Raw genomic sequence first — 56,672 nt, forward strand, 5'->3', positions numbered from 1 at the left:
GCCTTCGAGGCCCGCTTCATAAAGCTGGCTCGGATGACGCGCGAAAGGGCCGCCGGTCGGGAAGACAACGGCCCACGGCACGTCCGTCAATCGGCCCCAGAGCTCGCCATTGATGAAATTGGCGATGCGGCCGAAGAAGAGGCCGACGGGAACGACGGCGGCGACGATATCGAAGAGGTTCCAGAGCGGGATCTTGTTGCGCTTGGCGAAGATGATCATGGCGATCGTCGTGCCGGTCAGGCCGCCATGGAAGGACATGCCGCCGTTCCAGATCTGGATGGCGCGGATCGGGCTCTCGATGATCGCGGGCATGTCGTAGAACAGGATATAGCCGATGCGGCCGCCGAGGACGACGCCGAGCGCCACCCAGACGACGAAATCGTCGAGCTGCGCCTTGGTGATCGGCGAGACATTGCCGGGCCAGAGGCTGTCATTCGCGGCGATGAGGCGCGCGTAGTACCAGCCGATCATGATGCCCGCGACATAGGCCAGGCCGTACCAGTGAATGGCCACGGGCCCGATTGCAAAGGCGATCGGGTCGATATTGGGGAACGGCATGATGGCCATAAGGTCGGCAGCTGTCTGCAAGGTAATCCCATCCGTTGATGTGGGCGGAAGATGGCCTTGCCATAACAGCGGGTCAAGTTGATTGTTAGTGATGCGAGATAAGTGCGACCGCTTATCCAGTGCAAAGCGCTTGCATCCTTAACGGCGAAGCCCTACCTCATTCCTGAGGGCCGAGACCGGCCGGAAGCCATTATTTCAAAGGGAGTAAACCGCCATGACGACAGGCGCAAACCGCATCATGGACGAGTTCGCAAAGCTGATGACAGATGCCGCAGGTGCCGCCCAGGGCGTGCGCAAGGAAGTCGAGACGATGTTCAACGCGCAGGCCGAGCGCTGGCTGAACAGCATGGACGTGGTCAAGCGGGAAGAGTTCGAGGTCGTCCGCGAGATGGCGATCAAGGCGCGCGACGAAAATGATGCGCTGCTGGCACGCATCGCCGCGCTCGAGGCCAAGCTCGAATCCAAGCCTGCCGCCAAGGGCAAGTAAATCCCGTTTGGGGACAGGGCGCGGTGTGGCCTTTGAGAGACACACCGCTCCTTCGGCCAAAAAATCGGGTGTGTTTATCCACCTGTGGACACTGCCAAAAAAGCCAATGGGCAGAGTCGTTTATACCCTCCTTCTGAATCCAATTCCCAACACCTTTCCACAGTGGCGTTCCCTAAAACGGCCCTCAGGGGGCTGGCACACCACCGGGTGCGTTATACACTGATTTTAAATGATGATTCGAAGCAGTTGGTAAGCTCCGGGCAGGTTCACTGCGTAAGTCTGGTAGCGGTTCAACGGTCATCTGGGTTGGTGGTTTCCGGGTTAGTTGCGTGTGTTCGCTTGTGTCTCGTTGGACGAAGTCGTTACGCATTCACTCCGGTCAAGAAGGTGCTGCATGAGCCTCATGGAATTGGAAGTCGAGCGTCAGTCGAACCCGGTCGATATGATCGAGTACGTCGCCGCCCACAACGACTGGGCTTTCGAGCGGTCGGGTGACGACGAAATCGCGATGACGGTCGAGGGCAAGTGGACGGATTATCACGTCTCCTTTTCCTGGATGGAGGAATTCGAGGCGCTGCATCTCGGCTGCGCCTTCGACATCAAGATCCCCGAACAGCGCATGAATGAAGTGACGAAGCTTCTGGCCGGGATCAACGGTCAGGTGCTGATGGGTCACTTCGACGTCTGGCGTCAGGAGGATGTGATCATCTTTCGCCAGTCGCTGCTGCTTGCCGGCGGCGCGGAGCCGACGAACCGTCAGGTCGAAGTGCTGCTCGCCAGCGCGCTCGATACCTGCGAGACCTATTATCAGGCGTTCCAGTTCGTGATCTGGTCCGGCATGGACGCCAACCGCGCCATGGAAGCCGTGTTGTTCGAAACCGTGGGTGAAGCGTAACATGTCCGGTCTGTCGTCCTCGGGTCCAATCGTTCTTGTCGGCGCCGGCAATATGGGGGGCGCGATGCTCTCCGGCTGGCTGAAGAATGGTGTGCCCGGTGCCTCCGTCGTCGTCGTCGATCCCGGCCCCTCGGCCCAGATGATGGCGACGATCAATGAGGCGGGCGCCAGGCATGTGACGGCGCTGCCCGCCGAACTGAAGGCCGGCGTGCTGTTTCTGGCGGTGAAGCCGCAGGTAATGGACGCCGTGCTCCCCTCCGTGAAGAGTGCCGTCGGTGCCGAGACGGTCGTGGTTTCGGTCGCGGCGGGCAAGACGCTCGGTTTCCTCGAATCCCATCTCGGCGAAGCGGCGATGGTTCGCGCCATGCCGAACACGCCGGCCATGGTCGGCCGCGGCGTGACCGGCGCCTTCGCCAATGCCCGCGTTGGCCAGAACCAGCGCGATCAGGTGCATGCGCTGCTCAGGGTCTCCGGACCCGTGGAGTGGGTACCTTCAGAATCCGATATCGATGCCGTTACAGCCCTTTCGGGCAGTGGTCCTGCGTATGTGTTCTATCTCGTGGAGTGCATGGCAGAAGCAGGCCGCAAACTCGGCCTGCAGGCGGACCTTGCCATGCGGCTTGCACGGGAAACTGTCGCGGGGGCTGGTGAACTCTTGTACCAGTCCCCCGACGACGCATCGAAGCTTCGCCAGAACGTGACGTCGCCAGGCGGCACGACGGCGGCGGCGCTCTCGGTGCTGATGGCTGACGATGCGATGCAGCCGTTGTTCGACAAGGCGCTTTCGGCCGCTCGCAAGCGCGCCGAGGAGCTGGCGGGTTAATTCAAGGCGTATTTTGATGACCGAAGAGATTACCTACGGCGATTTCGAGCGGGTCGACATCCGTGTCGGCACCGTGATCGAGGCCAATCCGTTTCCCGAGGCGCGCAAGCCGGCCTTCAAGCTTTTGATCGACTTCGGGCCGGAGATCGGCGTCAAGAAGTCCTCGGCGCAGATCACCGTGCACTATACGCTTGAAAATCTCGTCGGCCGGCAGGTGCTGTGCGTGGTCAATTTCCCGCCACGGCAGATCGGGCCGTTCCGCTCCGAGGTTCTGACGCTCGGCTTCGAGGACGAGGCCGGCGCCATCGTGCTCGCGGCGCCGGACAAGCCGGTGCCAAACGGCAAGAAGATCATGTGATTGGTGGAGCGCCGCCGTGGCCTTGTGCCCGGCGGTTCAATGCCGACATTCTAGTGAATATCGCGTGAGATCGGGTCCGAGAGGCTGAAATCGTGAAACGTGGCTTCGAAGCCGGCGCGTTGCGGTGAGCAGAAGACCGGGCCGACCATCAATTCCGTAAACTTCGGGTCGAACCAGGCGAGGCGCGCCATGCGCCAATCCGCCATCAGGTCCGTCCTGCACTGGATGAACAGCGCATCGCCGTTGCGCGTGACCCGCACCGACAGCCTTGCGAAATCATGGTCGATGCGAAATGCCGACCAATCGGAATTGCCGTTGGTGACGACGACGCTGAAGTGGCGGGCGCCGTCGGTGTATTCGATCCCGCATTTCATCCAGTGCGTCGCGTCGGCGCGCAGCATGATGCCGGCCTGATCGTAGAGCGCCTGGTAATCCGCCGAAAAGCTCAGCTCTGCGGTGAAGTCGCCTTGGCGTAAACGATGGAGGAAGTGGCCGTCGTCGCGGTGAAAGCCGTAATAGGTTCCCTGCCAGAAATCGGTCTTGTCGCCGGAGCGCACGTGCAGGCCGTCGTCGCGCTGCTCGGAGAGGGGCGGCGGGTTGAGCCAGGTCATATCCGTCAAATCGATCGCCATCGTGATCTCAGGCCGGAATGCGGATGACGGCGCGCAAGCCACCTGAGGGGCTGTCGCCAAGCGTAACGTTGCCGCCATGGCTGCGGGCGATGTCGCGGGCGATCGCAAGGCCGAGACCCGTTCCCGACGCATCGAGGTTGCGGGCTTCGTCGAGGCGGAAGAAGGGCTTGAAGACGTCTTCGCGGTTCTGTTCGGGAATACCGGGGCCGTCGTCGTCAAACACGATCGTCAGCCACTTGGCGCCGTGCTTGGCCTCGATGTTGAGGGTCTTGGCGTAGCGGCGGGCGTTGGAGGCGAGGTTGGTGACGAGGCGCGTGAATGCGTTCGGCCGGACCACGATATCGTCGTCGCCCTCGATTGAATAAGTGAGCGTCTTCTTGTGCAGGGCGAAGTCCGGCTCAAGCTTCAACAGCAGCTCGCTCAGCTTCAGCTCGCCGACATCTTCCTCGACCTCGCTGCGGGCGAAAGCCATGTAGGCTTCCAGCATCGACTGCATGTCGTTGACGTCGTCGCTCATGCCTTGAAGATCGGGATTGTCTCCGGCGAGTGCGAGCTGCAGCTTGAAGCGCGTGAGGATGGTGCGCAGGTCGTGGCTAACCCCTGTCAGCATCGCCGTTCGCTGCTCCATCTGGCGTTCGATGCGCTCGCGCATGAGGATGAAGGCGAGGCCGGCGCGGCGGACTTCGTCAGCGCCGCGCGGGTAGAAGTTTTCAGCCTTCTGGCCCTTGCCGAAGCTTTCGGCGGCGGCCGCGAGTTTCTGGATCGGGCGGATCTGGCCCCTCAGGAACAGGATGGAAATGGTGATCAGCACCAGCGAGGCGCCGACCATCCAGACAATGAAGATATGGGTGTTGGAGGCGTAGGTCTGGTTGCGCTTGGCGAGCACGCGCAGGATCTTGCCGTCGAGTTTCACCCTGACCTCGACGAGATTGGAATCGCCGACCGTGTCGATCCAGAAGGGGCGCTTGATCTGGTCGCGGATCTCGTCGCTCAGAATGCCGTCGAGAATGGAGAAGAACGGCTTGATGCGGGGCGGTGGCAGCTCGCCATCGGGCTCGATCGAGATCTGCAGGCCGAGCTGGTCGCGGGCGATGCGGGTGGCCTCGCTGTAGTCGGTATCCTGCGGGTAGGTCTCGATCATCTGGATGATCGCGGCGATATCGGCGGTCACGGCCATCGACAGGCGCTGGGTGACCATCTGCCAGTGCCGCTCCATAAAGACGGCGGCGACGACGGACTGCAGGAGCACCATCGGCATGATGATGATGATCAGCGAACGGACGTAAAGGCCCTTGGGAAGCTGGCGGCGCAGCAGGCGCGTGAACCAACGCCAGCCGGAAACCGGCGAGCGGTCCTCGCGTCGCAGGGAATCGAATGTCACCATCTAATGCCTTTCCGGGTCCCGGATCATCAATCGATGCTCAGGCGGTATCCTATACCACGAACCGTCTGGAGCCAGACCGGATTTGACGGATCGTCCTCGATTTTGCGGCGCAGGCGGTTGATCTGCACGTCGATCGTGCGCTCGCCGACATCGACATCGTTGCCGATCAGTTCGTGGCGGGGGATTGTGTCGCCGGCGCGCTTGGCGAAAAGCAGCATGATTTCCTGCTCGCGATCCGTCAGGCGCACGATCTCGGCGGCCTTCTTGAGCTCGCGGCGGGTGAGCGAGAATGTGTAGGGGCCGAACATGACCTGTTCGATCTTCGGCGCATCGCCGGAGACGTTGCGGCGCAGGATGTTGTTGATGCGGAGCACCAGCTCGCGCGGGTCGAAGGGCTTGGGCAGATAGTCGTCGGCGCCGGCCTCCAGACCGGCGATGCGGCTGTCGGATTCGGCGAGCGCCGTCAGCATGATGATCGGCACGTTCTTGATGATGCGCAGATCCTTGGTGACGTCGATGCCGGATTCGCCGGGCATCATCACGTCCATGATGATCAGATCGAAATCGAGGCCGCCAAGCTTGCGGCGTGCTTCGGCGCCATCGGCCGCGACCGTCACACGGAAGCCGTTCTCGCTCAGATAGCGGTTGAGCAGCGCGCGAATACGCGTGTCGTCATCCACAACGAGCAAGTGTGCCGCATCGTCCGAAATCACTATCTTCGCCGCCATTCAGTCCGCTTTCGAGTTTTGTCTGTTCTGCATGCCACTCAGGAAGGCTTTCACACCCGCCCTGACCTCCGGGGAGGCTCCGTCGAATGCTCTCTCAATACGGCGCGATTGCGGCTCGGCGAGTGCAAGCGCCAGATCCCTGCCGGTCGCGGTGGGATAGAGCTTGCGCTGACGTCGGTCCTCAGGCCCCGCTTTTTGTTGAATATACCCCGAATCGATAAGCTGTTTGAGTACCCTTGCAAGACTCTGTTTGGTTATCTTCAACGTATCCAGGAGATCGGCAACGGTCATGCCGGGGTTTCGGTTAACGAAATGCACCACGCGGTGGTGCGCACGTCCAAAGCCGCTCTTTGCCAGGATGGCATCAGGATCCGATACGAAGTCCCGATAGGAGAAAAACAGGAGCTCGATGATGTCGAAGTCGATGGTTTCGGTGTTTTCCAACGGCTTGGTCAAAGGCTCCGGCTTGGGCTCCTGCCTGCCGGCTCTCGGGCTGCTCTGTCGTGCCAATTTGGCATTTCCTTTCCTAGTCTGCGCCGTTTGGCCGGAGCACGCGGGACCATAGGTCAGCAATGATGACATATGTTCCAGTGTCCGTCGGTTTCCGGCTTTCGCGCGTGCAAAGAAGATCGGTGTTATCAGTCGAACCGAGATGCCTCCGCGCAAAACTCCCCATGCGATACGCAATTCCCCTGCGTGATTGGATTAAGAGGCATATTTGCGGCAACAATCAACAGGCATGACGCGAGCGTTGCGGCGAGTTCACAGCCGTCTGGCGAGCGCGCATCAAAAAGGCGGCCGGGTGGCCGCCTTTGTTGTCCATGATTTCAGGTCTTAGTTGTAGACGTAGACGATACGGCGCGTGCCCGGATCGACCAGTACAGGACGGTCGTTGATGCGGGCGTAGCGGTACTGGTAGTCTGGGATTTCCTGGAAGGTCACGGTGCCGGGCACCTGCGCGCCGACGACGACGTCACCGCCGACTTCGACCGTGCGGCCAGGGTTGCTCTCGATATAGGTGGTGACCGTCTGCGGCGGTTCGATCGTCTCGACCGAGCCGACCGGGCCGAGCAGTTCGTCGCCCGGAGCGGGTTCGGCGGGGCCGGTCGCTGCCGTGGTTTCATACGTCACAACGGGGATATCGAGATCGGACTGGTGCTGCTGAACGATTACCTGGTTGCCGTCCTGATCCATCTGCAGGTACTGGGCGTAGACCCAGCCGCGCATGCCGTTGACATCGACACGGCACCACTGGCTGCCCGCGACGCAGCCGTCGAGGATGGTTTCGGAGCCGCGCGTCGCAACGCCGACAGCGGGATACTGCTCGCCGGGGCCGGCGTGAATGGTCAGATCGTTGATGGCCGTTGCGGCCATTTCCGCGCGGGCGAGGCCGGCGGACGCCAGAACCATTGCGCCTGCCAGGAAAAGATTTCGCTTCATGGTCATCGTGGGTCTCCTTTTATAGACGGGTTGGTAACGCCCGGAACAAGGGGAGGTTCCGCTAAGGGCGATCACAGGAGATTACACTTGTCGTTGCGGCGTGACGGAGGGCTCGGCAAAATCAAGGCTGCACGTGCCGGCGTTTGCGACTATATCGACATCGAGACGGACGACGTACGCAAGACATAAAGCGAGGCACCCCATGAGCATGCTCCAGGCCGGGATCATTCCGGTGACAGCGTTCCAGCAGAACTGCACGATCTTTTTCGATGAAGCGACGAAGGAAGGCGTGGTGATCGATCCGGGCGGGGATGTCGCCAATATCCTGCAGGGGATCGAGCAGAATGGCCTGAAGATCAAGGCGATCTGGCTGACCCACGGCCATCTCGACCATGCCGGCGGGGCCAAGGAGCTCAAGGAGGCGCTTGGCGTCGATATCATCGGCCCGCACGAGGACGACCTGCCGCTGCTGCAACGGATCGAGACGCAGGCGGAGAAATACGGGCTGCCTGCGGGGCAGATGCAGAATGTCGAGCCGGATCGCTGGCTGAAGGATGGGGACACTGTCTCCTTCGGCGAGCATGTGTTCGAGGTCTATCACACGCCGGGCCACGCGCCGGGGCATGTCATCTATTTCAACCGGGCGCAGAAGTTCGCGCATCTGGGCGACGTTCTGTTCAACGGTTCGATCGGCCGCACCGATCTTCCCGGCGGAAACCACCAGCAGTTGCTGGATTCAATCCGCGACAAGGTGCTGCCGCTGGGCGATGAGGTCGGCTTCATCTGCGGCCATGGCCCGGGCAGCCGGATCGGCGACGAGCGGCGCGGCAATCCCTATCTGCAGGGGCTTTGAGCCGGGCAGGGGATCAGAGCGGGCAACGCCCGCACAAAACAAAAGCGCCGCTGAAAAGCGGCGCTTCGTGCATGAGCGTTCAGTATTCGATCAGTTCGCGACGCAGAAGTGGCTGCGGCCGTCATTGCCGATGAAGGTGCCGCTGCGCGGATCGAACGAACGGTAGCGGTAGGAGCAGTAGCGTTCCCACTGCGGGGTCCACGGCTCGACGCCGACGCGAACCGGAGCCGGCTGGTAGTAGCGCACGGGCGCCGGGCGGTAATAGCGGGGAGGCGCTGCGTAGACCGGGCCATCGTCATAGGCGTAGGGCGGGTCGATGTAGCGCGGTTCGTCGTAACGCGGCGCATTGGCGATCGCCGAGCCGACGATCAAGCCTGTTGCAAGACCGACAGCGCCGCCGACCCATGCATCGTTGTTATGGTGGTGGCGATAGCGCCAGTCGTCAGCCGATGCGACACCGATCGACGAGAATGTGATGGCAGCCGCGGTTGCCGTCAGAAGAAGGGTCTTGGCAAGGCTATTCATGTGTTCTGTCCTGTTCAAACTCTTGGCCGGTTTTGCACCTTGATGATGGCAAGTTAACGGCTGGCGGCTGAATGCAGGCTGAACGATAAAACCCGGCGGCCCGCCGGGCTTCAACTCGATTGCAAAGGTAGGCTCTATCAGCCGTCGATCTGCAGGTTGACGGCCTTCGGGCCCTTGCCGCGACGATCCGGTTCGGTGTCGAAGCTTACCTTCTGGTTTTCCGTCAGTCCGGCCAATCCGGAAGCCTGCACGGCGGAAATGTGAACGAAGATGTCCGCGCCGCCCTTGTCAGGCTTGATGAATCCGAAGCCCTTGTCGGTGTTGAAGAATTTTACAGTCCCAGTCTCGGCCATGCGTCAGGTCCTTTGATCTCTGCCCGCCATCCACACGGGCAGCATACTGATATTGCCTCCTCACGGAGACGCTAACAGGCAATTATTGAATTGTGAGAAAAAGGTCCCCTCTAAATCAGTAGAGTTCTCCGCAGAACTTCCGCCTGCTTCTTCAGAACCTACCGACCGGAGTATTAGCGTCTCCGGCGCGCACAATCTTAAGGACTTCCCATGCTCGCAAAATGCCCGAACGCCACGAGATTGCTGCGATTATTCACTTTTGGCAAGCAAAAGTTTTCCGACGCAACGCTGCCTCGCGCGCCAATTCCGGGTGGGTTTTGGCCTTTGACGAAAAAAAGCACTCATCAGCCGCCGCTGAATAACGTTTTGTATCGTGAGCAATATATTTTAGGAGCAGATTTTGCCAAAATTACAACGTGCGCGCGACCTCGCGAACGTTAAACTTTTTTTCATATTTTCGGCTTCAGCCCGGATTTTGGCCGATAAGCAGGCCGTTTTGGCGACGTCGGCGGGCTATCTCGGGGACGATTTCAACTAGAAGCATTGCCGCGAACATCAGCGCGCAGCCGACATAGCCGAGAGCGGAGATCTTCTCGCCCAGCACAAGAGCGCCGAGCGCCGCGCCAAACAGCGCTTCCGACGACAGGAAGATGGCGGCTTGCGAGGAGGTGGTGTAGCGCTGGCCGATGATCTGCAGCGAGAATGCGATGCCTGACGAGAAGATGCCGACATAGAGGATCTCAGGCGCCGCGTCCCAGATCGCCGCCAGGCTGATGGGCTCGACAATGACGGCGGCTGCCAGCGCCAGGACGGCGGTGACGGCGAACTGCGCCACCGACAGTGTCAGGGCTCGGCCGGTCTCCGAGACGATGATGCCGGCGAGCGTGATCTGGCCGGCGGAGAAGACGGCGCAGAAGATCGTCAGGATATCGCCGCGCGAAAGGGCCGACATGTCGCCACCCGACAGCAGATAGATGCCGGTCAAGGCCATCAAGGCGCCAGGCCAGACGATCCAGTGCGGCGCCCGGCGCAGGAAAACCACGGCGATGATCGGAACGATCACGACATAGAGGCCGGTGAGGAAGCTTGAATTGGTGACCGTCGTCGTCTGGAGACCGATCTGCTGGGTGATCATGACGCCGAAGAGGGTCAGCCCGATCAGCAGATAGAGCATCGCGTGGCGCCCGCTGGTCTTGGTCTTGCTCTTGCGCGCCTCGATCAGCGCGAAGGGTAGCACGGCGACGGTGGCAATCGCGAAGCGCAGGCCGACGAACCAGAGCGGACCGATCGTTTCCATCGCCGTCGACTGCGCGACGAAGCCGCCGCCCCATATGGCGCCAGCCAGCAATAGAACAAGGTTCGCCTGTATGCGCGTCATGTCAGCCTCAATCTGGGAGGTCGGCCAGACGGGGTTAGCGCTTTGCGGCCGAAACGGAAGTGGTCGAGATGGGCGACCGTTACCAGTTTCGTTCGACCGCAGCAAGGCGACGCCTACCGATGAGATCAGCCGTTGTTGGCGGGTGCCCTGGAGACGCGCAGCAGTGCACCATCATCCGCATCGGTGACGATCAGAAGCGCGCCATCGGGCGCCACCACGATATCGCGCATGCGGCCATAGGCGCCGTCGAAGATGCGCTCCTCAGCAACGAAAGCGCCGCTGTCATCGCGCTGCATGCGCGACAGGAGTTGGAACTTGAGGGCTGCGACCAGGAAGTCGCCATTCCATTCCGGAAACATCTTGCCGCGATAGATGGCGACAGCGCCAGGGGCGATCGAGGGATCCCAATAATAGAGCGGCTGCTCTAGCCCCTTTTTGGCGGTGCCTTCGCCAATTTCGGCGCCGGAATAGTCGCGGCCGTAGGTTATGATCGGCCAGCCGTAGTTCTTGCCCGGCTCGATGCCGTTGATCTCGTCGCCGCCGCGCGCGCCATGCTCGACGGTGTAGAGCTTGCCGTCGGCGGCGTCGAAGGTGATGCCCTGTGGGTTCCTGTGGCCCTTCGACCAGATTTCCGGCAGCGCCTTGGCGCCGTCCTTGAAGGGATTGTCATTGGGGATGCTGCCATCGGCGTTGATATGGACGATCGCGCCGGCATCGTCCTGCCAGTCCTGCGAGCGGTCACGATCGCCGCGGTCGCCGATGCTGATGAAGAGCGAGCCATCCTTGGCGATGGCGATGCGCGAGCCATATTGGATGCCGCCGCTGGTGAACTTGCGCATCTTGAAGATCGACTTGACGTTATCAAGCGCGGTTCCATCGGCCGAAAGCGTGGCGCTGAAGGCTTCGGTGCCGGAGCCGCCGTCACCCGGGGTCGCGGCCGTGAGATAGAGGGTTCGCGAGGTCGCAAAATCGGGTGCCAGTTCCACATCCATCAGGCCACCCTGGCTTCTGGCGTAGACCTTGGGCACGCCGGATATCGGTGCGGAAAGCTTGCCGTCGCGGATGATCCGCAAGCGGCCTGGGCGTTCGGTCACGAGATAGCCGCCATCGGGAAGGACGGCCACCGCCCATGGGTGCTCCAGCCCCGAGGCGATCGTTTCGACCTGAACCTGGACCTTCTTGGTCTCGACCGTGTCGGCAGCCATCGCCGGGGCGGATTGGGAAAGGATCGCCGTCAGCAACAAGCCAATCCCTGGCGCTTTACCGAGCCGAAGTGTCGAAACTGATCTCATTCCCCATCCCCTAATGCCAACTTACAAATATCGATCCACCATTCCTGCCTGAGACTTGGAGGAGAGTGCGCCTTGGTTCAACCCTCAAGGCAGAGGGGATAACGGCATTGTGTTTCGGCCTTGAACGGAGCCGGTCGTTTTCGCGTCCACAAGCTCTGCCTCGACGATATAGCGGAGCGGTCCCCGTTCGGTGGCGCCGAAGGGCCAGCAGGTTGCCAGCACGAGGTTATGGCCATGTGCGGCCGGGTCGATGCCGCTGTTGTCCCAGGAGACGACGCGGCCTTCGCCGGCCTTGAATATCAGGCGTTCGCCGTCACGGCGCGTCACCTCGATCTCATCGCCCGGCTTGACGTCCTTCAGCCAGCGGAAGTGGGTGTCGCGATGGGCGGCGATGACGGATGTGCCCTCGTCGCCGGGCTGCGGCGTGTTCGTCAGCCATGCGGGGCCGAAGGCGAGCGCCTCGCCGGACGCACCGGAGAGAACGATCGCCTGCTTGCCGAGGCGGGGGGCGCTGACCTTCGCCTCGGTGGTGAAGTCGGCCCAGGGCCAGGGCTTGGCGTCCTCGCCGCGCAGTTCGGCCGCAAAGGCGCGCGCCAGCAGGAATTGCGACAGCTGCGCCTTCGCCTTGATATAGATGCCGTCGCCGATCAGGATCATCCCGTAGATCGCCAGGATGGCGATGCCTGCAGCGATCACCTTCTCGACCACGGAAAAGCGCGGCAATAGCGCGGATGGCTGCTTGTTGTCGGGTGCGTCGAAGGCGGTTGCCGCCGCTGTCGCCATGGCGAGTTCCAGATAGGTGGGAAGCGGGCCGAAGTCATCGGCCGGTCCGGCTCCGCTGGTTCTGCCCGTTCTAATGGCCACGGCGGGTCCCTCCCGCCATGGCGTTGCGGCGTCTCCACGCCATCAGACCGCTTGCGGCCACCAGCGCCAGGATCATCAGCGTCAGGCCACGGGCGATCTGCTCGTCGGCGCGGGTGGCGGTCTGCGGCAGCTGGACGGAGGCCGAGCGCTGGGCGATCAGGTTGGCCACCTTGGGTGTCGGGGCGGCCGCCATGCGGGTTGCCGCGAGCTCGGCCACCTGCTGCAGTGGGGCAGCCATGGCATGGTCGGGGCCGTTGCCTGAAGGTGCCTGCGGGGCGGGGGGCGTTTCGCCGTAGACTTTCTCGAAGTCCCAGCCATCAGGCAGGTTAAGCGGGAGCTTGGCGGAGTCCAGCGGCTTGTCTGAAGGGCGCGACGGGGTGACGTCGACAGCGACGAGGCTGGTCATGCGCGAGACGAGGTGATGGGCAAGCGCCACGATCTCGACATCCTTGTCGAGCGCTGTCGGGTCCTGGCGCTCATAGGCGCGGGCTTCAAGATCGTCGATCTTGCGGCGTGCCCAGAGCTTGGAGATGCCCTGGCCATCGGCGGCGTTGGCGATATCCATCTCGACGCGCCACGGCTGGACGCCGGTCTTGCCCGTGATCTGCAGTTTGCCCGTCGGCTTGGCGTCCGGCAGTTCTGCCGTCAGCACCACGGGTTCACCGGTGTAGAGGTCGGGCATCGGGTTGGGGGTGATGTCCTCGGCCTTGGTGTTTTCGAAGGTCGCCGCGATATCGGTCATCGCGGGGTTCTGCAGCTTTTCGAACAGCTCGGCCATGCGCGTGGCGATCTGGTCGGTGGAGCCGATCTGGGTGAAGGTGCCGCGGCCCATCTCGGCGGCCTTGGTCATGAAGTAAGAGTTGGGCGCCGAGCCGATGCCGACGGTGAAGACGCGGGCGTCGCCACGGTTCTGGGTGATTTCGGTGAAGAGCTGCTGCTCGTTGCCGATCGCGCCGTCGGTGAGGAAGACGACCTGGCGCAGCGCGCCCGCCGCGACCGAGCCCTGGTTGCGCAGCGCGTCCTGCAGTGCCGGCAGCATCTCGGTGCCGCCATCGGCGTTCAGGCTCCTGACATAGGATATCGCCTTTTCGCGATTGTCAGGGGAGGCGGCGACGAGGCCGTTGAAATAGTCGGTCATCGTGTCGTCGAAACGGATCACGTTGAAGCGGTCGTCGGCGTTGAGCCTCGAGATGGCGAGCGCCAGGCTCTCCTTCGCCTGCTCGATCGACGGGCCGGACATGGAGCCGGAATTGTCGATGACGAAGACGACCTCGCGCTTGGCGGGGACAGCGTTCGCATCCGGCGTCGCGGGCGGGGTGACGAAGGCGAGAAGATAGGTCTTGCCGTCGCGCACTTCGCGGAACAGGCCAGCGCTCGGCGTCTTGCCGGGCGCGGCCTTCCAGGTGAGTTCGAAATCCTTGTCGGCGGGAACGGTTTCGCCCTTCAGCGCGATCACGCGGTTCTGGTCGCCGTCGGTCTTGATATCGACATCGTGGAAGGAGGATTTGACATCGCCGAGCGGGAAGCCGGCCTTTAGCTTTACGGTCAGCGCGACAGGGTTGATCTTGGCGTTTTCGCGCGGATCGAGCACCGGTGTGGTGATCTTCTCGCGGTTTTCGACCGGATCGGACGGGACGGCGAAGCCGGCGCCGTTGTTGAACTCGACGGTCTGGACGATCGGCGCCGGATTGTAGCGGGGTGCCACGACCATCGGGAAGCGCAGCGAGAACTCGCCGCCGGACTGGTGCACCGTCTGCTGGTATTCGACCTGCACGACGATGGTTTCGCCGGGGCCGATATTGGCGACCTGGTTGGTGAAGATGTTGGGGCGTTGCTGTTCCAACAGCGCGGTCTTCTTGCCCTCGGCCTTGGCCTGCTCGTAGATTTCGCGGGCTTCCTGTCGTGGCTTGATCTGGCCTTCGATGAAGCGGTCGCCGATCTGCATCTTCAGAACGTCGACGGCCGAATTTTCGGGCAGCGGGAAAACGTAGGTGCCCTCGACCCAACCCTTGCTCGGGTTCTGGAAGCGCTGCGTGACCTTGACGCGGGCGATGGGGCCGGTGACATCCATCTCGACGTCGGTCTTCAGGCGCGGCGCCTCGACGAAGAAGCCGGGTTCCTTGGCGGGAAAGAGCAGCGAGCCGCTGTTGACGTCGTTCGGCTTGATCAGGCCAGCGAGCTCGCTGGCTTTCGGCTGGCTTTCCTCGGCGGCATAGGCGGCCGTCACCAGTCCTGATGTAACCAGGATGGAGGCGGCGAATGCCACGAATGCGATCAGCAGGGATATGGAAACGCGGGCGGCGCGCAGCCGCCTGATGGTGACTTCATCTTCCAGAAACATGGCATGCCCTCAGTAACCAATTTCGGAGATGCAAGAATGCGGCTTCGATCTCGGCGGGCTCGCGACCGAATTGCGGCATGCCACGGCATTTGTTGCGGCCAATTCGTGGCGAAGGGCCGATTTGGCGAAGTTTTTGATTTCAGGGCGTAAATCGGGATCGCGTCGGGCGGGTGGCTTCGGATTATGCGAATCACGATCCCGATAGCGCGAATGATCACGAAGAATCATCCGTTTCATCACGCCTTTGGCCTTGAAAAGCCTGCCTACATTGGACATAGACCGTAGCGCAGAAATCCGGCCCCGGCCGTCTGCTAAAATCAACCGTATAGGACCGATATCATGGCCTTTCTTGCCGATGCTCTTTCCCGTGTGAAGCCTTCCGCCACCATCGCCGTTTCCCAGAAAGCGCGCGAGTTGAAAGCAAAAGGCCGTGACGTGATCGGTCTTGGCGCCGGTGAGCCGGACTTCGATACGCCCGACAACATCAAGCAGGCGGCGATCGACGCGATCAACCGCGGCGAGACGAAGTACACGCCGGTTTCCGGTATCCCTGAACTGCGCAAGGCGATTGCCGCGAAGTTCAAGCGCGAGAACGGCCTGGATTACTCCTGGGAGCAGACGATCGTCGGCACCGGCGGAAAGCAGATTCTTTTCAACGCCTTCATGGCGACGCTGAATGCCGGCGATGAAGTCGTCATCCCGGCTCCTTACTGGGTGTCGTATCCTGAAATGGTAGCGCTGTGCGGTGGCACGCCTGTTACCGTCATGACGACGCAGGAAAACAACTTCAAGCTCCAGGCTGAAGATCTCGACAAGGCGATCACGCCGAAGACGAAGTGGTTCATCTTCAACTCGCCGTCCAACCCGTCGGGTGCCGCCTATACGCATGACGAGCTGAAGGCGCTCACCGACGTGCTGCTCAAGCATCCACATGTCTGGATCCTGACCGACGACATGTACGAGCACCTGACCTATGGCGACTTCAAGTTCGTCACGCCCGTCGAAGTCGAGCCGAAGCTTTATGACCGCACGCTCACCATGAACGGCGTATCGAAGGCCTACGCGATGACCGGCTGGCGTATCGGCTACGCGGCCGGCCCGATCCAGCTGATCAAGGCCATGGACATGATCCAGGGCCAGCAGACCTCCGGCGCATCGTCGATCGCGCAGTGGGCCGCCGTCGAGGCGCTGAACGGCACGCAGGCGTTCATTCCCGAGAACAAGAAGATCTTCGAAGGCCGCCGCGACCTCGTCGTGTCGATGCTGAACCAGGCCAAGGGCATTTCGTGCCCGAACCCGGAAGGCGCCTTCTACGTCTACCCGTCCTGCGCCGGCCTGATCGGCAAGACGGCGCCCACGGGCAAGGTCATCGAGACGGATGAGGACTTCGTGTCCGAACTGCTGGAATCGGAAGGCGTTGCCGTGGTTCACGGCTCGGCCTTCGGCCTCGGCCCGAACTTCCGCATCTCCTACGCGACCTCGGAAGCGCAGCTCGAAGAAGCCTGCAAGCGCATCCAGCGCTTCTGCGGCGCCTGCAAGTAAGCAGTCTTGCTTTGAACTTCGAAACCCGCCGGCGACGGCGGGTTTTTTGTTGCGGGTGTGTTTTGCTCCCGCCCATTTAAGGATCGCTAATGACTGGCGTCTATTGGTGCGGTGTTTTTATAGATTTCATTGCCTCCGGATCATGACGCTTCAATCCTTCCAGCTCGATCTCGCAACGGTTCTCCTGTTGCATCAATGCTCGTTTCTCGTCGGCGCTCTCTGCTTTCTCTACACGCGCTGGCAGTCGAAGCGCGGCGAGGGGCTGGGCACGCTGGCGATCGGCTTCCTGTCGCTGGCGATGTCGTCGACCTTGGCTGGGCTGGGTGAGCGTTCGGTGCTCTCCCATGAAATCTGGACGTTCGGCACCTTTGTATTCGGCCTCATCGGCTATTCGGTCTTCTGGGTCGGCATGCGCCAGCTCAGCAGCGGCCGACGGCGGCGGATCGATTGGCTCGTGCTGGTCATTCCAGCGGTGCTGATCGTGACCGCGGTCGTGACGCAATTCTACCTGGTCGACGCGCTTCGCGGCGCGGTCGGGAATTTCGTTTCCTTCCTGTCGCTGGCGGCGGCCACGGCCACCGTGCTGCACGATCGGCGACCGGAACGGCTGCCAGTGCGGATCGTGCTGTCTTGCGTGATCGCGCTGTCGTCGATTCTCGCCTTGCTCATCGTCATTGCCATGCTGACGCCGGCAATCGCTCCGATGACGCCGCGCTGGGCGTTCTTCATCCGCATCATCTGCCATTTCGCCATCGCGCTCTTCGTGATCATCCTCGTGAAGGAGCGCGCCGAGGCGGCGCTGCGGCATGTGGCCGATACGGATATGCTGACGGGCGTCGGCAACCGCCGCTGGTTCACCTCGCGGATGCCTAAGGTCATGCGCGGCGACGATGCGCTGCTGTTGATGGATCTGGACCTGTTCAAGCAGGTCAACGATCGTTTCGGCCATGATACCGGCGATCAGGTGCTCGTCAGCTTCGCCGATGCGATCCGCCGCAACCTCAATGCCAGCGGCAGCTTCGCGCGTCTCGGCGGCGAGGAGTTCGCGGCCTATCTGCCGAAGACGAACGCCTTGGAAGCCATGAAGGCGGCCGAGCGTCTGGTCGATGTGATCGGCAAGCTCGAAGTGGACAGCAACGGTCAACGCGTGCCGCTCACCGTCAGCATCGGCGTTGCGACGAGCGCGGATGCGGGCCGCTCCTGGAGCGACCTGCTCAAAATGGCCGATGCGGCGCTTTATGCCGCCAAGGATAGCGGGCGCAATCGCGCCGTTCTCTACGACAAGATCGCGGCGTAATCCGCCTTCCTGCTTGGCAATCCGATTCAGGTTTTCGCCGTAAGGCGTTGATTTCGGATTCTATCTGCCGCTGAGCTTCTCGATCGTCATAACCCCAGGCTCGCCAGCATCAGGAACGTTGCGAAGAGGATGAAGTGCGTCATGCCCTCGATGGCGTTGGTCTCGCCATCGTTGAGGTTGATGGCGGCGGCGATCAGGGTGATCGTGACCATCACCGTCTGCACCGGCGTCATTGCCATGATGAAGGGCTGGCCGGTGTAGAGCGCGATCGCCTCCATGACCGGGACGGTCAGGATGACGGTCGAAAGCGAGGCGCCCATGGCGATGTTGACGGTTGCCTGCATTCGGTTCTTCAAGGCTGCGCGAAGCGCGGTCAGGATCTCGGGCGCGGCCGATATGGTCGCGACGACCAGCGCGGTGAGGCCGATTGGCGCGCCGGTGTCCTTGAGGCCGGTCGTCATGAAGGCCGACATGAACTCGGCGAGTGCTCCGATGACGACGACGCCTGCCAGGATCGTGGCGATCGAGACCGCCGTCGACCCTTCGTCGCCATGGTCCTCCGATGCGTCCTGTTTGCGCTCGGCGCGTGGGTAGCTGTAGCTGAAGAAGTAGCTGTGCTGGCCAACCTGCATGCGCAGGAAAAGCGCGTAGAGCGCGATCATCGCGACGATGGTGAAGGCGGAATAATAGTGCCATTTCTCGTCTGGCACGAATTCCGGGACGATCATCGAGATGCCGATGGCCGTCAGGATCATCACGCCATAGGTCTTGCCGGAGTTGTCGTTATAGGGCTGCTCTCCATGCTTCAGGCCGCCGAGCAGGGCGGCGAGGCCGAGGATGCCGTTGATATCGAGCATCAGCGCCGAATAGATCGTGTCGCGCACCAGCGTCGGCGAGCTTTCGCCTGACATCATGATGGCGAGGATGATGACCTCGACGGCAACCGCCGAGAGCGTCAAGATCATCGTGCCATAGGGATCGCCGACCTTGATGGCGAGGATTTCGGCGTGATGGGCCACGCGCATCGAGGCGAGCACGATGGTGACGACGAGGGCGGCAGCCGCGATGAGTGCCGCGCCCTGGCCCATCTCCATGATCGCGTGTTCCGACAGAAACGCCGCCACGCCGACCGCAATCGCAATCAGCAGGTACCGTTCGGTTTTCAGGCGTGACACTATCCCCAACGTCGAGCTCCGATCTTGATTCATGTATCAAGTCTAAGGCGATGATTTCACATATCAAGTCGGCGATTGCGCGGGGCAGGTTTGCAGTCTTGGGCATTTAATGGAATACTGCCTCATCGGTCAGCCGGAAGCATATCGCGGCGCCTCTCGTCTTTTTGCCAGATGGCACCGCGCTAAACAGGATTCGATCCTGTTGGTTCGGTGTGTTGAACCAAGCAAAAGAGGAGTGAAGTGCATGGTCAAGGTGGTCTATGAAGTCGTCCAGCACGATGGCGGCTGGGCCTACCGGCTGGGAAACGTGTATTCCGAGGCCTTCCCGACACATTCCGAAGCGCTTGAGGCGGCCCGTATCGTGGCGGCCGAGCAGCAGGTCGGCGGCGATTCCGCCGAGATCAGCTGGCAGGACGACAAGGGCAAGTGGCACGAGGAATATGCCGAGGGTGGCGACCGTCCGGAGACCGAGGTGGTCGATGGCAACTGGAAGACCCACCAGGCCGCAACGTCGCCACGCGCCTGACCGATCGCACTCTTCATGAGGCGTTCCGTCAGTCCCGGCGGCCGAGCGCTCCTTCCCTGATATAGTCAAGCAGGCCCGCGACCAGCGCGTCGAAGGTGACGCGGTAGCGCGGCGAGGTCTTGATCGCCTCGTGCATCACCACCCAGGTCGCAAGCGGGATTTGAAACGCCTGCGGCAGAACGTGGACGAGATCCTCATCCGACGCCGCCAGTCCTGCCTGGCACATCCCTATCCCCAATCCCGAGCGGATCGCCGCCATCTGCGCCAGCGTGCTATCGGCCTTGAAGCCGAAGGTGAGGTCGGCGAAGACAGGGTAGCGTTTCAGCATCGTCCTGACATAGCCGGTGTGCCGGTCGAAGCCGATCAGGCGGTGGTTGCTTAGATCGGCCAGCGTTTGTGGTGTTCCGCGTTGATCGAGGTAGCGGCGATGGGCGTGGAAGCCGAGCGGGATATCGCCGATGCGGCGTACCACCAGCGCGTCCTGTGTCGGCTCGCTCATCCGCACGGCGATATCGGCTTCGCGGCTGAGCAAATCCTCGACCGCGTCGGAGGCGGAGAGCTCGATCTCGAGCTCGGGGTACTGCTCCATCAGCGGCGCCAGGATCGAGGGCAGCACCTCGACGCCGATCACTTCGCTGGCGCTGATGCGGACCGGGCCGGCGATGCGGTCGCGGTGGCCGGAGGCAGTGCGGAGCAGGGCGGCGGAGGTTGAGGCCAGCGTTTCGGCATAGGGCTTGAGTTCGAGGGCGGCTTCGGTCGGCATCAGGCCGCTCTGCGAGCGGACGAAGAGTTGCGTGCCGACGATCTCTTCCAGCGCGTCGATATGGCGGCCGATGGTCGGCTGCGTCAGGCCGAGCTCGCGGGCGGCGGCCGATAGCGAGCCGTGGTGGAGTACGGCGAGAAGGGTGCGGTAGAAATCCCAGCTTGGCTCCGTGGTCATTCAAATACGTATAGATGAGATAAGAATTTCGTCAATTTCGTTTATCTCTGCGAGAGCGCATGATCTCTTCATCAACAGATGGAGACGATGATGACACAGCAGATCGCACTTGTACTCGGAGCAACCGGTGGCATTGGCGGCGCGGTTGCCCGCAAGCTTGTTTCACGCGGCTGGCATGTCCGGGCGCTGAACCGCAATGTAGAGAAGGCGCGCGCCGCCGAGCCCTGTTTGAAGTGGGTGCAGGGGGACGCGATGCGCGCGGCCGATGTGATGGCCGCCGCTGAAGGAGCGAGCCTGATCCTGCACGCCGTCAATCCGCCCGGCTATCGCGACTGGGAAAAGCTGGTGCTGCCGATGCTCGACAATACGATCGCGGCCGCCAAGGCGGTCGGGGCAACGATCGTGCTTCCCGGCACGGTCTACAATTTCGGACCGGACGCGTTTCCTGTTCTGCGCGAGGATAGCCCGCAGCATCCGGTGACGAAGAAGGGTGGCATCCGCGTCGAGATGGAAAAGAGGCTTGAGGCCGGATCGCGAGAGGGGGCGCCCGTCATTATCGTGCGCGCCGGCGATTTCTTTGGGCCGGGGGCGGCGAGCAGTTGGTTCTCGCAGGGCATGATCACGCCGGGCAAGCCCGTTTCCACCGTGACCAACCCGGCACGCAAGGGTGTGGGGCATCAGTGGGCCTATCTGCCTGACGTGGCGGAAACGATGGTGCAATTGGTCGAGCGCCGTGACCGGCTGCCTGGTTTCGCAGTCTATCACATGGACGGCTTCTGGGATCGCGATGGGCAGCAGATGGTCGAGGCGATCAGGCGCGCCGTTGGCGGTCGGGTGAAGGTGCGGGGCTTTCCCTGGTTCGTCGTGCCGCTGGCGGCACCCTTCGTGACCTTCATGCGCGAATTGAAGGAGATGCGCTATCTCTGGCGCGAGCCGATCCGGATGCGCAATGACCGGCTGGTGGCGGAACTTGGCTTTGAGCCGCAGACGCCGATTGATGAGGCCATCAGGACGACCTTGCTGTCGCTCGGCTGCCTTGACGGGCGGATGGACGGTGAGGTGGCAGGCGCAGTGGCGCCGCGTGGCTAGCCTTGGCTCAGTTCCGCGAGCGCGATGCGGGCGACCGTCAGCGGGCTTTGCGCTTCCGACAGCATGCCGTCGTCGAGAAACCAGGCGGCGGAGAGGCCGCAATAGGCGGTGATCCAGCGCAGCAGGCGCATGGGCTCGATGTTGGCGGCAGCGGATATGATCGGCAACTGGCGACGGAGGCGATCGGGATCGGTGGCCGTCGAGAGTTCCGGGTTGGCGAAGATGTTGGCGTAGTCGAAGCCGCGCTCGCCAACCAGGCCCTTCGGATCGATCGCCAGCCAGCCGTGTCCTTCGAAATCGAGGACATTGCCGTGGTGGATGTCGCCATGCAGGACGGTCTTGTCACGCGGGTCGGCGAGCAGGGCGGTGGCGATCTCGTGGCAATCGGTGAGCACGCCGCCGTATTTGCCGGCGGCCGGTGCGAGATCGCGGAACCATCGGGCAAGGGGAATGAGCGGCGGCTTCGGTGTCTGGCGTGGCGCATGCAGTCTGGCGACTGTGTCGCAGAGGATGCGGTTTGCCTCGTCGTCCTCGCCTTCAGCGGCCATGGCGAGCAGCGAGCGGCGACCTTGGGCTCGCTCGAGCACGATCGCATCGGCGTCGTGGCAATAGACCTTCGCCGCACCGTTTCCGTCCCACCAGTGCATCACGGCGGCGCCCGATCGCTCGGCTTCGTCGGCGCTCAGCTTCAGCATGGCCGGCTTGTCGCGCCATAGCACGGGCAGGAGATGGCTGGAGTGGGTGACGACAGGCTCGCCGTCAGGGGTGAGGTGCCAGCGGTCGAGATAGGTCTTGAACATGAGGGGATGCTAGCCGCTCGCGGCCAGAAAGGGAAATGACGTGGACCCAGAATGACATGGGCCAGAAAGAGAAATCCCGCCTGATGGCGGGATTTCGAGGCATTGGTGTTGATTAGGCGACCTTTTCGAGGGCCGGGTAGTCGATGTAGCCCTTCGGGCCGCCGCCATAGAGGGTGGCCTGGTCGATTTCGTTGAGCGGGGCGTTGGCCTTGAGACGCTCGACGAGATCGGGGTTGGCGATGAACGGCTTGCCGAAGGCGATCAGGTCGGCCTTGCCGCTTTCGGCGGTGTCGATGGCGAGCTGACGATCATAGCCGTTGTTGACCATCCAGCTTGCCTTGCCGCCGGCCTTTTCATAGGCGGCGCGCAGGCCGGCATAGTCGAAGGGCTTGTCGCCCTGCTGGAAGTTGCGGTCGCCGCCGGTAGCACCTTCGATGACGTGGATGAAGGCGAGGTCGTACTTCGCCAGGCCCTCGACGACATAGTTGAAGAGCGGCTGCGGCGCAGCGTCAGATGCATCGTTGGCGGGAGTGACCGGCGAGATACGGATGCCGGTGACGCGCGGGCCGATTTCCTTGGTGATCGCGTCGACCACTTCGAACAGGAAGCGGGCGCGGTTTTCGATCGAGCCGCCATACTGGTCGGTGCGGTCATTGATGTCGGCGCGCAGGAACTGGTCGATCAGGTAGCCGTTGGCGGCGTGAATCTCGACGCCATCGAAGCCGGCGTCGATCGCGGCGCGGGCGGCCTTGCGGTAATCCTCGACGATGCCGGCGATCTCGGCGGTTTCAAGCGCGCGCGGCTCGGAGGTCTCGGCGAAGCTGCCGGTACCGTCGGCGTTCACGAGATAGGTCTTCGACTTAGCGGTCTTGTTGCTCGAGGAGACGGGCTTGCCGCCGTTCGGCTGCAGCGTCGTGTGCGAGATACGGCCGACATGCCACATCTGGACGACGATCTTGCCGCCATGGGCGTGCACGGCATCGGTCACGCGCTTCCAGCCATCCAGCGCTTCCTTGCTGTAGAGGCCGGGGACGTCGGCATAGCCCTGGCCCTGGTGGGTGATCGCGGTCGCTTCGGTGACGATCAGGCCGGCGGAGGCGCGCTGCGTGTAGTATTCGACGTTGAGGTCATTCGGCACGGCGCCCGGCGAGCGGTTGCGGGTCAGCGGGGCCATGACGATGCGGTTCTTGACAGCGATATCGCCAACCTGCGTCGGTTCGAAGAGCTTGCTCATGGGAAGTCCTTTCGGTGGTGCTAGTGGTTTGGGGGCGTTGGAAGGATCATTCAGCCGGGGCAGGCATGGCTGCCTTGCCCTTGGCGGAGAGATAGGTAAGTGCCGTGACGACGAGGCCGATCAGGGCCATGAAGGCCGCGACGAGCGGCACGCGGGTCATGTCGAAGCCGAGCTCGATGGCCATGCCGCCAGCCCAGGCGCCGAGCGCGTTACCGGTGTTGAAGGCGCCGATATTGATCGTCGAGACGAGATTGGGCGCATCCTTGCCGAAGTGCACGACGCCGACCTGCAGGGCGGGAACGGCGGCGAAGGTCGCCACGGCCCAGACGAAGAGGGTGATTTCGGCGGCGATGAAATAGGGGCTGGTGAAGCCGAAGGCGACCGAGGTGACGGCGATCATCGCGAAGACGCCGGCGAGCGTCGGCCCAAGCTTCCAGTCGGCGAGCTTGCCGCCAAGAAGATTGCCGACGGTTAGGCCGAGGCCGATCAGGAACAGCGTCCAGGTGACGCCCTGCGGCGACAGGCCGGTGACATCACGCAGCAGCGGCGCGATGTAGGTGAAGAGCGCGAACATCGAGGCGGAAAAGAAAACGGTGGTCGACAGCGCCAGCCAGAGGTGCCCGTTCTTCAGGGCGGCGATCTCGCGGAAGATGTTGCCCTGTTCTTCTTGGCGGTCCCTCGGGAGCACGGCGATCAGGCCAGCGATGGTGATGATGCCGAGGACGGTGACGACAGCGAATGTCGAGCGCCAGCCGAATGCCTGGCCGATCGCGGTGCCAAGCGGCACGCCGAGCACGTTGGCGAGCGTCAGGCCGGTGAACATCAGCGCTACGGCTCGGGCGCGGCGATCCGGGGCCACAAGGCTGGCGGCGACGACGGAGCCGATGCCGAAGAATGCGCCATGGCAGAGCGCGGTGACGACACGGGCGATCATCAGCACCCAATAGCTCGGCGCCAGCGCGCAAAGCAGATTGCCGGCAATGAAGAAGGCCATGAGCGCGATCAGCGCCGTGCGGCGTTTCAGGTGCGCGGTGGAGACCGCCATGACAGGGGCGCCGACGGCGACGGCAAGCGCGTAGCCGGTAACGAGCCAGCCGGCCTGTGGGATCGTCACTGCAAGGTCGGTGGCGACTTCGGGCAGCAGGCCCATGATGACGAATTCGGTCGTGCCGATCGCAAAAGCGCTGAGCGCCAGGACGAGGAGGGCGAGGGGCATGTCTAGAGATCCTGTGCCAGTTGCTTGAGGAAGGCAGCGATGGTTTCTTCGTTGCGCTTGTAGAAGATCCACTGGCCGACCCGGCGCGTGGTCACGAGATTGGCGCGGCTGAGCGTGCCCAGATGGGCGGAGACGGTCGATTGGGAGAGGCCACAGCGTTCGAACTGGCTGGCGCAGACACCCATTTCGAGCGGATGCTCTTGCGAAGAGAAATGCTCTTCGGGATTCTTCAGCCAGTTCAGAATCTCCATCCGCTTGGGATGGGATATCGCTTTCAGGATTTCGTCAATGTCCATCGTCGTTTGCCGAACCATAAATCGTTTCTGATCGATATATGGATCGACGATTTTCGATGTTCAAGACATGCGCGAACGGCGCGTGCGATTTTTTCCGTGGTTAAATTTTAAGCAAAAAAAGAGGGCCACCGAATGAACGGGGCCCTTTAAGGTGTGAAGGTTATTCAACCTCCAGAGGGGAACAGCTAATGCAGCGGCACTGGGAGAGAACCGCCATGTGCATCAACTGAGTGCGATATGATGCTTTGGCGGGCAGATTTCAATGCCCGTTTGCGCATGCCTGCTATGCAATGCAGCATTTTATGCTGCGATGCGGAAAATTAGGGCAAATCAAGGCAAAAAAAGAGGGCCACCGAAAGCTCGGGGCCCTTTATAGGTATGAAGGTCTAAACCTCCAGAGGGGAACAGCTAATGCGGTGGAACTGGGAGGAAAAGCCACCGTGTGCATCAGCTGAGGTTGATATGGTGTTTTAATGTGCAGCCGGCAACCAATTTTTGTGCATGTCAGACATGCGTGAACTGCACGGCTGCGAATTTCGCCGTAAAAACAGTTAGAAACTCCAGTTTCTGGCCTTGCTGACGATGAAGTCGCGGAAAGCCTTGAGCTTGGCGGCGTTCTTCATTTCGTCGGGATAGCAGAAATAGGTGTCGAAGGACGGCACGTCGGCGTTGATCGGCAGCTGAATCAGGCCCGGGTCGCGGCCGACGATATAGTCGGGCAGGCAGGCGACGCCCATGCCGAGCAGGCAGGCGCGCTTGATCGAGGTCTGGCTGTTGATCTGCAGGTGCGGAATGCGCTTGTTGTCCGACGAGCGGCCGGCGATTTCAAGCCAGTTCACGTCGAGAAGATAGTTCGGCGCCGGTTCGCCGAAGGTGATGATTCGGTGGTTGTCGAGATCCTCGACCGCCTGCGGCTCGCCATATCGGTTGATGTAGGAGGGGGCTGCGTAGACGTGCATGTGCACGGTGAACAGCTTGCGCTGAATGAGATCGGATTGCTGCGGCTGGCGAAGACGAATCGCGCAATCGGCGTAGCGCATGTTCACATCCACTTCCTCGTTGTCGAGGATGAGCTGGATCTGGACATCCGGATAGAGCTGCATGAACTCCTGGATCTTGTCCGTGAGCCAGCCCTGGCCGAGGCCGACCGTCGTTGTGACGCGCAGCTTGCCCGACGGCGTTTCCGTCGTCTCGGTCAGTTGCATCTTCACGGTTTCGAGCTTCAGGAGCACGTCATGGGCGGTACGGTAGAGCAGCTCGCCCTGTTCCGTTAGGATGAGGCCGCGGGCGTGGCGGTGGAACAGCTTGGTGCCTACATCCTGCTCCAGCGCGCTCACCTGACGGCTGATCGCGGATTGGGACAGATGCAGCTTGTCGGCCGCGTGCGTAAACGAACCGGCTTCGGCAGCTGCGTGGAAAATACGCAGCTTGTCCCAGTCCAACGGCATTCCACCACCCCTCATGCCGATATTACTCCGCAGCTACGGCGACGGGCATGTGGCCCGTGAGATAACGTTCGGCCTCGAGCGCTGCCATGCAGCCCATGCCGGCGGCGGTGATCGCCTGGCGGAAGGTGTCGTCGGTGACGTCGCCGGCCGCGTATACGCCCTCGACCGAGGTCGCGGTCGAATCCGGCGCAGTCCAGAGGTAGCCGTTGTCCTTCAGCTTCAGCTTGCCCTTGAAGAGCTCGGTTGCCGGCGCATGGCCGATGGCCACGAAGACGCCGTCGATCGTGTGGTCGGCAACAGTGCCGGTGCGCGTGTCGCGCAGGCGAACGCCAGAGACGGATGGCGGCATCGGCGGCTTGGCCGACGCGCCGGTGATTTCGGCGATCTCGGTGTTCCAGAGGATCTTGACGTTCTCCTTGGCGAAGATGCGTTCCTGCAGGATCTTTTCCGAGCGGAAACTGTCGCGGCGGTGAACGACCGTCACGGTCTTGGCGATGTTCGAGAGATACAGCGCTTCCTCGACGGCCGAGTTGCCGCCGCCGACCACGATCACGTCCTTGTTGCGATAGAAGAAGCCGTCGCAGGTGGCGCAAGCGGAGACGCCGAAGCCCTGGAAGGTCTGCTCGCTCTCGATGCCGAGCCACTTGGCCTTGGCGCCGGTCGCGATGATCAGCGTGTCTGCGGTCCAGACCTGGCCGCTATCGGTGCGGGCGACGAAGGGGCGCTGGTTCATTTCGACTTCGGTGACGATGTCGTTGACGATCTCGGCGCCGACGTGCTTGGCCTGCTGCAGCATCTGGTCCATCAGCCAGGGGCCCTGGATCGGATCGGCGAAGCCCGGATAGTTCTCGACGTCGGTGGTGATCATCAGCTGTCCGCCTTGCTCCATCCCTGCGATCAGGACCGGCTTCAGCATCGCGCGCGCCGCATAGACGGCAGCGGTATAGCCGGCGGGGCCGGATCCGATGATGAGCACCTTGGTGTGGCGGGCGGACATGAGACTTCCTTTCAACTGGCTGGACGCGCTGGATATAAGGCGAATACGGCCATCACGCGTCCATGCGTTATTTATGAACGACCAATGCTTTTATTCAAGGGCAGCCTTGCGTTACCAACAAGGCATTCGATGTGGATGTGCAAGATTCCGTCATCTCAGGGAAAGATTCTTGCGTATTGTGCCGCTTTATATAGAAGCTGGATTCACGAATTTAAAGAAAGGCACTCGCTTGGTTCGCGCTGAACTGGACGCCATCGATATCAAGATCTTGCGTGAGCTGCAGGCGGATGGGCGCATGACCAACGTCGAGCTCGCCGACCGGGTCGGCATCTCGGCGCCGCCCTGTCTTCGGCGTGTGCGCAAGCTGGAAGAGTCCGGCGTTATCGAAGGCTACCACGCGATGCTGAATAGCCCGAAGCTGGGCTTCGATCTCGTCGCCTTCTGCATGGTTGGACTCAAGCATCAGTCGGAAGCCAATCTCAAGGCGTTTGCCGCGGCGACGACGCAGTGGCCGCTGGTGCGCCAGGCCTGGATGGTCTCGGGCGATAGCGACTTCCTGCTGCATTGCGTGGCCGAAAATCTGACGCGGTTCCAGGATTTCGTCATCGAGGTGCTGACCGCCAACGAGCATGTCGACACGGTGCGCACCATGCTGACGATCCGCCAGATCAAGAAACTCGGATTGACCGAAGTCTGAGTTGTCTCAGCCGAGGCTGTCGTAGACGGCCTTCAGCTTCGTGGCCTCGCCTTCGATCCGGAAGTTTTCCATGACATGCGTCTGGGCGTTGGCGGCGAGCCGTGCCAGGCGGCTTTCATCAGCCATGAGTTCCGAAACGGCGTTTGCCATCGCATCGAGATCGTCTCGCGCAATCAGCAGGCCTGCGCCGTTATCGCCTGTCGTGACGATTTCGGGAAAAGCGCCGACGTCGGTTGCGACGACGGGGACGCCTGTGGCCATGGCTTCGAGCGGGGTCAGGCCAAAACCTTCCCAGCGCTGCGGCGCGACGAAGAGATCGAGCGCGCGGAACCAGTCGTTGATGTTCGTATGTTCGCCGACGAAAAGGATGCGGTCTGAGAGGCCGGCGGCGGCGACCTTGGCCTTCAGGCCGTTCTCGAACTCGACATGCTGGGCCGTGGCGCGGCCGGCGATGATGGCGCTCCACTCCGGGTGGTCGGGGAGAAGCCGCAGCATGGTATCGACGAAGAGGTCGGTGCCCTTCTGGTGGCGGACGCGGCCGAAGCAGCCGGCGATCTTCTTGTCCGGGTCGAGGCCGCATTCGCGCTTGGCCTGCGCCTTGTCGGATGGAGGCGAGAAGCGGGCGGTGTCGATGCCGTGCAGGATGACGGTGCTGGGCACTTCCAGATAGTTCGCGGTCTTGCCCGAGGTCGCGATGACCGCGTCCATCTTCGAGACAAGGAACTTCGTCCAGCCGCTGTGTTTGCGCTGCGATGCGGAGGTGAAGACGATCTTCAGCTTCATGCAGAGGAGGTCGCGCATGATGAGGGCAGGGAGCATCTCGATATTGCGGCGGGCGTGCCAAACGCGGAAGGGCCGGGTCGAAGGTGCGCGCCACAAATTTGAGAGATCGCGGAAGCGGATATGCGGGATCGATGCCGGCAGGCCCGGCCCGAGCGCCGCGATCTTCTGACCGAGCGCCCGCTGGACCGGGACAAGCTGGATGATCGTCGAGGTGACGCCTGACAAACGCTTCTTGAAGTTCGGCGCTATGATTTCGACGTCAGCGATGTCGACGATGTGCGATCGGCCGCGATCCGCCAAGGTCCTCAGCCCCAGGTGATGGCCAGAACTTCGTAAGCCTTGGAGCCGCCGGGCGCGTTGACTTCGATGGAATCGCCGACTTCCTTGCCGATCAGCGCGCGGGCGATCGGGGAGGAGATGGAGATGCGGCCGGCCTTCACGTCGGCTTCCTGGTCGCCGACGATCTGGTAGGTCTTTTCTTCCTCGGTGTCCTCATCGACGAGCTTCACCTTGGCGCCGAACTTGATCGTGCTGCCGGACATCTTGGAGAGGTCGATAACCTCGGCGCGGGCCGTCAGATCCTCGAGCTCGCCGATGCGACCTTCGTTGTGGCTCTGCGCTTCCTTGGCGGCATGGTACTCGGCGTTTTCCGAGAGGTCGCCGTGTGCGCGGGCCTCGGCAATCGCCTCGATGATTCGCGGGCGTTCTTCCTGCTGACGCCAGCGCAGCTCTTCCTGCAGCTTGACGAAACCACCCTGCGTCATCGGTACCTTATCAACCATTTTCTTGTCCTTCAGTCTTTGTGTCGGCTAGGCAGAGACACAAAAGAAAACAGGTCCCGAAGGGGAACTTCGGAACCATGCAAAAACTCTATCTGCTTCGTTTATAGCAGATTGCCTCCGTCGATTTCCAGAGAATTCGATGAAGCGACTTGCAACCCCTCATGGCTTTTCGCGTCAAACTTGAAAAACATCAATCGGAAGCGGCTTTTCTTGACTGTTAGCGACAGAACATATAGTGAACATAGACATGAAGAAGTCACTCGAAGAGCGGTTGGCCATCCTCTCGGACGCGGCCAAATATGACGCCTCCTGCGCCTCCAGCGGTACGACCAAGCGCGATTCCGGAAAGAGCGGTGGGCTTGGTTCGACGGAAGGCGCCGGCATCTGCCATGCCTATGCGCCGGATGGACGATGCATTTCGCTGCTGAAGATCCTGCTCACCAACTTCTGCATCTACGACTGCGCCTATTGCATCAATCGCTCGTCCAGCAATGTGGAGCGGGCGCGGTTCACGCCGGAGGAGGTTATCTGGCTGACGCTGGAGTTTTATCGGCGCAACTATATCGAGGGGCTGTTCCTGTCGTCTGGCATCATCCGCTCCTCCGACCACACGATGGAGGAGATGGTGCGGATCGTGCGGGAGTTGCGCACCACCCATAATTTCCGCGGCTATATTCATCTGAAATCCATTCCCGAGGCCTCGCCGCATCTGATCGAGGAAGCCGGGCTCTATGCCGACCGTCTGTCGCTTAACATCGAGCTGCCGACCGATCGCGGCATCGCGCAACTGGCGCCGGAGAAGAAACCGGCCAGCATTCGTCGCTCGATGGGCGATTTGAGATTGAAGATCGAGGCCGCGTCCGAGCCGACGCTGCAGACCAAGCGGCGCAAGCGTTTCGTGCCTGGCGGGCAGAGCACGCAGATGATCGTCGGCGCCGATGGCGCCAATGATGCGACCATTCTCGGCACCAGCGCGCAGCTTTACGGGAGCTACGGGCTGAGGCGCGTCTACTACTCCGCCTTCAGCCCCATTCCCGACTCGTCGAAGAACCTGCCGCTGATCAAGCCGCCGCTGATGCGCGAGCACCGGCTCTATCAGGCGGATTGGCTTTATCGCTTCTATGGTTTCGGGATCGACGAGATCACGTCCTCGCAGGAGGGTGGCATGCTCGACCTCAATCTCGACCCGAAACTCGCTTGGGCACTCGGCAACCGGAACGACTTCCCGGTCGATATCAACAGGGCGCCGCGTGAAACCCTGCTCCGCGTTCCAGGGCTGGGGACGAAGACGGTGAAGTCCATCCTCTCGGCGCGTCGTTTCAGAAAGCTCCGGATCGAGGATCTGACGCGGCTCGGCGTGTCGATCAAGAAGGTGCAGGCGTTCATCTCGGCCGAAGGCTGGTCGCCGCGCCGGCTGATCGACCGGCCGGATCTTAGGGCGATGTTCGAGCCGAAGCCGGAACAACTGTCGTTGCTGTGATGATTACCGTGTTGCTGGAGGGCCGGGGGGAATTGGCCGAGTGGCGGGACGCGGCGCGGCGGCTGGCGGCATCCGGTGTTGCGCCCGAGGAGATCGAGTGGCGGGAGCGGTATCGCGAGATGGATCTGTTTGCTGCGCCTGAAGCCTCGTCGAAGCTGCCGGCGCTCGATGCTTCCAAGCCGCTGACGGTGCCGCCCGCCTTTATCGGGCTTGCGGAAGCCGTGATCTGCCATAGCGATCCGATGCGGTTCTATCTGCTCTACCGGCTGCTCTGGCGGCTGCAGAGCGATCGGTCTTTGCTCGACGTCGCCTCGGACGAGGACGTGGCGCGAGCCCGCGCCATGGACAAGAGCGTGCGCCGCGACGCGCACAAGATGACCGCTTTCGTGCGCTTCAAGGAGGTGGGCTCGGGGATTTCGCTCAATGGGCGGCGGAAGTTTCTCGCATGGTTCGAACCCGATCATCACATCGTCGCCCGCAAGGCGCCGTTCTTCCAGAAGCGGTTCAACGACATGGACTGGGTGATCGCGACGCCGAAGGGGTCGGCTGCCTGGGATGGCGAGAAGCTGACTGTCAGCCATGACCCTTGCGAGAAGCCCGATCTCACCGATCCGGCTGACCAGTTGTGGCGGACCTATTATGCCAACATCTTCAATCCGGCCCGTCTCAAGGTGAAGGCGATGCAGGCGGAGATGCCGAAGAAATACTGGAAGAACCTGCCCGAGGCCGATCTCATTCCCGGCATGATCGCCGATGCGGAAAGCAAGGTTCTGGAGATGGCCAAACGCCAGGCGAGCGAGCCGCTGCCGTTTCACGACCGGCTGCAGGAAGCCGCGCGCCGGGTGCCCGCAGCACCAAGGGCGCCGGTGGGCACGCTGGCGGCGCTGCGCGAGGAGGCGGCCGTCTGCACGCGCTGTCCGCTGCACGAGAAGGCGACACAGACGGTGTTCGGCGAGGGTCCTGAAGATGCGAAGGTGATGTTCGTCGGCGAGCAGCCGGGAGATCAGGAAGATCTCGCCGGCCGGCCGTTTGTCGGGCCTGCGGGCAAGGTGTTCGACCAGGTGGCCGGCGAGGCGGGGATCGACCGGCAGTCGGTCTATGTGACCAATGCGGTGAAGCACTTCAAATACGAGCCGCGCGGCAAGCGCCGCATTCACCAGCGGCCGAACATGGGCGAGGTCACGCATTGCCGCTGGTGGCTCAACCTGGAGATCGACCTCGTCAAGCCGAAGCTGATCGTCGCCATGGGCGCCACCGCGCTGACTGCGCTGACGGATACGAAGCACAAGCTGTCCGATATCAGGGGGCAGCCGATCAGGATGGGCAAGGAGCGAACACTGTTCGTCACCGTCCACCCGTCCTATCTGCTGCGCATTCCAGACGAGCGGCTGAAGGCGGAGGAGATGGCGCTCTTTCGGGCGGATATGGTGCGGGTGCGGGAGCTGATGGTCGGGATGGCGGCCTGACGATCGCTGGCCTTGCGAATTGCCATGGCGCTTCGGCGCGAATGTTGTAGCGTTGCCGGCAAAGTAATCTGGAGACCGTTTATGTTCGATCATGTGTCGATTGGTGTGAAGAGCCTTGAGAAGTCGCAGACGTTTTACGATGCGGCGCTGGCGCCGCTCGGCTATGAGCGGCTGACGAATTTCGGCAATGTCAGCGGTTATGGCGCTGATCGGGTGGGGCTCTGGGTCGGCGAGGTGGCGCGGCCTGTGGTGCCCGATATGGAATCCGGGCTGCATTTCTGCTTCGTGGCGCCGTCGGAAGAGTCCGTCGATGCATTTTACGCGGCCGGGCTTGCCAATGGCGGAACAGATAATGGTGCGCCGGGCGTGCGGCCGGATTACAGCCAGTTCTATTATGCCGCCTTCGTCATCGATCCTGACGGCTACCGGCTCGAGGCCTATTTCAAGCGGCCGGAGTGATCATCGAGATCGCCGAATCTTCTGATGGTGGCGGGCCGTCGTTGCTCCAGGGCTCCGTCTCGAAGCGTAGCGGCAGGTTAGGCGGGGCGTAGGGCGGTGCCGTCGACGACGACAGCCGGTCGATGACGGATTGGTGCAGCGAGGCGCCGTCGGGGATAAAGCGGCGGTCGGCCAGCGGCAGGTAGATGCGCGTCGTGTCGCCGCGCTTGCGCCAGGAGGTGATCGGCACCCGCCTCGGCACATATTCGAGCAATCTCCACGCCCAGTTCATGGAGTCGTGCAGCGGCGCTGTTGGAGCCGGCCGGACATAGCTCTTGGTCGGATTGTCGCCATGGACGAGCTCGCTAACCGCGTCCTCGTTATAGGTGAGGCCGGTGCTTCGGGTCTCGGCTATCATCCAGGCGAGCGGTATCTTGATCGCCGCACTCTCCGCTTCCGGATAGCCGCCGCCGATATCGCCATGAACGCCCGAGAACCAGACTTCCTTCACATTCTGCGGGGGCGGGGCCGGCGGCTTGAAGGGGCCGCCCCAGTAGTCCTGTCCCTGTCGCCATGGCAGCGGATTGAACATGGTTCGCCGCTCATCGATGGCGAGCGCGTGGCGGACCACTTCGACGCTCGGATTACGATCGGTAAAAGGAAGCGTCAGGAGTTGCGGGCGCCATTTGCCCCAAACGATGACCGAGGAAACGGTGTCGAAGAGGCCAAGCAGCTTGATCGACGGGCGGTCTGTCTTCAGCGTGCGTTCGTAGAGACGCATGGTCTTGAAGGCCGAGGGCGCATCCCAGTCGACATCGGCGGCATCCGTTCCGCCCTGCTGCTGCTCGCTTTCGGAGATGCCCTTGTAGGTGTTGTAGGCGTAGTCGATCAGGTTGACGTGGTACTTGCTCATCAGTCCGAGCGAATGGACGAAACCCGCCAGCACCCGCGCTGTATAGGCGCCGCGGCTGAAACCGAAGATGTAGATGTTGTCGCGGTCCCGATACTCTTGATCGTCCCCCGGTTCGCCGGGCTCGTAATTGTCGACGAGGAAGCGGTAGGCTTCCTTGACGTTCTGGTCGAGGCCCCAGCCTGTTGCCAGGCCCCAGAGCTCGACCGTCTTGCGGTAGGCGTTGGACCAGGCATTGGCGGCGCCGAAGGTGCCGACGCCGGGATCGTAATAGACGATCTGCCTGTCACTGCGGTCGAGAACGCCGAACAGCCTCAGAATATTGGTGCGGTCGGCGGAGATTTCGTTCGACGTGCCATCGAACAGAATGACGATATTCTTGCCCATCGATGCCCCTCACGTGTGGGGATATCGTAACATGATCGCGAAGGGTTTGAAATCTCAGGTGGATTGTCGCGTTTTGCGACACTTCGGCGTGTTGTGACAGTGGCTGTCGTACGCCGGAAAAAGCCGGCCGTGAAGGGTCACGGCCGGCTTTGATATCTTAGGCGAAGTAGCTCTGCAGCGGGCGAACCTCGAGGTTGCCGGCCTTCAGCGCCTTGATCGCCTGGGCGGCTGCTTCGGCGCCGGCCATGGTGGTGTAGTAGGGTACCTTCTGCATCAGCGTCGCGCGGCGCAGCGACTTGGAGTCGGAGATCGCCTTGTTGCTATCGGTCGTGTTGATGACCAGCTGGACCTGACGGTTGCGGATGGCGTCCTCGATGTGCGGACGGCCTTCGAGCACCTTGTTGATCTTCACGGCCTCGATGCCGTTTTCGGCGAGGAAGCGGGCGGTGCCGCCGGTGGCCAGAACCTTGAAGCCCTGTTCGACCAGCATGCGGATCGCGGGAAGGACGCGCGGCTTGTCGTCGTCGCGTACCGATACGAAGACCGTTCCGTCACGCGGCAGTTCGACACTGGCGCCGAGCTGCGACTTGGCGAAGGCCAGCGCGAAATCGGTGTCGAGGCCGATGACTTCGCCGGTCGAGCGCATTTCCGGGCCGAGCAGCGTGTCGACGCCGGGGAAGCGGGCGAACGGGAAGACGGCTTCCTTGACGGCGATGTGCTTCAGGTTGCGCGGATCCGGCTTCTCGCCGTAGGCGGCAAACAGCGGATCGAGCTTTTCGCCGGCCATGGCACGGGCGGCGATCTTGGCGATCGGCGCGCCGATCGTCTTGGCTACGAAGGGAACGGTACGCGAGGCGCGCGGGTTCACTTCGAGCACGTAGACGGTGCCGTCCTTGATGGCGAACTGCACGTTCATCAGGCCGACGACGTTGAGAGCCTTGGCCATCGACTTCGCCTGGCGCTCGAGCTCGTCGATCATCTCAGGCGAGAGCGTACGTGGCGGCAGCGAGCAGGCCGAGTCACCGGAGTGAATGCCGGCTTCCTCGATGTGCTCCATGATGCCGGCGATGAAGGCGTCCTTGCCGTCGGAGAGGCAGTCGACGTCGACTTCGATGGCGTTCGACAGGTAGCTGTCGAAGAGCAGCGGGTTCTTGCCGAGCAGGGTGTTGATCTGGCCGGTCTTGTCGTTCGGGTAGCGCTGCTTGATGTCCTCAGGCACGAGTTCCGGAACGGTGTCGAGCAGGTAGGTCTGCAGCATGCTCTCGTTGTGGATGATCTGCATGGCGCGGCCACCCAGAACGTAGGACGGGCGAACGACCAGCGGGAAGCCGATTTCGGTCGCGACCAGGCGGGCCTGCTCGACCGAGTAGGCGATGCCGTTGTTCGGCTGCGTCAGGTCGAGCTTGATCAGGAGCTTCTGGAAGCGGTCGCGGTCTTCGGCGAGGTCGATCATGTCAGGCGCGGTGCCGAGGATCGGGATGCCGTTCTTCTCAAGCGCTTCGGCGAGCTTCAGCGGGGTCTGGCCGCCGAACTGCACGATGACGCCGACGACTTCGCCCTTTTCCTGCTCGGCGCGCAGGATTTCGATCACGTCTTCGGCCGTCAGCGGCTCGAAGTAGAGGCGATCGGAGGTGTCGTAGTCGGTCGAGACCGTTTCCGGGTTGCAGTTGATCATGATGGCTTCATAGCCGGCGTCGCGCAGGGCGAACGCGGCATGGCAGCAGCAATAGTCGAACTCGATGCCCTGGCCGATACGGTTCGGACCACCGCCGAGGATGACGACCTTCTTGCGGTCGGAGATCTCGGCTTCAGAGCGGGCGGCGCCGACGAAAGGCGTCTCGTAGCTCGAATACATGTAGGCGGTCGGCGAGGCGAATTCGGCGGCGCAGGTATCGATGCGCTTGAAGACCGGGCGGACATTCAGCGAATTACGCAGTTCGGCCACTTCCTTCGGGCGCTTGCCGGAGAGGGTTGCGAGGCGCGCGTCGGAGAAGCCCATGGCCTTCAGCGTGCGCAGGTTTGCGGCATCGGTCGGCAGGCCGTGCTCGCGAACACGCGCTTCCATGTCGATGATCGCCTTGAACTGGGCGATGAACCACGGGTCGATCTTGCAGCCTTCGTGAACTTCCTCGGGGCTCATGCCCATGCGCAGCGCCTGGGCGACCATGCGCAGGCGATCCGGCGTCGGCGTGCCGATGGCGGCGCGGATGGCGTTCTGGCTGCCTTCGCCTTCCTCGACGCCGGGGATTTCGATTTCGTCGAGGCCGGTGAGACCGGTTTCGAGGCCGCGAAGCGCCTTCTGCAGCGATTCGGCGAAGGTGCGGCCGATCGCCATGACTTCACCGACCGACTTCATGGCTGTCGTCAGAACCGGCGAGGCGCCCGGGAACTTCTCGAATGCGAAGCGCGGGATCTTGGTGACGACGTAGTCGATCGACGGTTCGAACGAGGCGGGCGTTGCGCCGCCGGTGATGTCGTTGTCGAGTTCGTCGAGCGTGTAGCCGATGGCGAGCTTTGCGGCGACCTTGGCGATCGGGAAGCCGGTGGCCTTCGATGCAAGAGCCGACGAGCGCGAGACGCGCGGGTTCATTTCGATGACGACGAGGCGGCCGTCCTTCGGGTTGACGGCGAACTGGACGTTCGAGCCGCCGGTTTCAACGCCGATCTCGCGCAGAACCGCGATCGAGGCGTTGCGCATCATCTGGTATTCCTTGTCGGTCAGCGTCAGGGCCGGCGCGACAGTGATCGAGTCGCCCGTGTGGACGCCCATCGGGTCGATGTTTTCGATCGAGCAGATGATGATGCAGTTGTCCGCCTTGTCGCGGACGACCTCCATTTCATATTCCTTCCAGCCAAGTACCGATTCCTCGATCAGCACTTCGGTGGTCGGGGAGGCATCGAGGCCGCCGCCGATGATTTCGAAGAACTCCGAGCGGTTATAGGCAATGCCGCCGCCGGTGCCGCCCATGGTGAAGGAGGGGCGGATGATGGCGGGCAGGCCCACGACATCGATCGCCTGGGCGGCAATCGCCATGGCGTGGCTGATGTAGCGCTGCTTGCGGTCGGTTTCGCCGAGGTTCCACTGGTTTTCCAGCGCGTCGAGCGCCTTGTCGAGCTCAGCGCCGGAGAGGCTTTCCTTCAGCTTGTTGCGCTCGGCTTCATGCGTCTTGCGGTCGGCATCCTTGATGTCGGTGGCGTTCGCGAGCATTGAGCGCGGGGTTTCGAGGCCGATGCGGTCCATGGCTTCGCGGAACAGGGCGCGGTCTTCGGCCATGTCGATGGCGGCCGGCTTGGCGCCGATCATCTCGACATTGTAGCGGTCTAGAACGCCCATGCGCTTAAGAGAGAGCGCGGTGTTGAGCGCGGTCTGGCCGCCCATGGTCGGCAGCAGCGCGTCGGGGCGCTCCTTGGCGATGATCTTGGCGACGACTTCAGGGGTGATCGGCTCGACATAGGTTGCGTCGGCGAGGCCCGGGTCGGTCATGATCGTGGCCGGATTGGAGTTGACGAGGATGACGCGGTAGCCTTCCTCCTTCAGCGCCTTGCAGGCCTGCGTGCCGGAATAGTCGAACTCGCATGCCTGGCCAATGACGATCGGTCCTGCGCCGATGATGAGGATCGATTTGATGTCTTGGCGCTTCGGCATGGGCTTTTTTCCGTTTCCTAGCTGCGCAGAAAGCCGGCCAGGGTGGGAGGCACCGGCCGGGTCGCGCATATGATGGTCTTTTCAGGCTAGAAGCGGCTTATAGGCAAATGTATTCGTGAACGGAACCCCATAATTTTCGGAATCGACAGGAATCGGAAGGGGCTAGCCAAGACCTGGCAAAACGAGCGCTCGAATCTCGCCTGGACGGGCCGGATTGCTGATCGCTTCCACAGCTTCGGCAAGCCCGATACGGCGCGATATCAGGGGCTCCACCTTGATAACGCCCGAGGCCACAAGATCTGCGGCGCGCCTGTGGGTGAAGGGGTTGATGAAGGAGCCGATCAGCCTGATTTCGCGAAACAGCAGGTCGAAGGGCTCGATCGACACTTTCGCGCCCTGCGGCATGACGCCGAGAATCACGACCGTGCCACCATGACGGGCAAGGGCAGGGGCCTGCTCGACGGTCTCGGCGACGCCGGCGCATTCGATGACGACATCCGCGCCGCCCGGCAGCAGACCATTGGGCGCGGTAATGTGTTTGATGATGTCGCCATCACCAGGGTCCGCGGTCATTGTCGCGCCGAGGCTTTCGGCCAGCCGCCGCTTGTCGGCGCTGCGGGTGACGAGCACCACGTCGGTAGCGCCGGCAAGGCGTGCGAGTTGCACGACCAGCAGCCCGATGACGCCGCCGCCCAATACGACCACAGATGAGCCGGTCCTGATTTCGGCCAGGTCGACGCCGTGCAGGCAGCAGGCGAGTGGTTCGCAGAAGGCGCCGTGCAGGGGATCTAGATCATCGGGCAGGGCGAAGGCCTGCTTTTGCGGGACGATCACATACTCCGCGAAGCCGCCGTCGCGGCTGATGCCGATTGCCTGGAGGTTGCGGCAAAGATTGACGCGGCCGCGCTGGCACTGGTCGCATTGGCCGCAGGAGATGTTCGGGTCGCCGGTGATGCGCATGCCCTCGCGAAAACCGCTGACGGCGGGGCCGGTTTCCTCGACGATGCCGGTGAATTCATGGCCGAGCGTGATCGGCGGGCGGGATGGAAACTCCCCATGAAGCAGGTGCCTGTCGGTACCGCAGATGCCGCAGGCCTCGACGCGGACCAGCAGCTCGCCGGCGCCGGGCCGTGGCTTTTCCACCTCGCTGAAAGAGACGTTCCCGATTGCTTCCAGCCGCACTGCCTTCATGCCAGTTCTCCTCCGATATCTCCCTCGTGCAGAAGGGGCGAAAGTAAAGCGCGCGTCAAGCGCCTGTCGTGGCCGCGAAGGGCGGATACGCGTGGTTGAAATCGGCTGGAATTTCCCATTCTCCCGGATATATAAGGGATGAGAGAGAAAGCAGTCTCTGCGGGGAGATCATCATGGAATGGAAAGGCCGGCGTCAGTCCGACAATATCGAGGATCGTCGCGGTGATCCTTCCATGGGTGGATTGGGACGAGGGGGCGGCTTCAGCTTTCCGTCCGGCGGCGGTATGGGCCGGCGCGGTGGCGGGCTCAGCATCGGCACCATCATCTTCCTCGTCGTGCTCTATCTGATCTTCAAGGCCATGGGCATCGACCTGCTGCAGGTGATGGATGGCGGCATGTCGAGTGGGCCGGGCTATGAGCAGAGCCAGTCCAGCGGCAGCCAGACACCCGCCAATGACGAGATGACCGCCTTCGTGCGCACGGTGCTCGCCGAGACAGAGGATACGTGGCAGGGCATCTTCCAATCGATGGGACGCCAATACGAAGATCCAAAGCTGGTGCTGTTCTCAGGCCAGACGCAGTCGGGTTGTGGCTTCGCATCCGCCGCGACGGGACCGTTCTATTGCCCTCAGGACCGCAAGGTCTATCTCGACACGGCTTTCTTCAATGAGCTCAGCCGCAAGTTCGGTGCATCGGGCGATTTCGCGGAGGCCTATGTCGTCTCGCACGAGGTCGGCCATCACGTGCAGAACCTGCTCGGCATCCTGCCCAAGTTCAACGAGGCGCGCCAGCGCATGAGCGAGGCTGATGCCAACAAGATGTCGGTGCGCGTCGAACTGCAGGCCGATTGTTTCGCCGGTATCTGGGGCAAGTTCACCCAGCAGAAGGGCATCCTGGAAGCGGGCGATCTCGAGGAGGCGCTGAATGCTGCGCAGCAGATCGGCGACGATACGCTGCAGAAGCGCAGCCAGGGCTATGTCGTGCCCGAGAGCTTCAACCACGGCACCTCGGCGCAGCGCGTGAAATGGTTCAAGCGCGGCTTCGACACCGGCCAGATGCAGGCCTGCGATACCTTCTCCGGTCCGGTCTGACGGTTGCAGGTCCTGTCTCCGGCGCCGCGTCCGCCGGCTTTCGTCTTGTGCATCCTTGTGCGATAGTTCGGCTCAATTTGAGCCGATCGTGCGGGAAAATGCACAATGGATGATCTTCCACTCAGCGACCTCGATGCCTTCACGGCAATCGCGACGGAGAGAAGCTTTCGCGCGGTGGCGCGCAAGCGGGGCGTTTCGGCCTCGTCGCTCAGCGATTCGCTGCGGCGGCTGGAAGAGCGGCTGGGGGTGCGGCTTCTCAACCGGACGACGCGCAGCGTGACGCCGACCGAGGCCGGACAGCGGCTTCTCGAACGGCTGGCGCCGGCGTTGGGGGAGGTCGCGTCGGCGCTCGGGCAACTCGACAGCTTCCGTGAGGGACCATCCGGAACGCTCAGGCTCAACGTGCCGACCATCGCAGCGCGCTCCTTCCTGTCCGATATCATCAACCGATTTCTGAAGGCCTATCCGAAGGTGCGGATCGAGGTGATCGGCGAGGACAGTTTCATAGACGTGCTCGGCGCCGGCTATGATGCGGGCATTCGCTATGACGAGCGGCTGGAGCGCGACATGATCGCCGTGCCGATCGGCCCGCGCCGGCAGCGCTATGTGACGGCGGCGTCGCCCGATTATCTCAAACGGCGCGGCGTGCCGAAGCATCCGCGCGATCTCATCGACCACGATTGCATCATCCACCGGTTCCGGAGCGGTACGAGCGCGACACCTTGGGAGTTCGATCGGGACGGCGAAACGCTGATGATCACGCCGACGGGGCAGGTGTCGGCCAATGCGTTGGAGATCGAGGTGGGAGCTGCGGTTGCCGGTCTCGGCATCATACGCACCTTCGAGGAGGTGGTCATGCCCGAGGTTGAGGCCGGGCGGCTGGAGCTCATTTTGGAGGAGTGGGTGACGGAGTTTTCCGGACCGCTTCTCTATTACGCCAGCCGTCGCCACATGCCGGCGGCGCTGCGGGCCTTTATCGACTTCATAAAGGCGGAGTAATAGAAGGTCCCGAAGTCCACTATTTGTTCCTGTTGTCTATCAATATAAGTCTTTAGCCTATCAAAACAATTGAAATGTTCACGTATTGTTTCCATTCTCCCGGCTATGTAGCATAGCGGCGGACGAGATCGTCCTCTGGAACACGTACTGATTTAGAGATGCAGCATGCTTGATCCAAAATTCGTCCGCCGTGGACTGTTCCTCGTCTTCATGATCCTTTTTCTCGACGTGATCGGGATCGCGATCATCATGCCGGTGCTTCCTGTTTATCTGGAGCAACTCACCGGCGGTTCCGTCAGCGATGCGGCGCTCGATGGCGGCTGGCTGCTCGTCGTCTATGCCGGCATGCAGTTTTTGTTCGCGCCGTTGCTCGGCAATCTGAGCGATCGCTTCGGGCGGCGGCCGGTGCTGCTGCTCTCGGTTCTGACCTTCGCGATCGACAATCTCATCTGCGCGGTGGCGACCAGCTTCTGGATGCTGTTCATCGGGCGCATGCTGGCGGGCTTGAGCGGTGGCAGCTTCGCGACCTGTTCGGCCTATATCGCCGACATCAGCAACGAAGAGAACCGCGCCAAGAATTTCGGCCTCATCGGCATCGCCTTCGGCGTCGGCTTTACAGTCGGTCCCGTCATCGGCGGCTTCCTCGGCGAGTTCGGGCCGCGCGTGCCTTTTTATGGCGCGGCGGCGGTGTCGTTCCTCAATTTCGTTGCGGCCTGCTTCCTGCTGCCGGAGACGCTCGATGCCAAGAACCGGCGCCGTTTCGAGTGGAAGCGGGCCAATCCTCTTGGCGCGTTGAAGCAGATGCGAAACTATTCCGGCATCGGTTCAATTGCTGCCGTCATGTTCCTGTTCTGGCTGGCGCATGCCGTCTATCCTGCTGTCTGGTCGTTCGTCACCAGCTACCGCTACAATTGGAGCGAGGGCGAGATCGGGCTTTCGCTCGGCATTTACGGGATCGGGGCCGCCGTCGTCATGGCGCTGGTGCTGCCCCGGATCGTGCCCGTTCTCGGCGAATGGAAGACGGCGGTGGTCGGGCTCTGCTTCTCGGTGGTCGGTCTCACCGGCTATGCCTTTGCCTGTGAGGGATGGGTGGTCTATGCGGTCATCGTTCTGACCGTGATGGAAAACATCGCCGATCCGCCGCTTCGCAGCATTGCGGCCGGCAAGGTGCCGCCCTCGGCGCAAGGTGAGCTCCAGGGGGCGCTGACCAGCCTTTCCAGCATCACGACGATCATCGGTCCGCTGATCTTCACGCAGATGTTCGGCTATTTCACCAAGCCGGATGCGCCGGTCACCTTCGCGGGCGCGCCGTTCCTGATGGCGGCGTTCTTCATCCTGATCGCCACCTTGGTGTTTCTTTTGCGCGTGCGTGTCTCCAAGACAGACAAGGCGCTCGGCCAAGCGGCCGAGTGATCGATCAGAATTGATGATGTGATGATGAATATTTCATCATCTGCATATTTTTCGGTGTCCCTTCCTCGGCATTTCCGTTAGAGCCTTGGTCATATTGTCGCGCCTTGCGACTATTTGCACCAACTCACAGGACACCGTCATGGACACGCCGATCGACGCGCGAAAGCTGGCGCCGACAACCGATAACCGTTGGAGCGCGCATATCCGCGCGACGCTGGCGCTCGGCGTGCCGCTGATCGGTGCGCAGTTGGCTCAGCTCGGTATCAACACCACCGACGTGATGATCGTCGGGCGGCTCGGCGCCGAGCATCTGGCGGCGATGGTGCTGGCCGGCCAGTTCCTGTTCACGATCCTGGTTTTCGGCTCCGGCTTCTCGATCGCCGTCATTCCGATGGTGGCGCAGGCCTATGGCCGTGGCGACGTCGTTAGCGTGCGCCGGTCGCTGCGCATGGGCCTGTGGGTGGTTCTCGCCTTCTGGGTGCTGATGTCGCCGGCCTTCTTCAATTCCGAGCACATCTTGCTTGCCGCCGGGCAGAAGCCCGAGGTGGCGGCGCTGGCGCATAGCTATATCGTCATCGGCCAGTTCGCGGTGCTGCCGGGCCTGCTCTACAACGTGCTGCGTTCGCTTGTCAGCGCCATCGGCAAGGCGGCGGTGATTCTCAACGTAACGATCGCCATGCTGGTGCTGAACGCGGTCTTTGCTTATGTGCTGGTGCTCGGCCATTTCGGCCTGCCGGCCATGGGCTTGCGCGGTGCGGCGATCGTCTCGGTGCTGGTGCAGACGGCGGGCTTCTTCTTCATCCTTGCTTACGTCCAGAGCCGGCCGGAGACCCGGCGCTACGAGATCCTGGTTCGCTTCTGGCGGCCAGACTGGAAGGCCTTCTTCGAGGTCGTGCGTTTGGGGTTGCCGATCAGCGTGACCATCCTTGCCGAAGTCAGCCTGTTCACCATGGCATCACTGTTGATGGGCCGGATCGGCACCATCGAGCTTGCCGCGCATGGTATCGCGCTGCAGTGGGCATCGATTGCCTTCATGATCCCGCTCGGCCTGTCGCAGGCGGCGACCGTCAGGGTTGGCGTCGCGCATGGGCAGGGGGATCGCGTGGCGCTGGTGCGCGCGGCCGTGTCGGTATCGGCGCTCGCCTGCGTCATCTCGGCGGTCGGCGGGTTGCTGTTTGCGATCATGCCCGGTTTCTTCGCGGGTTGGTTTCTCGACACGCACTCGGCCGAGGCGCCGCAGGTGCTTGCCTATGCCGGACCGCTGATCGTGATCGCCGGGCTGTTCCAGCTGGTCGACGGTCTGCAGGCGATCGCCAACGGCCTGCTGCGCGGGCTGAAGGATGCGCGCGTGCCGATGATCCTGGCGTTGATCGCCTATTGGCCGATCGGCTTCTTCCTGGCCTGGGCGCTGGCGTTTCCGCTGGGGCTCGGCGGCATCGGCATCTGGCTCGGCTTCCTGATCGGATTGTTCACGGCCGCGCTGATGCTCTGTGCGCGGTTCTACATCCTGATGCGGCGCGAGGTTTAAACTCGCGAGGTAGCTCAACTGCGGGTATTCGGCTGCGGATTGGCGAAGACCTTCGATCCGCGTTGATGCCAGAGCGATACCAGCGCCCGGCGGGCCGGGGTCTCGATGCATTCGTAGCTGATCCAGGCGATCAGCAGGGCGGCGGCGAGTGCCGCCGGGACGACGATATAGAGCGGCAGGGCTGAGGACAGGGCATTGCCGATCAAGAACATCACCGGCACGTGGAAGAGATAAAGCGAGAAGCTGATCTTGCCGAGAAAGCGCATCGGGGCGGCGGCGAATACGGCTGCCGACAGCCGATGCTCGCGCGCCACCAGCAGAACGGCGAGCGCGCCCGCGAAGGCGGGTGCCAGTCCCCAGGCGTTGTCGGCATTGGGAAACAGGTGGGTCGAGATCAGGATGAAGAAGGGTAGCGTTAGCGCCAGCACACCCGTCGCGGTGCCCTGCAATCGCTCGCTCAGCAGCGGCTGAAGCCTGCCGACGGCGGCGCCGAAGAGGAAGAAGGCGAGCTTGGAGATGAGGAGAATGCCGGGACCTGGAAAGCCGGCGAGCGCGTCGAGCGCGAGAAAGCCCGCAAGCAGGACGCCGATCACCTGGTATCGCCTGGTGTCGCTGAAGAAGAGCCAGATCACCGGAAAGAGCAGATAGAACTGGATCTCCGGCGGGACCGACCACAGGACGCCGGTAGAACCCAGCAGCAGGATGTGGCGCAGGATTTCCTTGCCGCCGTGGATCGGGTTGATGAAATCGAAGCCCGGAATGCTCGATAGAACCGCGACCACAAGCACGGCGACCAGATAGACCGGATAGATGCGAGAGAAGCGGCTGACCAGGAAATCGGCCACGGCCTTGCGGCTGATCGGCCGGTCGCCATAGAGATAGGCCATCAGGAAGCCGCTGAGGGCGAAGAAGATGGCGACTGCCCGGCCGCCGACGCCCGTTATCATGAAGGGCGCAAGCGAGGGGAAGATCAGATCGAGGTGCGAGAAGACCACTGCCGCGGCGGCCATGCCGCGCAAGCCGTCGAGACTGGCTATGTGCTTCTTTTCCTGCATTGATGGCACCTTCGGCCGGCGTTGCGCGCGCCTGGGTGCGGATCATGAAATGTCGGCCTTAAATTGCGATTAACAAATGACGCAAGACCATGCCCAAGGCCTGAAATGAAAAGAGCGGCGCCGTGGTCTTCGGCGCCCCTCTCTCTAATCTCTGTCTATCCGCCTAGCGTTCGGCCAGTGCCGCTTCGCCCTTCTTCTCGCGCACCATGTTGATGAAGCGGCGGAAGAGGTAGTGGCTGTCCTGCGGGCCGGGGGAGGCTTCCGGGTGGTGCTGGACGGAGAAGATCTGCTTGCCTGAAACACGCAGGCCGCAGTTCGTGCCGTCGAACAGCGAAACGTGAGTCTCCTCAACACCTTCGGGCAACGACTTCGTGTCGACCGCGAAGCCGTGGTTCATCGAGACGATCTCGACCTTGCCCGTCGTGTGGTCCTTGACTGGATGGTTGGCGCCGTGGTGGCCCTGGTGCATCTTTTCGGTCTTGGCGCCGAGTGCCAGACCCAGCATCTGGTGTCCGAGGCAGATGCCGAAGAGCGGGATATCCGTCTTGATCAGCGACTGGATGACCGGAACGGCGTATTCGCCGGTCGCGGCCGGGTCGCCCGGGCCGTTCGACAGGAAGATGCCGTCGGGCTGCATGGCGAGCACTTCCTCGGCGCTCGTCGTCGCCGGCATGACGGTGACCTTGCAATCGAGGCCGGCGAACAGGCGCAGGATGTTGCGCTTGACGCCGTAGTCGAGGCAGACGACGTGGTACTTGGCATCCTCGGCCTTCAGCTCGCCGTAGCCTTCGTTCCAGACCCACGGGGTCTGCGACCACTGCGAGGACTGGCCGGAGGAGGCGATCTTGGCGAGGTCGAGGCCTTCGAGGCCGCTCCAGGCCTTGGCTTCGGCCTTCAGCGTGTCGACGTCGAAGACGCCGTTCGGGTCGTGGGCGATGACGGCGTTCGGTGCGCCGTTCTCGCGGATCCAGGCGGTGAGCGCGCGGGTATCGATGCCGCAAAGGCCGATGACGCCGCGGGCTTTCAGCCAGGCGTCGAGATGCTTGGCGGCGCGGTAGTTGGACGGGTCGGTCATGTCGGCCTTGAAGATGACGCCGACCGCGCCGTGGCGTGCCGCCGGCGTCAGGTCTTCGATATCTTCTTCATTGGTGCCGATGTTGCCGATATGCGGGAAGGTGAAGGTGACGATCTGGCCGAGGTAGGAGGGATCGGTCATGATCTCTTCGTAACCTGTTAGCGCGGTGTTGAAGACCACTTCGGCCTGGACCTTGCCGGTCGCGCCGATGCCCTTGCCTTCGATCACTGTGCCATCCGCCAGAACGAGCAGGGCGGTCGGCTTTTCGGTTGTCCAGGGTGCTGTCGCGGTCATCTTCATCCCGTTTCCGGCCGCCAGACGTCCTTGGGCAACGTTGGCCGGCCATTTTGGTTCGCAAGCGTGTACGCGCGGCAAGGCGCGCGCTCTCAGGCCTGATCACGAATTTTGGTGCAGGTGGCGGTAAATAGCCACGCTATTTCCTGAGGTCAATCTTTGTACCGCAGATTCTAAGGGTTTTCTGCCGCTTTATGTCGCGCGTTTCGCAATTTATTTGATCCCACGCATTCGTCTGGTTTATGAAGCGGCATTCAAACAGGAGTGTTTATGATGTTGCGCGATCAACTCGCCGCCGCCCTCAAGGATGCGATGAAATCCAAGAATGCCGAGCGTCTTTCGACCGTTCGCCTGATCCAGGCTGCGATCAAGGACCGTGATATCGCCAATCGCGGCGCCGGCAAGGAAGAGGCCAGCGACGACGAAATCCTGCAGATCCTGGCCAAAATGGTGAAGCAGCGTGACGAATCGGCGAAGATCTACGACGAGAACGCCCGCCCGGAGCTCGCGGCCAAGGAGCGCGCCGAAATCAAGGTGGTGCAGGACTTCATGCCGAAGCAGCTTTCCGATTCGGATGTGCGCGCCAACATCGCGGCGATCATCGCCGAGACGGGTGCTGCCGGTCCGAAGGACATGGGCAAGGTGATGGCGGTGCTGAAAGAGCGCTATGCCGGCCAGATGGATTTCTCCAAGGCCTCGGGCGCCGTCAAGGAACTCCTGAACTGATCGATCAAGCCAGGCGCGCGGTCCTTGGGACCGCGGGCCCGAGCACGCTTGCCGCGGCCGCGTCGATGACGGCGAATTTCGCGGCCTGGTAGCCCCAATATTCCCGCACGAACTTCTTCGACATCCAGGTCTCGCCCTTGAACGAGGCCTCCGACCAGCCGATGCTGCCCATCTCGGCTGCCTGCGACAGCAGTCGCTTCAGGTGCGTGTTGGAGATCATGAACTGGTCGCGGATTTCCTTCAGCGAGAGCCTTCCGATCGCGACGCGCTCCATCGACTGGTCGAACGAGGTTATGCGCGTCATCAGCAAGTCCATGACGAGGCCGCCGGAGTTCGCCCAGTTGAAGAGATTGTAGGTGGTGCCGGGATCGCGCACCGCGTCGCTGTCGATGATGCCCTTGGCGATCAGTGGCTGCATGCGGGCAAAAACCATCGGATCCTTCATCGCCGCCTCGAGACGATGGCCGCCATCGAGGTTGTCGAGGATCATCAGGTGAGCGGCGAGCCATTTGTGGAAATGCTCGAGCGCCGTCTCGGTCGGCTCCAGCAGGCGCGTGCGCTTGTCGGACGGGCTTTCGACCGGGCGGAGGAATCGATAGGCAAGCATTTCCTGCATGAAGGCGGCCGCCGTGTTGCGGCTGGCGATCTTCTTTTCTATCGCGAATGAAATGAAGCGGCCGGAGTAGAGGCCGCCCTTGGGATCATCAGGATAGCCGAAATAAAGCGCGAATCCGAGTTGCGCCATCAACCAGCGTTGCTGGGCGGCGAATATCGACGCGATGCGTGGGCTTTCGCGGTAGATCGCGAGCATTTCGCGCGCGAATTCCAGAACCAACGCGAAAAATGCGTCACTCTCTAAAAATTCTTCAACCTTATGTGGCATGCTTGGCAACCATCCGAAGTTGCCGCCTTCATTGGACTTGCGACCAACGACTGTCAATCAATTGCTGGTGGAATCTGCCTGTGATTGGCAGTCTAGATGTAAAATATGAAACGTCAGGTAGAAATTAAAGAAGGCAGGAACTGGGGGCGTTCCTGCCTTCTTGCTCTTTGCTCCGGCTGACGACGCAGGGCCTGGGTCCTCATCAGCGGGTATTTGCAAAGGCACCCTTGCAAGGCGGCGCCGGGGGTAGGGATGGTGCCTTGCGAGGGGATCGCTTTGTTGAGACTGACGTTATTGCGATGCGGCATGAGATTCAAATTACAAAAAAATAATAATTGGCGGGAATCGCCGCCTTAAAGCGAACACCAGTTATGGTGTCCGGCTCGCAATCGGATTCGAGTCTCGGCCGTAAGGTATTGTTTTACTTATAAGGGGAGAGGTTGCCGCATCGCGGCTGGTCTCGTTTGTCCTGCAAAGCTGGCTCTTGGCGCGTGGTGAATGCCTTCGACAGTCACGCTTTGTTGAAAGTAGGAAGTAGCCGCGTGTCCGGCGGGCGGTCGTCGAAGCAACCTGTGTATAGCGTGGCTATCGGCCAAAGTTCGTGGCATGCGCCCGGGAACTTGCTTATATGGAGGATAGCCAAGAGGTAGAAATGCGCTTTTCAAACTCCTTTCTCGACGAGATACGCGACCGCGTCCTGATTTCGGACGTGATCGGCCGCCGTGTGAGCTGGGACAAGCGCAAGACCAACGTCTCGCGCGCTGATTACTGGGCCTGCTGCCCGTTTCACGGCGAGAAGTCGCCGAGCTTCCACTGCGAGGACCGCAAGGGCCGCTACCATTGCTTCGGCTGCGGCGTGACCGGCGACCATTTCCGCTTCCTCACCGAGCTCGAGGGCCTGAGCTTTCCCGAGGCGGTGCAGACGATCGCCGATATGGCCGGCGTCGCGATGCCTGTCGCCGATCCGGCCATGGAGAAGCGCGAGAAGGAGCGGACGACGCTTCTTGACGTGATGGAGATGGCGACGCAGTTCTTCCAGGACCAGCTGCAGACGGCGAACGGCGCACGCGCACGCGCCTACCTGCGCGATCGCGGGCTGACCGGCCGGACGATTGAAACCTTCCGTCTAGGCTTTGCCCCCGATAGCCGCAATGCGCTGAAGGAGCATCTGGCGGGCAAGGGGGCGTCCAAGGAGCAGATCGAGGCCTGCGGTCTTGTCGTGCACGGGCCGGAGATCCCGGTTTCCTACGATCGCTTCCGCGACCGCATCATGTTCCCGATCTTGTCGTCGCGCGAGAAGGTGATCGCCTTCGGTGGCCGCGCCATGTCGCCGGATGCACCGGCAAAGTATCTCAATTCCAACGAGACGGAGCTCTTTCACAAGGGCAACGTGCTCTACAATTTCGCCCGCGCGCGGCGCTCGACACAGGGGGCCAATGGCGAAGGCACGATCATTGCCGTCGAAGGCTACATGGACGTGATCGCGCTCTATCAGGCGGGTGTTGAGAACGCGGTCGCCCCGCTCGGCACGGCGCTCACCGAAAACCAGCTGGAGCTCCTCTGGAAGATGACGCCGCAGCCGGTGCTCTGCTTCGACGGCGACGGCGCGGGCATTCGCGCCGCCAACCGCGCGGCCGATCTGGCACTGCCGCATATCAAGCCTGGCCGGACCGTGCGTTTCGCGCTGCTGCCTGATGGCAAGGACCCCGACGATCTCGTGCGCAACGAGGGGCGGGCGCCGTTCGACAAGGTGATGAGCCAAGCCAAGCCGCTGGCCGAGATGATCTGGGGCCGCGAATTGAAGACCGGCTCGTTCGAGACGCCGGAAGCCAAGGCCGAGCTCGAGGCGCGGCTGAGGCAGCTGGTGGCCGTGATTGCCGACGAAGACGTGCGCCGGCACTACCAGCAGGACATGCGCGACCGGCTGAACGGCTTCTTCCGGCCGCAGTTCCAGAACCGCGACGGCGGCGAGCGGCGCAATTTCGATCGCGGCGGTTTCGAGCGTGGCGGTTTTGAGCGTGGAGGTGGGCAGGGTCGCGGACGCGGCAACGATGGCCCGCGCGGTGCCCGAGTTTCCGGCGGCGGTATTTCGGATCGGCTGGCCCGCTCCGGGCTGGTACGTGGGCACCAGGAAACGCCGGCGCTGCGCGAGAGCGTCTTGGCGCTCACCGTCGTCAACCACCCGGCGCTGATGCAGGACGAGTATGACGAGATCGCCTCGATCGATTACGACAGCCGAGAGCTGCAGCGGCTCTGGTCGGGCATGCTCGGGGCCGCGGCGGCTGTCGCCGGTCCGCATCTGACGCGCGATTATCTGATCGAGCGCCTGGAAGAGCAGGGTTTTGGCGGGCTGATCCAGATGCTGGAGCAGCAGATCCGCAATGCGCGGCTATGGATCGCCACCGAGCAGGCGGCGATGGAGGATGCGCGCGAGGGCTATCGCCAGGCGCTCGCCTTCCACAAGCGCTCCAAGGCGCTGCGCTGGCAGAAGATCGAGCTGGAAAAAGAGATCGCCGAAGCCACCGAAAGCGGCAACGAAGAGGTGATCGATCAGCTGATGCGGGCGCTGCAGGAGGTTCATTTCGAGGGCCTGCGGCTTGAGAACCAGGAAGCGATCATCGATGGCTTCGGCGTGCTCTCGGGTCGCGTCAAAGGGGCTGCGAGCCATTGATGGACGCGGCGGATACACGGTTTTCGGCGGGCGACGCGCTGTTTGGCGCCGAGCGCACGCCGCTCGGCATTCTCAACCACGTCTATGGCTACCCGGCCTTTCGCGGCAAGCAGCAGGCGGTCGTCGAGCATCTGGTCGATGGCGGCGATGCGCTGGTGTTGTTTCCGACGGGAGCGGGCAAATCGCTCTGCTTCCAGATCCCGGCGCTCTGCCGCGATGGCGTCGGCATCGTCGTTTCGCCGCTGATCGCGCTGATGCGCGACCAGGTGGAGGCGATGAAGCAGCTCGGTATTCGGGCGGCCGCGCTCAACTCGTCGCTGACGCGCGAGGAATATGTCGAGGTTCGCCGGGCGATCTCGTCGGGAAATCTCGATCTGCTTTACGTGACGCCGGAACGCATCCTGATGGAGGGGTTTCGCGATATCATCGGCAATGCCAGGATCGCGCTCTTCGCCATCGATGAAGCGCACTGCGTATCCCAATGGGGCCACGACTTCCGGCCGGAATATCGCGAGCTCGGCAAGCTCGGCGAGCTTTATCCCGGTGTTCCCCGTATCGCGCTGACGGCGACGGCCGATCCGCATACACGCGACGATATCGCGGCGCGCCTTGGGCTCAATGGCGCGAAGATCTTCACCACCAGCTTCGACCGGCCGAATATCAGCTACGAAATCGTCGAGCGCGACCAGCCGCGCCAGCAGCTTCTGCGGTTCCTGGCCGGCCACAAGGGCAATAGCGGCATCGTCTATTGCCTGTCGCGCGCCAAGGTCGAGGATACGGCCGAGTGGCTGAACGGCCAGGGTATCCGGGCGCTTGCCTATCACGCCGGCATGGACCGCGCCGTGCGCGACGCCAACCAGGATGCCTTCCTCAAGGAAGAGGATCTCTGCCTCGTCGCCACCGTCGCCTTCGGCATGGGGATCGACAAGCCGAACGTGCGCTATGTCGCGCATCTCGATCTGCCGGGTTCCGTCGAGGCTTACTACCAGGAGACCGGCCGCGCCGGGCGCGACGGGCTGCCCTCCGAGGTGTGGATGGCCTATGGCATGGCTGACGTGATCCAGCGCGGGCGGATGATCGATGAAGGTGGTGCCGCCGACGAGATCAAGCGCGTGGAACGCTCCAAGCTCAACGCGCTGCTTGCCATCTGCGAGACGGCGTCGTGCCGGCGGCAGGCGATCCTGTCGCATTTCGGCGAAAGCCATGCCGGCAATTGCGGCGGCTGCGACACCTGCCTGAAGCCGGTGGAGACCTGGGATGGGACAGATGCCGCGATCAAGGCGCTGGCGGCGATCTACCGCACGGGCGAGCGTTTTGGCACGGGGCACGTCGTCGATGTCCTCATCGGCAATGTCAACGAAAAGACCGAGCGCTTCGGCCACACCGAAATGCCTGTGTTCGGTGCCGGCAAGGATATCGCCGCGCGCACCTGGCAATCCGTGTTCCGCCAGCTTTTGGCGATGGGGCTGGTGCGTGTCGACCACGGGGCTTTCGGCGCGCTGAAGCTGGAGGAGGGTGCGCGCGCCGTGTTCAAGCGAGAACGCGAGGTGTGCTTCCGCAAGGACCGCCCGGCCTCCGAACGGCGGCCGAAAAGGGCGGCACAAGCCGAACGTCGCTCGGTTCTCTCGGGCTCCGACGACGCGCTGTTCGAGGCGCTGCGCGCCGAGCGCACCGCGATCGCCCGCTCGCTCAGCGTCCCGCCCTACGTCGTCTTCCCCGACACAACGCTGATCGCCTTCGCCACCGAGCGGCCGCGCACGCACAAGGAACTGCTCGGCATTTCCGGCGTCGGGCAGTCGAAGCTGGAGCGGTATGGGGATGCGTTTCTCGAGGTGATTTTGGGGTTTGACGGGTGAGGGATATCGCATCGCTTTGACCGTTGCTGCCGAATATAGATATCTGTACAACTTCAGATATTGTTTTTGGTGATTGCTCGGCGCCGAGGCGGTGGCTGATTTGAAGCGATTTATTGCTTATGTTGACGAGGCCGGCGATGAAGGCTTCGGAAAATTGGGAAGCGATGAGCCGACTGCTCAATCGCAATGGTTTTCGATCGGCGCCTGCATTGTGAGCGAGGACAATAATCGGCTGATCGTCAGTTGGCGCGATGAAATCATGAGCGCCTTCAAGAACAAGAACAACAGAGATTTGCATTTCCGCGATTTGAAGCATGACCAGCGCGTCCATGCCTGCGCTACAATCGCAAAGAAACCCATCGGCGCATGCATCGTCTCATCCGCAAAGAAGACCTTGCTGGAAGCAAGTGAGCGCGACGTCTTCAAAAAGAAGCAGCACCTCTACAACTATCTGACGCGGCTCCTGCTTGAGAGAATTACCGACGCCTGCAGCAAGCGCGCCGCCGCCATCGGCGAACAGGCTCATTTGCGCGTGTTGTTTTCGCGACGCAAGGGCACCGATTACGAGCAGATGCGAGATTACCTGAGGTTTCTTCGCGACGGTCGGGAGAAGCTGCAGCCTATTCGATCAATCGATTGGTCGGTATTGGATCCAGAAGACATCGCCGTGGAGAACCATAAGGTAAGGGCTGGCTTGCAGGTGGCGGATCTCTTTACCAGCGCGGTCTGGAAAGCCCTTGAGCCGAATGGTTACGGGCGCTGCGAAGATCGCTACGCCCGCGAGATTGCTTCACGGCTTCTCAAATCAGACGGAAATGCACTGAACTACGGCTTCACGCTCATCCCGCCGTACTCGAAATGTCCGTTAAATGCCGAACAGCGGAGTTTCGTCGATTGGCTCATCGATCGAGCGAGGCATTGATTGTCGGGCGAATATAAGATGTGGGCCCCCGGTCCCCTGTCCCACACTGCGAAGAGTGCTGCCACCTTTCGGCAACTTGGGGATTTTCCGACGCTTGCCCACGACCCTGATGATAGGGATTTCGCTTTATAATAGCAAATGAACTTTTCGACACACGCTTCGGCGTTCGAATGATGTTGGTACTGGTCCGAGCTCTATCGTGTACCATCTATTCGACGGTTGGCGCTATCTTCATGATGGCTTACAAAGCAGTTGCTTCGTTTACCCGGATGAATACGAGAAGGGCCACCAATGACCTCGCAGTTCCTCTCCCATTTGCGCACCGAGCTTGCCGGCCTGAAGGAGGCCGGGCTTTATAAGGCGGAGCGCGTCATTACCTCGAAACAGGCGGGCGAGATCGCGATTTCATCCGGCGAGCGGGTGCTGAATTTCTGCGCCAACAATTATCTCGGCCTTGCCGACAACGCGGAACTCGCCGAGGCCGGCAAGCAGGCGCTTGATCGCTATGGTTATGGCATGGCGTCCGTGCGTTTCATCTGCGGGACGCAGGAGGAGCACAAGCAGCTGGAGGCCAGGATTTCGTCGTTTCTCGGGATGGAAGACACGATCCTTTATTCCTCCTGCTTCGATGCCAATGGCGGCCTGTTCGAGACGCTGCTTGGCGAGGAGGATGCGATCATTTCGGATGCGCTGAACCATGCCTCGATCATTGACGGCGTGCGTCTCTCCAAGGCGAAGCGTTTCCGCTACGCCAACAACGACATGGCGGCGCTCGAGGAGGAGTTGAAGAAGGCCGAGGGTAGCCGGTTCAAGCTGATCGCCACCGATGGCGTGTTTTCGATGGACGGGATCATCGCCAATCTCAAGGGTGTGTGCGATCTCGCCGAGAAGTATGGCGCGATGGTCATGGTCGATGACAGCCATGCTGTCGGGTTTGTCGGCAAGCATGGGCGCGGGTCGGCCGAGCATTGCGGCGTCGAGGGGCGGGTCGATATCATCACCGGCACGCTCGGCAAGGCGTTGGGCGGCGCGTCGGGCGGCTATACGTCGGCGAAGGCCGAGGTGGTGGAATGGCTGCGGCAGCGGTCGCGGCCCTATCTGTTTTCCAATACGCTGGCGCCCGTGATTGCTGCTGCGTCGTTGAAGGTGTTCGATCTGATCGATCATGGCGATGCGCTGCGGGCGCGGCTGTCGGCCAATGCGGATCTGTTTCGTTCGGAGATGACGAAGCTCGGCTTCACGCTTGCCGGCGAGGGGCATCCGATCATTCCCGTCATGCTGGGGGATGCGAAGCTGGCGCAGGATATGGCGGCGCTGATGCTGAAGAAGGGCGTTTATGTCATCGGTTTCTCCTTCCCCGTGGTTCCGAAGGGACAGGCGCGTATTCGTACGCAGATGTCGGCGGCGCATTCGGTCGAGGATGTCGAGCGGGCGATTGAGGCGTTCGCCGAGGCTGGGCGGGAGTTGGGTGTCATTTAGCTGAGAAGCCCGCGCACACGCATTGGCAATTGGGAGGAATTGAATGTCGAACATGATGAAGGCGCTGGTGAAGTCGAAGGCCGAGGTCGGGCTGTGGATGGAGCAGGTGCCGGTGCCCGAGGTCGGGCCGAACGATGTGCTGATCAAGGTCAAGAAGTCGGCGATCTGCGGCACCGACGTGCATATCTGGAACTGGGACCAGTGGGCGCAGAAGACCATTCCGGTGCCGATGGTGGTGGGGCACGAGTTCTGCGGCGTGATCGCCGAGGTGGGCTCGGCGGTCACCAAGTATCATGTCGGCGAGCGGGTGTCTGGCGAGGGGCATATCGTCTGCGGCAAATGCCGCAACTGTCGCGCCGGGCGCGGGCATCTCTGCCGCAATACGCAAGGGGTCGGCGTCAATCGGCCGGGTTCCTTCGGCGAGTTCGTCTGCATCCCGGAAGCCAATGTCGTGCCGATCCCTGATGATATTCCGGATGAGATCGCGGCGATCTTCGATCCGTTTGGTAACGCCGTGCATACGGCACTCTCTTTCGATCTCGTGGGTGAGGACGTGCTGGTCACCGGCGCGGGTCCGATCGGCATCATGGGGGCGCTGGTCGCCAAGCGGTCGGGGGCGCGCAAGGTCGTGATCACCGATATCAATCCGCACCGGCTCGATCTCGCCCGCAAACTCGGCATCGACCATGTCGTCGATGCGTCGAAGGAGAACCTCTCCGACGTGATGACCTCGATAGGCATGACCGAGGGCTTCGATGTCGGGCTGGAAATGTCGGGTGCGGCCCCTGCCTTTCGCGACATGATCGACAAGATGAACAATGGCGGCAAGATCGCCATTCTCGGCATCGCGCCCGCTGGTTTCGAGATCGACTGGAACAAGGTGATCTTCAAGATGCTCAATCTGAAGGGCATCTATGGCCGCGAGATGTTCGAGACCTGGTACAAGATGATCGCCTTTGTGCAGGGCGGGCTGGACCTTGCTCCTGTGATTACCCACCGCATCATCATCGACGATTTCCGCGAGGGCTTCGAGGCGATGCGGTCGGGCAACTCCGGCAAGGTGGTGATGGACTGGTAATGGGAGGAAAACGACATGAACTATGAAGGAAGCTGCCACTGCGGCCAGATCGCATTCGACGTCGAGGGTGACTTTACATCGGCCATCGACTGCAACTGTTCGCTCTGCCGGCGCCGCGGTGGGCTGCTCGCTTTCGTGCCGCGCGACAAGTTCAGCCTGAAGACGCCGCGCGAGGCACTATCGACCTACACATTCAACACCCATGTGATCCAGCATCATTTCTGCAGCAATTGCGGCGTCGGCCCATTCAGCGAGGGCAAGATGCCGGATGGCACGGAGATGGCCTGCATCAATCTGCGCTGTGTGCCCGCTGTCGATCTTGCGACGATCGAGATCCAGCCT

At 62.1% G+C, this 56,672-nt stretch carries 52 protein-coding genes (2 of these 52 only partly in view); 24 read left to right on the forward strand and 28 right to left on the reverse strand.

Annotation, left to right across the window (positions count from 1 at the left end; translation table 11 throughout):
• Positions 1-588, reverse strand: partial view of a prolipoprotein diacylglyceryl transferase gene (gene lgt, locus ACCD05_RS07755; protein WP_181459272.1) — the 5' portion only. Its footprint begins 261 nt before the window's first position; 588 of the gene's 849 nt are visible here — the first part of the coding sequence; it begins with the start codon at positions 586-588; the stop codon falls past the left edge of the window.
• Between the two features lie 193 nt (positions 589-781).
• On the opposite strand from lgt, the gene ACCD05_RS07760 reads away from it, so the two are divergent.
• From ACCD05_RS07760 to ACCD05_RS07775, 4 genes are all read left to right on the forward strand, one after another.
• On the forward strand, positions 782-1,054 hold the full coding sequence (locus ACCD05_RS07760) for an accessory factor UbiK family protein (RefSeq protein ID WP_047506065.1): 273 nt from the start codon (positions 782-784) through the stop codon (positions 1,052-1,054).
• A 394-nt stretch (positions 1,055-1,448) separates the two neighbouring features.
• On the forward strand, positions 1,449-1,949 hold the full coding sequence (locus ACCD05_RS07765) for a YbjN domain-containing protein (RefSeq protein WP_026282796.1): 501 nt from the start codon (positions 1,449-1,451) through the stop codon (positions 1,947-1,949).
• Position 1,950: 1 nt separating this feature from the next.
• Positions 1,951-2,772, forward strand: coding sequence for a pyrroline-5-carboxylate reductase (proC, locus tag ACCD05_RS07770; protein ID WP_413392006.1), 822 nt, complete (start codon positions 1,951-1,953; stop codon positions 2,770-2,772).
• A 16-nt stretch (positions 2,773-2,788) separates the two neighbouring features.
• Entirely contained in the window at positions 2,789-3,130 is a 342-nt protein-coding gene (locus ACCD05_RS07775; protein WP_047506062.1) for a tRNA-binding protein, read from the forward strand.
• Between the two features lie 50 nt (positions 3,131-3,180).
• Here the strand turns inward: ACCD05_RS07775 and ACCD05_RS07780 are convergent, their stop codons facing one another.
• The 5 genes from ACCD05_RS07780 to ACCD05_RS07800 all read right to left on the reverse strand — a co-directional run bounded on the left by ACCD05_RS07780 (position 3,181) and on the right by ACCD05_RS07800 (position 7,320).
• Positions 3,181-3,762, reverse strand: a complete 582-nt coding sequence (locus ACCD05_RS07780; protein WP_413392007.1) for a DUF1349 domain-containing protein — start codon at positions 3,760-3,762, stop codon at positions 3,181-3,183.
• 7 nt (positions 3,763-3,769) lie between these two features.
• On the reverse strand, positions 3,770-5,146 hold the full coding sequence (locus ACCD05_RS07785; RefSeq protein ID WP_413392008.1) for an ATP-binding protein: 1,377 nt from the start codon (positions 5,144-5,146) through the stop codon (positions 3,770-3,772).
• Between the two features lie 26 nt (positions 5,147-5,172).
• Positions 5,173-5,874, reverse strand: coding sequence for a response regulator (locus tag ACCD05_RS07790; RefSeq protein ID WP_018897404.1), 702 nt, complete (start codon positions 5,872-5,874; stop codon positions 5,173-5,175).
• Positions 5,875-6,384, reverse strand: coding sequence for a MarR family winged helix-turn-helix transcriptional regulator (locus tag ACCD05_RS07795; protein ID WP_047506055.1), 510 nt, complete (start codon positions 6,382-6,384; stop codon positions 5,875-5,877).
• A gap of 324 nt (positions 6,385-6,708) precedes the next feature.
• On the reverse strand, positions 6,709-7,320 hold the full coding sequence (locus ACCD05_RS07800; protein ID WP_413392009.1) for a DUF1236 domain-containing protein: 612 nt from the start codon (positions 7,318-7,320) through the stop codon (positions 6,709-6,711).
• 196 nt (positions 7,321-7,516) lie between these two features.
• On the opposite strand from ACCD05_RS07800, the gene ACCD05_RS07805 reads away from it, so the two are divergent.
• Positions 7,517-8,167: an MBL fold metallo-hydrolase gene (locus ACCD05_RS07805; RefSeq protein ID WP_209234970.1), complete on the forward strand. Its 651-nt coding sequence runs from the start codon at positions 7,517-7,519 to the stop codon at positions 8,165-8,167.
• Between the two features lie 90 nt (positions 8,168-8,257).
• Here ACCD05_RS07805 and ACCD05_RS07810 read toward each other — a convergent pair whose 3' ends face one another.
• From ACCD05_RS07810 to ACCD05_RS07835, 6 genes are all read right to left on the reverse strand, one after another.
• Positions 8,258-8,692, reverse strand: coding sequence for a BA14K family protein (locus tag ACCD05_RS07810; protein ID WP_018897409.1), 435 nt, complete (start codon positions 8,690-8,692; stop codon positions 8,258-8,260).
• Positions 8,693-8,829: 137 nt separating this feature from the next.
• On the reverse strand, positions 8,830-9,045 hold the full coding sequence (locus ACCD05_RS07815; RefSeq protein WP_018897410.1) for a cold-shock protein: 216 nt from the start codon (positions 9,043-9,045) through the stop codon (positions 8,830-8,832).
• Positions 9,046-9,508: 463 nt separating this feature from the next.
• Entirely contained in the window at positions 9,509-10,423 is a 915-nt protein-coding gene (locus ACCD05_RS07820; RefSeq protein ID WP_413392010.1) for a DMT family transporter, read from the reverse strand.
• A 125-nt stretch (positions 10,424-10,548) separates the two neighbouring features.
• The gene (locus ACCD05_RS07825) at positions 10,549-11,628 is read right to left on the reverse strand and encodes a PQQ-dependent sugar dehydrogenase (protein WP_413392075.1); all 1,080 of its coding nucleotides are present in this window, start codon (positions 11,626-11,628) and stop codon (positions 10,549-10,551) included.
• A gap of 171 nt (positions 11,629-11,799) precedes the next feature.
• Complete coding sequence (locus tag ACCD05_RS07830) at positions 11,800-12,579, reverse strand: class GN sortase (RefSeq protein WP_413392011.1); 780 nt, start codon at positions 12,577-12,579, stop codon at positions 11,800-11,802.
• Complete coding sequence (locus ACCD05_RS07835; protein WP_413392012.1) at positions 12,569-14,920, reverse strand: marine proteobacterial sortase target protein; 2,352 nt, start codon at positions 14,918-14,920, stop codon at positions 12,569-12,571. Before ACCD05_RS07835 ends, ACCD05_RS07830 begins: the two co-directional genes overlap by 11 nt.
• A 339-nt stretch (positions 14,921-15,259) precedes the next feature.
• On the opposite strand from ACCD05_RS07835, the gene ACCD05_RS07840 reads away from it, so the two are divergent.
• Entirely contained in the window at positions 15,260-16,462 is a 1,203-nt protein-coding gene (locus tag ACCD05_RS07840) for a pyridoxal phosphate-dependent aminotransferase (protein WP_413392013.1), read from the forward strand.
• A 142-nt stretch (positions 16,463-16,604) separates the two neighbouring features.
• Positions 16,605-17,759, forward strand: a complete 1,155-nt coding sequence (locus ACCD05_RS07845; RefSeq protein WP_413392014.1) for a GGDEF domain-containing protein — start codon at positions 16,605-16,607, stop codon at positions 17,757-17,759.
• 86 nt (positions 17,760-17,845) lie between these two features.
• Here the strand turns inward: ACCD05_RS07845 and ACCD05_RS07850 are convergent, their stop codons facing one another.
• Positions 17,846-18,943 carry a calcium:proton antiporter gene (locus ACCD05_RS07850; RefSeq protein ID WP_413392015.1) on the reverse strand — a complete coding sequence of 366 codons (1,098 nt, stop codon included), beginning with the start codon at positions 18,941-18,943 and terminating at the stop codon, positions 17,846-17,848.
• Between the two features lie 235 nt (positions 18,944-19,178).
• Between ACCD05_RS07850 and ACCD05_RS07855 the strand changes: the two genes are divergently transcribed.
• Positions 19,179-19,460: a DUF2188 domain-containing protein gene (locus tag ACCD05_RS07855; protein ID WP_018897419.1), complete on the forward strand. Its 282-nt coding sequence runs from the start codon at positions 19,179-19,181 to the stop codon at positions 19,458-19,460.
• 28 nt (positions 19,461-19,488) lie between these two features.
• Here the strand turns inward: ACCD05_RS07855 and ACCD05_RS07860 are convergent, their stop codons facing one another.
• Complete coding sequence (locus ACCD05_RS07860) at positions 19,489-20,400, reverse strand: LysR family transcriptional regulator (RefSeq protein ID WP_413392016.1); 912 nt, start codon at positions 20,398-20,400, stop codon at positions 19,489-19,491.
• 90 nt (positions 20,401-20,490) lie between these two features.
• Between ACCD05_RS07860 and ACCD05_RS07865 the strand changes: the two genes are divergently transcribed.
• A complete protein-coding gene (locus ACCD05_RS07865; protein WP_413392017.1) occupies positions 20,491-21,489 on the forward strand; it encodes an SDR family NAD(P)-dependent oxidoreductase in 999 nt (332 codons plus the stop codon).
• Here the strand turns inward: ACCD05_RS07865 and ACCD05_RS07870 are convergent.
• The 6 genes from ACCD05_RS07870 to trxB all read right to left on the reverse strand — a co-directional run bounded on the left by ACCD05_RS07870 (position 21,486) and on the right by trxB (position 27,480).
• Positions 21,486-22,289 (reverse strand): aminoglycoside phosphotransferase family protein, encoded by an 804-nt coding sequence (locus ACCD05_RS07870; RefSeq protein WP_413392018.1) that lies wholly within the window; start codon positions 22,287-22,289, stop codon positions 21,486-21,488. The genes ACCD05_RS07865 and ACCD05_RS07870 overlap by 4 nt on opposite strands.
• Positions 22,290-22,401: 112 nt before the next feature.
• On the reverse strand, positions 22,402-23,523 hold the full coding sequence (locus tag ACCD05_RS07875; protein ID WP_413392019.1) for an alkene reductase: 1,122 nt from the start codon (positions 23,521-23,523) through the stop codon (positions 22,402-22,404).
• A 46-nt stretch (positions 23,524-23,569) separates the two neighbouring features.
• On the reverse strand, positions 23,570-24,739 hold the full coding sequence (locus ACCD05_RS07880; RefSeq protein WP_413392020.1) for an MFS transporter: 1,170 nt from the start codon (positions 24,737-24,739) through the stop codon (positions 23,570-23,572).
• Positions 24,740-24,741: 2 nt separating this feature from the next.
• Positions 24,742-25,035 carry an ArsR/SmtB family transcription factor gene (locus tag ACCD05_RS07885; RefSeq protein ID WP_413392021.1) on the reverse strand — a complete coding sequence of 98 codons (294 nt, stop codon included), beginning with the start codon at positions 25,033-25,035 and terminating at the stop codon, positions 24,742-24,744.
• A 551-nt stretch (positions 25,036-25,586) separates the two neighbouring features.
• Complete coding sequence (locus ACCD05_RS07890) at positions 25,587-26,483, reverse strand: LysR family transcriptional regulator VtlR (RefSeq protein WP_018897426.1); 897 nt, start codon at positions 26,481-26,483, stop codon at positions 25,587-25,589.
• Positions 26,484-26,505: 22 nt separating this feature from the next.
• Positions 26,506-27,480, reverse strand: coding sequence for a thioredoxin-disulfide reductase (trxB, locus tag ACCD05_RS07895; RefSeq protein ID WP_413392022.1), 975 nt, complete (start codon positions 27,478-27,480; stop codon positions 26,506-26,508).
• 229 nt (positions 27,481-27,709) lie between these two features.
• On the opposite strand from trxB, the gene ACCD05_RS07900 reads away from it, so the two are divergent.
• A complete protein-coding gene (locus ACCD05_RS07900; RefSeq protein ID WP_018897428.1) occupies positions 27,710-28,177 on the forward strand; it encodes an Lrp/AsnC family transcriptional regulator in 468 nt (155 codons plus the stop codon).
• A 6-nt stretch (positions 28,178-28,183) separates the two neighbouring features.
• Here ACCD05_RS07900 and ACCD05_RS07905 read toward each other — a convergent pair whose 3' ends face one another.
• Both ACCD05_RS07905 and greA read right to left on the reverse strand, forming a co-directional pair.
• Positions 28,184-29,236, reverse strand: coding sequence for a glycosyltransferase family 4 protein (locus tag ACCD05_RS07905; protein WP_413392076.1), 1,053 nt, complete (start codon positions 29,234-29,236; stop codon positions 28,184-28,186).
• A 29-nt stretch (positions 29,237-29,265) separates the two neighbouring features.
• A complete protein-coding gene (gene greA, locus ACCD05_RS07910) occupies positions 29,266-29,742 on the reverse strand; it encodes a transcription elongation factor GreA (protein WP_018897430.1) in 477 nt (158 codons plus the stop codon).
• A 247-nt stretch (positions 29,743-29,989) separates the two neighbouring features.
• On the opposite strand from greA, the gene ACCD05_RS07915 reads away from it, so the two are divergent.
• The 3 genes from ACCD05_RS07915 to ACCD05_RS07925 all read left to right on the forward strand — a co-directional run bounded on the left by ACCD05_RS07915 (position 29,990) and on the right by ACCD05_RS07925 (position 33,147).
• Entirely contained in the window at positions 29,990-31,222 is a 1,233-nt protein-coding gene (locus tag ACCD05_RS07915) for a putative DNA modification/repair radical SAM protein (RefSeq protein WP_112980119.1), read from the forward strand.
• Positions 31,222-32,688 (forward strand): UdgX family uracil-DNA binding protein, encoded by a 1,467-nt coding sequence (locus tag ACCD05_RS07920; protein WP_413392023.1) that lies wholly within the window; start codon positions 31,222-31,224, stop codon positions 32,686-32,688. Before ACCD05_RS07915 ends, ACCD05_RS07920 begins: the two co-directional genes overlap by 1 nt.
• Before the next feature lie 81 nt (positions 32,689-32,769).
• Positions 32,770-33,147, forward strand: a complete 378-nt coding sequence (locus ACCD05_RS07925; protein WP_413392024.1) for a VOC family protein — start codon at positions 32,770-32,772, stop codon at positions 33,145-33,147.
• Here the strand turns inward: ACCD05_RS07925 and ACCD05_RS07930 are convergent.
• The 3 genes from ACCD05_RS07930 to ACCD05_RS07940 form a co-directional block, all read right to left on the reverse strand.
• Positions 33,131-34,423, reverse strand: coding sequence for a T6SS phospholipase effector Tle1-like catalytic domain-containing protein (locus tag ACCD05_RS07930; protein WP_413392025.1), 1,293 nt, complete (start codon positions 34,421-34,423; stop codon positions 33,131-33,133). The two genes, ACCD05_RS07925 and ACCD05_RS07930, sit on opposite strands and share 17 nt — an antisense overlap.
• A 157-nt stretch (positions 34,424-34,580) precedes the next feature.
• The gene (gene carB / locus ACCD05_RS07935) at positions 34,581-38,069 is read right to left on the reverse strand and encodes a carbamoyl-phosphate synthase large subunit (protein WP_047506004.1); all 3,489 of its coding nucleotides are present in this window, start codon (positions 38,067-38,069) and stop codon (positions 34,581-34,583) included.
• A gap of 162 nt (positions 38,070-38,231) precedes the next feature.
• Complete coding sequence (locus ACCD05_RS07940; RefSeq protein WP_413392026.1) at positions 38,232-39,260, reverse strand: zinc-dependent alcohol dehydrogenase family protein; 1,029 nt, start codon at positions 39,258-39,260, stop codon at positions 38,232-38,234.
• Between the two features lie 173 nt (positions 39,261-39,433).
• On the opposite strand from ACCD05_RS07940, the gene ACCD05_RS07945 reads away from it, so the two are divergent.
• The 4 genes from ACCD05_RS07945 to ACCD05_RS07960 all read left to right on the forward strand — a co-directional run bounded on the left by ACCD05_RS07945 (position 39,434) and on the right by ACCD05_RS07960 (position 44,291).
• Positions 39,434-40,351 (forward strand): neutral zinc metallopeptidase, encoded by a 918-nt coding sequence (locus ACCD05_RS07945; RefSeq protein ID WP_413392027.1) that lies wholly within the window; start codon positions 39,434-39,436, stop codon positions 40,349-40,351.
• Positions 40,352-40,456: 105 nt separating this feature from the next.
• Positions 40,457-41,350, forward strand: a complete 894-nt coding sequence (locus ACCD05_RS07950) for a LysR family transcriptional regulator (protein ID WP_413392028.1) — start codon at positions 40,457-40,459, stop codon at positions 41,348-41,350.
• 165 nt (positions 41,351-41,515) lie between these two features.
• Positions 41,516-42,763: a TCR/Tet family MFS transporter gene (locus ACCD05_RS07955; protein WP_413392029.1), complete on the forward strand. Its 1,248-nt coding sequence runs from the start codon at positions 41,516-41,518 to the stop codon at positions 42,761-42,763.
• Between the two features lie 139 nt (positions 42,764-42,902).
• Entirely contained in the window at positions 42,903-44,291 is a 1,389-nt protein-coding gene (locus ACCD05_RS07960; protein WP_413392030.1) for an MATE family efflux transporter, read from the forward strand.
• 14 nt (positions 44,292-44,305) lie between these two features.
• On the opposite strand, the gene ACCD05_RS07965 is transcribed toward ACCD05_RS07960, so the two are convergent.
• Both ACCD05_RS07965 and carA read right to left on the reverse strand, forming a co-directional pair.
• Positions 44,306-45,346: an acyltransferase family protein gene (locus ACCD05_RS07965; protein WP_413392031.1), complete on the reverse strand. Its 1,041-nt coding sequence runs from the start codon at positions 45,344-45,346 to the stop codon at positions 44,306-44,308.
• 163 nt (positions 45,347-45,509) lie between these two features.
• Complete coding sequence (gene carA / locus ACCD05_RS07970) at positions 45,510-46,715, reverse strand: glutamine-hydrolyzing carbamoyl-phosphate synthase small subunit (protein ID WP_113236407.1); 1,206 nt, start codon at positions 46,713-46,715, stop codon at positions 45,510-45,512.
• A gap of 273 nt (positions 46,716-46,988) precedes the next feature.
• Here carA and ACCD05_RS07975 point away from each other — a divergent pair, with 273 nt between their 5' ends.
• Complete coding sequence (locus ACCD05_RS07975; RefSeq protein WP_026282805.1) at positions 46,989-47,441, forward strand: GatB/YqeY domain-containing protein; 453 nt, start codon at positions 46,989-46,991, stop codon at positions 47,439-47,441.
• A 4-nt stretch (positions 47,442-47,445) separates the two neighbouring features.
• On the opposite strand, the gene ACCD05_RS07980 is transcribed toward ACCD05_RS07975, so the two are convergent.
• Complete coding sequence (locus ACCD05_RS07980; RefSeq protein WP_413392032.1) at positions 47,446-48,324, reverse strand: hypothetical protein; 879 nt, start codon at positions 48,322-48,324, stop codon at positions 47,446-47,448.
• Between the two features lie 652 nt (positions 48,325-48,976).
• On the opposite strand from ACCD05_RS07980, the gene dnaG reads away from it, so the two are divergent.
• From dnaG to ACCD05_RS08010, 6 genes are all read left to right on the forward strand, one after another.
• Positions 48,977-50,995, forward strand: coding sequence for a DNA primase (gene dnaG, locus ACCD05_RS07985; RefSeq protein ID WP_413392033.1), 2,019 nt, complete (start codon positions 48,977-48,979; stop codon positions 50,993-50,995).
• On the forward strand, positions 50,995-52,851 hold the full coding sequence (recQ, locus tag ACCD05_RS07990) for a DNA helicase RecQ (RefSeq protein WP_413392034.1): 1,857 nt from the start codon (positions 50,995-50,997) through the stop codon (positions 52,849-52,851). The genes dnaG and recQ overlap by 1 nt, the downstream gene beginning before the upstream one ends.
• Before the next feature lie 91 nt (positions 52,852-52,942).
• Positions 52,943-53,773, forward strand: coding sequence for a DUF3800 domain-containing protein (locus ACCD05_RS07995; protein ID WP_413392035.1), 831 nt, complete (start codon positions 52,943-52,945; stop codon positions 53,771-53,773).
• Between the two features lie 291 nt (positions 53,774-54,064).
• Complete coding sequence (locus ACCD05_RS08000; RefSeq protein WP_413392036.1) at positions 54,065-55,252, forward strand: glycine C-acetyltransferase; 1,188 nt, start codon at positions 54,065-54,067, stop codon at positions 55,250-55,252.
• 43 nt (positions 55,253-55,295) lie between these two features.
• Entirely contained in the window at positions 55,296-56,330 is a 1,035-nt protein-coding gene (gene tdh, locus ACCD05_RS08005; protein WP_413392037.1) for an L-threonine 3-dehydrogenase, read from the forward strand.
• 15 nt (positions 56,331-56,345) lie between these two features.
• Positions 56,346-56,672, forward strand: the 5' portion of a protein-coding gene (locus tag ACCD05_RS08010) for a GFA family protein (protein ID WP_047505981.1). It continues 21 nt past the right edge of the window; 327 of the gene's 348 nt are visible here — the first part of the coding sequence; the start codon lies at positions 56,346-56,348; the stop codon falls past the right edge of the window.

Source organism: Rhizobium sp. Rhizsp42 (assembly GCF_047304155.1).
GTDB lineage: Bacteria > Pseudomonadota > Alphaproteobacteria > Rhizobiales > Rhizobiaceae > Rhizobium.

Coding starts and splice junctions, on each gene's coding strand:
- ACCD05_RS07855 (WP_018897419.1), top strand. CDS start 19,179: ATGGTCAAGGTGGTCTATGAAGTCGTCCAGCACGATGGCGGCTGGGCC.
- ACCD05_RS07980 (WP_413392032.1), bottom strand. CDS start 48,324: ATGCCACATAAGGTTGAAGAATTTTTAGAGAGTGACGCATTTTTCGCG.
- ACCD05_RS07960 (WP_413392030.1), top strand. CDS start 42,903: ATGGACACGCCGATCGACGCGCGAAAGCTGGCGCCGACAACCGATAAC.
- ACCD05_RS07825 (WP_413392075.1), bottom strand. CDS start 11,628: ATGGCTGCCGACACGGTCGAGACCAAGAAGGTCCAGGTTCAGGTCGAA.
- ACCD05_RS07865 (WP_413392017.1), top strand. CDS start 20,491: ATGACACAGCAGATCGCACTTGTACTCGGAGCAACCGGTGGCATTGGC.
- ACCD05_RS07950 (WP_413392028.1), top strand. CDS start 40,457: ATGGATGATCTTCCACTCAGCGACCTCGATGCCTTCACGGCAATCGCG.
- dnaG (WP_413392033.1), top strand. CDS start 48,977: ATGCGCTTTTCAAACTCCTTTCTCGACGAGATACGCGACCGCGTCCTG.
- ACCD05_RS07965 (WP_413392031.1), bottom strand. CDS start 45,346: ATGCAGGAAAAGAAGCACATAGCCAGTCTCGACGGCTTGCGCGGCATG.
- ACCD05_RS07880 (WP_413392020.1), bottom strand. CDS start 24,739: ATGCCCCTCGCCCTCCTCGTCCTGGCGCTCAGCGCTTTTGCGATCGGC.
- greA (WP_018897430.1), bottom strand. CDS start 29,742: ATGGTTGATAAGGTACCGATGACGCAGGGTGGTTTCGTCAAGCTGCAG.
- ACCD05_RS07765 (WP_026282796.1), top strand. CDS start 1,449: ATGAGCCTCATGGAATTGGAAGTCGAGCGTCAGTCGAACCCGGTCGAT.
- ACCD05_RS07890 (WP_018897426.1), bottom strand. CDS start 26,483: ATGCCGTTGGACTGGGACAAGCTGCGTATTTTCCACGCAGCTGCCGAA.
- ACCD05_RS07760 (WP_047506065.1), top strand. CDS start 782: ATGACGACAGGCGCAAACCGCATCATGGACGAGTTCGCAAAGCTGATG.
- ACCD05_RS07805 (WP_209234970.1), top strand. CDS start 7,517: ATGAGCATGCTCCAGGCCGGGATCATTCCGGTGACAGCGTTCCAGCAG.
- ACCD05_RS07810 (WP_018897409.1), bottom strand. CDS start 8,692: ATGAATAGCCTTGCCAAGACCCTTCTTCTGACGGCAACCGCGGCTGCC.
- ACCD05_RS07875 (WP_413392019.1), bottom strand. CDS start 23,523: ATGAGCAAGCTCTTCGAACCGACGCAGGTTGGCGATATCGCTGTCAAG.
- ACCD05_RS07815 (WP_018897410.1), bottom strand. CDS start 9,045: ATGGCCGAGACTGGGACTGTAAAATTCTTCAACACCGACAAGGGCTTC.
- ACCD05_RS07820 (WP_413392010.1), bottom strand. CDS start 10,423: ATGACGCGCATACAGGCGAACCTTGTTCTATTGCTGGCTGGCGCCATA.
- ACCD05_RS07885 (WP_413392021.1), bottom strand. CDS start 25,035: ATGGACATTGACGAAATCCTGAAAGCGATATCCCATCCCAAGCGGATG.
- ACCD05_RS07790 (WP_018897404.1), bottom strand. CDS start 5,874: ATGGCGGCGAAGATAGTGATTTCGGACGATGCGGCACACTTGCTCGTT.
- ACCD05_RS07800 (WP_413392009.1), bottom strand. CDS start 7,320: ATGACCATGAAGCGAAATCTTTTCCTGGCAGGCGCAATGGTTCTGGCG.
- ACCD05_RS07840 (WP_413392013.1), top strand. CDS start 15,260: ATGGCCTTTCTTGCCGATGCTCTTTCCCGTGTGAAGCCTTCCGCCACC.
- ACCD05_RS07920 (WP_413392023.1), top strand. CDS start 31,222: ATGATTACCGTGTTGCTGGAGGGCCGGGGGGAATTGGCCGAGTGGCGG.
- ACCD05_RS07785 (WP_413392008.1), bottom strand. CDS start 5,146: ATGGTGACATTCGATTCCCTGCGACGCGAGGACCGCTCGCCGGTTTCC.
- carA (WP_113236407.1), bottom strand. CDS start 46,715: ATGACCGCGACAGCACCCTGGACAACCGAAAAGCCGACCGCCCTGCTC.
- ACCD05_RS07780 (WP_413392007.1), bottom strand. CDS start 3,762: ATGGCGATCGATTTGACGGATATGACCTGGCTCAACCCGCCGCCCCTC.
- carB (WP_047506004.1), bottom strand. CDS start 38,069: ATGCCGAAGCGCCAAGACATCAAATCGATCCTCATCATCGGCGCAGGA.
- ACCD05_RS07775 (WP_047506062.1), top strand. CDS start 2,789: ATGACCGAAGAGATTACCTACGGCGATTTCGAGCGGGTCGACATCCGT.
- ACCD05_RS07925 (WP_413392024.1), top strand. CDS start 32,770: ATGTTCGATCATGTGTCGATTGGTGTGAAGAGCCTTGAGAAGTCGCAG.
- recQ (WP_413392034.1), top strand. CDS start 50,995: ATGGACGCGGCGGATACACGGTTTTCGGCGGGCGACGCGCTGTTTGGC.
- proC (WP_413392006.1), top strand. CDS start 1,951: ATGTCCGGTCTGTCGTCCTCGGGTCCAATCGTTCTTGTCGGCGCCGGC.
- ACCD05_RS07870 (WP_413392018.1), bottom strand. CDS start 22,289: ATGTTCAAGACCTATCTCGACCGCTGGCACCTCACCCCTGACGGCGAG.
- ACCD05_RS07915 (WP_112980119.1), top strand. CDS start 29,990: ATGAAGAAGTCACTCGAAGAGCGGTTGGCCATCCTCTCGGACGCGGCC.
- ACCD05_RS07860 (WP_413392016.1), bottom strand. CDS start 20,400: ATGACCACGGAGCCAAGCTGGGATTTCTACCGCACCCTTCTCGCCGTA.
- trxB (WP_413392022.1), bottom strand. CDS start 27,480: ATGTCCGCCCGCCACACCAAGGTGCTCATCATCGGATCCGGCCCCGCC.
- ACCD05_RS07835 (WP_413392012.1), bottom strand. CDS start 14,920: ATGTTTCTGGAAGATGAAGTCACCATCAGGCGGCTGCGCGCCGCCCGC.
- ACCD05_RS07845 (WP_413392014.1), top strand. CDS start 16,605: ATGACGCTTCAATCCTTCCAGCTCGATCTCGCAACGGTTCTCCTGTTG.
- ACCD05_RS07930 (WP_413392025.1), bottom strand. CDS start 34,423: ATGGGCAAGAATATCGTCATTCTGTTCGATGGCACGTCGAACGAAATC.
- ACCD05_RS07975 (WP_026282805.1), top strand. CDS start 46,989: ATGTTGCGCGATCAACTCGCCGCCGCCCTCAAGGATGCGATGAAATCC.
- ACCD05_RS08000 (WP_413392036.1), top strand. CDS start 54,065: ATGACCTCGCAGTTCCTCTCCCATTTGCGCACCGAGCTTGCCGGCCTG.
- tdh (WP_413392037.1), top strand. CDS start 55,296: ATGTCGAACATGATGAAGGCGCTGGTGAAGTCGAAGGCCGAGGTCGGG.
- ACCD05_RS07955 (WP_413392029.1), top strand. CDS start 41,516: ATGCTTGATCCAAAATTCGTCCGCCGTGGACTGTTCCTCGTCTTCATG.
- ACCD05_RS07940 (WP_413392026.1), bottom strand. CDS start 39,260: ATGAAGGCAGTGCGGCTGGAAGCAATCGGGAACGTCTCTTTCAGCGAG.
- ACCD05_RS07945 (WP_413392027.1), top strand. CDS start 39,434: ATGGAATGGAAAGGCCGGCGTCAGTCCGACAATATCGAGGATCGTCGC.